This is a genomic window from Microbacterium sp. NPDC087665 (assembly GCF_044743285.1).
In the GTDB taxonomy this organism is placed as follows: Bacteria; Actinomycetota; Actinomycetes; order Actinomycetales; family Microbacteriaceae; genus Microbacterium.
The window spans coordinates 168,364-223,339 of sequence record NZ_JBIUWD010000003.1; the positions used below are offsets into that span (position 1 = coordinate 168,364).

The 54,976-nt window shown below is 67.1% G+C and carries 57 protein-coding genes, 1 tRNA gene and 1 pseudogene (1 of these 59 cut by a window edge); 37 read left to right on the plus strand and 22 right to left on the minus strand.

The features are described 5' to 3' along the window. The 4 genes from ACIOSY_RS07500 to ACIOSY_RS07515 form a co-directional block, all read left to right on the plus strand. A protein-coding gene (locus tag ACIOSY_RS07500) for a polysaccharide deacetylase family protein (protein WP_400851456.1) crosses the window boundary here: on the plus strand, window positions 1–792 show its 3' portion. It extends 135 nt beyond the left edge of the window; only the last 792 of its 927 coding nucleotides appear in the window; its start codon lies beyond the left edge, outside the window; it ends in the stop codon at window positions 790–792. Beyond that, window positions 789–2,120, plus strand: a complete 1,332-nt coding sequence (locus ACIOSY_RS07505; protein WP_400851459.1) for an MFS transporter — start codon at window positions 789–791, stop codon at window positions 2,118–2,120. The genes ACIOSY_RS07500 and ACIOSY_RS07505 overlap by 4 nt, the downstream gene beginning before the upstream one ends. 143 nt (window positions 2,121–2,263) lie before the next feature. Then, complete coding sequence (locus ACIOSY_RS07510) at window positions 2,264–3,031, plus strand: type IV toxin-antitoxin system AbiEi family antitoxin (protein WP_400851462.1); 768 nt, start codon at window positions 2,264–2,266, stop codon at window positions 3,029–3,031. Further along, the gene (locus ACIOSY_RS07515) at window positions 3,028–4,002 is read left to right on the plus strand and encodes a nucleotidyl transferase AbiEii/AbiGii toxin family protein (RefSeq protein ID WP_400851465.1); all 975 of its coding nucleotides are present in this window, start codon (window positions 3,028–3,030) and stop codon (window positions 4,000–4,002) included. The genes ACIOSY_RS07510 and ACIOSY_RS07515 overlap by 4 nt, the downstream gene beginning before the upstream one ends. 6 nt (window positions 4,003–4,008) lie before the next feature. Here ACIOSY_RS07515 and galE read toward each other — a convergent pair whose 3' ends face one another. From galE to galT, 3 genes are all read right to left on the minus strand, one after another. Continuing rightward, window positions 4,009–4,989: a UDP-glucose 4-epimerase GalE gene (galE, locus tag ACIOSY_RS07520; RefSeq protein ID WP_400851468.1), complete on the minus strand. Its 981-nt coding sequence runs from the start codon at window positions 4,987–4,989 to the stop codon at window positions 4,009–4,011. 120 nt (window positions 4,990–5,109) lie between these two features. Beyond that, on the minus strand, window positions 5,110–6,315 hold the full coding sequence (gene galK / locus ACIOSY_RS07525; RefSeq protein ID WP_400851471.1) for a galactokinase: 1,206 nt from the start codon (window positions 6,313–6,315) through the stop codon (window positions 5,110–5,112). Further along, entirely contained in the window at window positions 6,312–7,508 is a 1,197-nt protein-coding gene (galT, locus tag ACIOSY_RS07530; protein ID WP_400852624.1) for a galactose-1-phosphate uridylyltransferase, read from the minus strand. The genes galK and galT overlap by 4 nt, the downstream gene beginning before the upstream one ends. A gap of 164 nt (window positions 7,509–7,672) precedes the next feature. Between galT and ACIOSY_RS07535 the strand changes: the two genes are divergently transcribed. Next, entirely contained in the window at window positions 7,673–8,638 is a 966-nt protein-coding gene (locus ACIOSY_RS07535; RefSeq protein WP_400852626.1) for a LacI family DNA-binding transcriptional regulator, read from the plus strand. 10 nt (window positions 8,639–8,648) lie between these two features. Here ACIOSY_RS07535 and ACIOSY_RS07540 read toward each other — a convergent pair whose 3' ends face one another. Further along, window positions 8,649–13,220: an FtsK/SpoIIIE domain-containing protein gene (locus tag ACIOSY_RS07540; RefSeq protein ID WP_400851474.1), complete on the minus strand. Its 4,572-nt coding sequence runs from the start codon at window positions 13,218–13,220 to the stop codon at window positions 8,649–8,651. A 124-nt stretch (window positions 13,221–13,344) separates the two neighbouring features. On the opposite strand from ACIOSY_RS07540, the gene ACIOSY_RS07545 reads away from it, so the two are divergent. From ACIOSY_RS07545 to ACIOSY_RS07595, 11 genes are all read left to right on the plus strand, one after another. Then, the gene (locus ACIOSY_RS07545) at window positions 13,345–13,638 is read left to right on the plus strand and encodes a WXG100 family type VII secretion target (RefSeq protein ID WP_400851477.1); all 294 of its coding nucleotides are present in this window, start codon (window positions 13,345–13,347) and stop codon (window positions 13,636–13,638) included. 5 nt (window positions 13,639–13,643) lie between these two features. Continuing rightward, window positions 13,644–14,165, plus strand: coding sequence for a hypothetical protein (locus ACIOSY_RS07550; RefSeq protein ID WP_400852650.1), 522 nt, complete (start codon window positions 13,644–13,646; stop codon window positions 14,163–14,165). Next, the gene (locus ACIOSY_RS07555) at window positions 14,152–14,442 is read left to right on the plus strand and encodes a hypothetical protein (RefSeq protein ID WP_400851480.1); all 291 of its coding nucleotides are present in this window, start codon (window positions 14,152–14,154) and stop codon (window positions 14,440–14,442) included. Before ACIOSY_RS07550 ends, ACIOSY_RS07555 begins: the two co-directional genes overlap by 14 nt. Next, window positions 14,442–15,953, plus strand: coding sequence for a putative T7SS-secreted protein (locus ACIOSY_RS07560; protein WP_400851483.1), 1,512 nt, complete (start codon window positions 14,442–14,444; stop codon window positions 15,951–15,953). The genes ACIOSY_RS07555 and ACIOSY_RS07560 overlap by 1 nt, the downstream gene beginning before the upstream one ends. 2 nt (window positions 15,954–15,955) lie before the next feature. Then, window positions 15,956–16,603, plus strand: coding sequence for a hypothetical protein (locus ACIOSY_RS07565; RefSeq protein WP_400851486.1), 648 nt, complete (start codon window positions 15,956–15,958; stop codon window positions 16,601–16,603). 558 nt (window positions 16,604–17,161) lie between these two features. After that, complete coding sequence (locus ACIOSY_RS07570; RefSeq protein WP_400851489.1) at window positions 17,162–17,341, plus strand: hypothetical protein; 180 nt, start codon at window positions 17,162–17,164, stop codon at window positions 17,339–17,341. A 125-nt stretch (window positions 17,342–17,466) separates the two neighbouring features. Then, window positions 17,467–17,694, plus strand: a complete 228-nt coding sequence (locus tag ACIOSY_RS07575) for a hypothetical protein (protein WP_400851492.1) — start codon at window positions 17,467–17,469, stop codon at window positions 17,692–17,694. Window positions 17,695–17,907: 213 nt separating this feature from the next. Continuing rightward, a complete protein-coding gene (locus ACIOSY_RS07580; protein WP_400851495.1) occupies window positions 17,908–18,429 on the plus strand; it encodes a hypothetical protein in 522 nt (173 codons plus the stop codon). 71 nt (window positions 18,430–18,500) lie between these two features. Beyond that, window positions 18,501–19,010 carry a hypothetical protein gene (locus ACIOSY_RS07585; RefSeq protein ID WP_400851498.1) on the plus strand — a complete coding sequence of 170 codons (510 nt, stop codon included), beginning with the start codon at window positions 18,501–18,503 and terminating at the stop codon, window positions 19,008–19,010. Window positions 19,011–19,243: 233 nt separating this feature from the next. Further along, entirely contained in the window at window positions 19,244–19,627 is a 384-nt protein-coding gene (locus tag ACIOSY_RS07590) for a hypothetical protein (protein WP_400851501.1), read from the plus strand. 4 nt (window positions 19,628–19,631) lie between these two features. Then, window positions 19,632–19,979 (plus strand): hypothetical protein, encoded by a 348-nt coding sequence (locus ACIOSY_RS07595; RefSeq protein ID WP_400851504.1) that lies wholly within the window; start codon window positions 19,632–19,634, stop codon window positions 19,977–19,979. Window positions 19,980–20,000: 21 nt separating this feature from the next. On the opposite strand, the gene pgm is transcribed toward ACIOSY_RS07595, so the two are convergent. Further along, a complete protein-coding gene (gene pgm, locus ACIOSY_RS07600; protein WP_400851507.1) occupies window positions 20,001–21,644 on the minus strand; it encodes a phosphoglucomutase (alpha-D-glucose-1,6-bisphosphate-dependent) in 1,644 nt (547 codons plus the stop codon). A 79-nt stretch (window positions 21,645–21,723) separates the two neighbouring features. Here pgm and pheA point away from each other — a divergent pair, with 79 nt between their 5' ends. Next, complete coding sequence (gene pheA / locus ACIOSY_RS07605; protein ID WP_400851510.1) at window positions 21,724–22,674, plus strand: prephenate dehydratase; 951 nt, start codon at window positions 21,724–21,726, stop codon at window positions 22,672–22,674. A gap of 20 nt (window positions 22,675–22,694) precedes the next feature. Here the strand turns inward: pheA and ACIOSY_RS07610 are convergent, their stop codons facing one another. From ACIOSY_RS07610 to ACIOSY_RS07630, 5 genes are all read right to left on the minus strand, one after another. Beyond that, window positions 22,695–22,904: a methyltransferase gene (locus ACIOSY_RS07610; RefSeq protein ID WP_400851513.1), complete on the minus strand. Its 210-nt coding sequence runs from the start codon at window positions 22,902–22,904 to the stop codon at window positions 22,695–22,697. Between the two features lie 196 nt (window positions 22,905–23,100). Further along, window positions 23,101–24,081, minus strand: a complete 981-nt coding sequence (locus ACIOSY_RS07615; protein ID WP_400851516.1) for a hypothetical protein — start codon at window positions 24,079–24,081, stop codon at window positions 23,101–23,103. 183 nt (window positions 24,082–24,264) lie between these two features. Further along, a complete protein-coding gene (locus ACIOSY_RS07620; RefSeq protein ID WP_400851519.1) occupies window positions 24,265–25,305 on the minus strand; it encodes an LLM class flavin-dependent oxidoreductase in 1,041 nt (346 codons plus the stop codon). 105 nt (window positions 25,306–25,410) lie between these two features. Next, window positions 25,411–25,641 carry a DUF2795 domain-containing protein gene (locus ACIOSY_RS07625; protein ID WP_400851522.1) on the minus strand — a complete coding sequence of 77 codons (231 nt, stop codon included), beginning with the start codon at window positions 25,639–25,641 and terminating at the stop codon, window positions 25,411–25,413. An 88-nt stretch (window positions 25,642–25,729) separates the two neighbouring features. Continuing rightward, on the minus strand, window positions 25,730–26,152 hold the full coding sequence (locus ACIOSY_RS07630) for an Hsp20/alpha crystallin family protein (protein WP_400851525.1): 423 nt from the start codon (window positions 26,150–26,152) through the stop codon (window positions 25,730–25,732). Window positions 26,153–26,276: 124 nt separating this feature from the next. Here ACIOSY_RS07630 and ACIOSY_RS07635 point away from each other — a divergent pair, with 124 nt between their 5' ends. Together ACIOSY_RS07635 and ACIOSY_RS07640 are read left to right on the plus strand one after the other, a co-directional pair. Further along, window positions 26,277–26,576: a MerR family transcriptional regulator gene (locus ACIOSY_RS07635; RefSeq protein WP_400851528.1), complete on the plus strand. Its 300-nt coding sequence runs from the start codon at window positions 26,277–26,279 to the stop codon at window positions 26,574–26,576. 29 nt (window positions 26,577–26,605) lie between these two features. Beyond that, window positions 26,606–28,336, plus strand: a complete 1,731-nt coding sequence (locus tag ACIOSY_RS07640) for a cation:proton antiporter (protein WP_400851531.1) — start codon at window positions 26,606–26,608, stop codon at window positions 28,334–28,336. A gap of 63 nt (window positions 28,337–28,399) precedes the next feature. On the opposite strand, the gene ACIOSY_RS07645 is transcribed toward ACIOSY_RS07640, so the two are convergent. After that, on the minus strand, window positions 28,400–29,827 hold the full coding sequence (locus tag ACIOSY_RS07645) for a dicarboxylate/amino acid:cation symporter (RefSeq protein ID WP_400851534.1): 1,428 nt from the start codon (window positions 29,825–29,827) through the stop codon (window positions 28,400–28,402). 234 nt (window positions 29,828–30,061) lie between these two features. Between ACIOSY_RS07645 and ACIOSY_RS07650 the strand changes: the two genes are divergently transcribed. Next, window positions 30,062–30,316: a hypothetical protein gene (locus tag ACIOSY_RS07650; protein ID WP_400851537.1), complete on the plus strand. Its 255-nt coding sequence runs from the start codon at window positions 30,062–30,064 to the stop codon at window positions 30,314–30,316. A gap of 65 nt (window positions 30,317–30,381) precedes the next feature. Here the strand turns inward: ACIOSY_RS07650 and ACIOSY_RS07655 are convergent, their stop codons facing one another. Next, on the minus strand, window positions 30,382–30,732 hold the full coding sequence (locus ACIOSY_RS07655; protein ID WP_400851540.1) for a hypothetical protein: 351 nt from the start codon (window positions 30,730–30,732) through the stop codon (window positions 30,382–30,384). Between the two features lie 106 nt (window positions 30,733–30,838). Here ACIOSY_RS07655 and ACIOSY_RS07660 point away from each other — a divergent pair, with 106 nt between their 5' ends. Continuing rightward, entirely contained in the window at window positions 30,839–31,228 is a 390-nt protein-coding gene (locus ACIOSY_RS07660; RefSeq protein ID WP_400851543.1) for a YbjQ family protein, read from the plus strand. Here ACIOSY_RS07660 and ACIOSY_RS07665 read toward each other — a convergent pair. Genes ACIOSY_RS07665 through ACIOSY_RS07675 form a run of 3 tightly spaced genes read right to left on the minus strand, consistent with a single transcriptional unit; the run spans window position 31,225 to window position 32,845 of the window. Beyond that, a complete protein-coding gene (locus tag ACIOSY_RS07665; RefSeq protein WP_400851546.1) occupies window positions 31,225–31,461 on the minus strand; it encodes a helix-turn-helix domain-containing protein in 237 nt (78 codons plus the stop codon). The genes ACIOSY_RS07660 and ACIOSY_RS07665 overlap by 4 nt on opposite strands. Continuing rightward, complete coding sequence (locus ACIOSY_RS07670; protein ID WP_400851549.1) at window positions 31,458–32,207, minus strand: hypothetical protein; 750 nt, start codon at window positions 32,205–32,207, stop codon at window positions 31,458–31,460. Before ACIOSY_RS07670 ends, ACIOSY_RS07665 begins: the two co-directional genes overlap by 4 nt. Further along, window positions 32,207–32,845 (minus strand): hypothetical protein, encoded by a 639-nt coding sequence (locus ACIOSY_RS07675; protein WP_400851552.1) that lies wholly within the window; start codon window positions 32,843–32,845, stop codon window positions 32,207–32,209. Before ACIOSY_RS07675 ends, ACIOSY_RS07670 begins: the two co-directional genes overlap by 1 nt. A 182-nt stretch (window positions 32,846–33,027) precedes the next feature. Here ACIOSY_RS07675 and ACIOSY_RS07680 point away from each other — a divergent pair, with 182 nt between their 5' ends. The 4 genes from ACIOSY_RS07680 (at window position 33,028) to ACIOSY_RS07695 (ending at window position 37,706) form a co-directional block, all read left to right on the plus strand. After that, entirely contained in the window at window positions 33,028–35,556 is a 2,529-nt protein-coding gene (locus ACIOSY_RS07680; RefSeq protein WP_400851555.1) for an ATP-dependent Clp protease ATP-binding subunit, read from the plus strand. A gap of 205 nt (window positions 35,557–35,761) precedes the next feature. Continuing rightward, window positions 35,762–36,265: an amino-acid N-acetyltransferase gene (locus tag ACIOSY_RS07685; protein WP_400851558.1), complete on the plus strand. Its 504-nt coding sequence runs from the start codon at window positions 35,762–35,764 to the stop codon at window positions 36,263–36,265. A 10-nt stretch (window positions 36,266–36,275) separates the two neighbouring features. Continuing rightward, window positions 36,276–36,932 carry a hypothetical protein gene (locus tag ACIOSY_RS07690; RefSeq protein WP_400851561.1) on the plus strand — a complete coding sequence of 219 codons (657 nt, stop codon included), beginning with the start codon at window positions 36,276–36,278 and terminating at the stop codon, window positions 36,930–36,932. 348 nt (window positions 36,933–37,280) lie between these two features. Continuing rightward, on the plus strand, window positions 37,281–37,706 hold the full coding sequence (locus tag ACIOSY_RS07695; RefSeq protein WP_400851564.1) for a dehydrogenase: 426 nt from the start codon (window positions 37,281–37,283) through the stop codon (window positions 37,704–37,706). Between the two features lie 80 nt (window positions 37,707–37,786). Here ACIOSY_RS07695 and radA read toward each other — a convergent pair whose 3' ends face one another. After that, the gene (gene radA, locus ACIOSY_RS07700) at window positions 37,787–39,154 is read right to left on the minus strand and encodes a DNA repair protein RadA (RefSeq protein ID WP_400851567.1); all 1,368 of its coding nucleotides are present in this window, start codon (window positions 39,152–39,154) and stop codon (window positions 37,787–37,789) included. Between the two features lie 127 nt (window positions 39,155–39,281). Here radA and ACIOSY_RS07705 point away from each other — a divergent pair, with 127 nt between their 5' ends. The 6 genes from ACIOSY_RS07705 to ACIOSY_RS07730 all read left to right on the plus strand — a co-directional run bounded on the left by ACIOSY_RS07705 (window position 39,282) and on the right by ACIOSY_RS07730 (window position 46,445). Beyond that, window positions 39,282–39,908, plus strand: coding sequence for a helix-turn-helix transcriptional regulator (locus tag ACIOSY_RS07705; RefSeq protein ID WP_400851570.1), 627 nt, complete (start codon window positions 39,282–39,284; stop codon window positions 39,906–39,908). 93 nt (window positions 39,909–40,001) lie between these two features. Then, entirely contained in the window at window positions 40,002–41,417 is a 1,416-nt protein-coding gene (locus tag ACIOSY_RS07710; protein ID WP_400851572.1) for a cytochrome ubiquinol oxidase subunit I, read from the plus strand. A 14-nt stretch (window positions 41,418–41,431) separates the two neighbouring features. Further along, window positions 41,432–42,460 carry a cytochrome d ubiquinol oxidase subunit II gene (gene cydB, locus ACIOSY_RS07715; protein WP_400851575.1) on the plus strand — a complete coding sequence of 343 codons (1,029 nt, stop codon included), beginning with the start codon at window positions 41,432–41,434 and terminating at the stop codon, window positions 42,458–42,460. Next, window positions 42,457–44,133 (plus strand): thiol reductant ABC exporter subunit CydD, encoded by a 1,677-nt coding sequence (gene cydD, locus ACIOSY_RS07720; RefSeq protein ID WP_400851578.1) that lies wholly within the window; start codon window positions 42,457–42,459, stop codon window positions 44,131–44,133. Before cydB ends, cydD begins: the two co-directional genes overlap by 4 nt. Next, complete coding sequence (cydC, locus tag ACIOSY_RS07725; protein WP_400851581.1) at window positions 44,130–45,821, plus strand: thiol reductant ABC exporter subunit CydC; 1,692 nt, start codon at window positions 44,130–44,132, stop codon at window positions 45,819–45,821. Before cydD ends, cydC begins: the two co-directional genes overlap by 4 nt. Before the next feature lie 147 nt (window positions 45,822–45,968). Beyond that, complete coding sequence (locus ACIOSY_RS07730; protein ID WP_400851584.1) at window positions 45,969–46,445, plus strand: adenylyltransferase/cytidyltransferase family protein; 477 nt, start codon at window positions 45,969–45,971, stop codon at window positions 46,443–46,445. Window positions 46,446–46,462: 17 nt separating this feature from the next. Here ACIOSY_RS07730 and ACIOSY_RS07735 read toward each other — a convergent pair whose 3' ends face one another. After that, the gene (locus ACIOSY_RS07735) at window positions 46,463–47,239 is read right to left on the minus strand and encodes a hypothetical protein (protein WP_400851587.1); all 777 of its coding nucleotides are present in this window, start codon (window positions 47,237–47,239) and stop codon (window positions 46,463–46,465) included. 109 nt (window positions 47,240–47,348) lie between these two features. Here ACIOSY_RS07735 and ACIOSY_RS07740 point away from each other — a divergent pair, with 109 nt between their 5' ends. Continuing rightward, window positions 47,349–48,395 carry a hypothetical protein gene (locus ACIOSY_RS07740; RefSeq protein ID WP_400851590.1) on the plus strand — a complete coding sequence of 349 codons (1,047 nt, stop codon included), beginning with the start codon at window positions 47,349–47,351 and terminating at the stop codon, window positions 48,393–48,395. Window positions 48,396–48,443: 48 nt separating this feature from the next. Further along, window positions 48,444–48,534, plus strand: a tRNA-Ser gene (locus ACIOSY_RS07745). Window positions 48,535–48,599: 65 nt separating this feature from the next. Here ACIOSY_RS07745 and ACIOSY_RS07750 read toward each other — a convergent pair. Both ACIOSY_RS07750 and ACIOSY_RS07755 read right to left on the minus strand, forming a co-directional pair. After that, window positions 48,600–48,740, minus strand: a pseudogene (locus ACIOSY_RS07750) (site-specific integrase); the annotation flags it as partial. A 359-nt stretch (window positions 48,741–49,099) separates the two neighbouring features. Then, a complete protein-coding gene (locus ACIOSY_RS07755) occupies window positions 49,100–49,813 on the minus strand; it encodes a DUF3800 domain-containing protein (RefSeq protein ID WP_400851593.1) in 714 nt (237 codons plus the stop codon). Between the two features lie 133 nt (window positions 49,814–49,946). Between ACIOSY_RS07755 and ACIOSY_RS07760 the strand changes: the two genes are divergently transcribed. Further along, a complete protein-coding gene (locus tag ACIOSY_RS07760; RefSeq protein ID WP_400851596.1) occupies window positions 49,947–50,528 on the plus strand; it encodes a hypothetical protein in 582 nt (193 codons plus the stop codon). A 67-nt stretch (window positions 50,529–50,595) separates the two neighbouring features. Here the strand turns inward: ACIOSY_RS07760 and ACIOSY_RS07765 are convergent, their stop codons facing one another. Next, on the minus strand, window positions 50,596–51,129 hold the full coding sequence (locus ACIOSY_RS07765; protein ID WP_400851599.1) for a hypothetical protein: 534 nt from the start codon (window positions 51,127–51,129) through the stop codon (window positions 50,596–50,598). Between the two features lie 29 nt (window positions 51,130–51,158). Further along, complete coding sequence (locus ACIOSY_RS07770; protein WP_400851602.1) at window positions 51,159–51,827, minus strand: hypothetical protein; 669 nt, start codon at window positions 51,825–51,827, stop codon at window positions 51,159–51,161. A gap of 648 nt (window positions 51,828–52,475) precedes the next feature. Between ACIOSY_RS07770 and ACIOSY_RS07775 the strand changes: the two genes are divergently transcribed. The 3 genes from ACIOSY_RS07775 (at window position 52,476) to ACIOSY_RS07785 (ending at window position 54,427) form a co-directional block, all read left to right on the plus strand. After that, window positions 52,476–53,114, plus strand: a complete 639-nt coding sequence (locus ACIOSY_RS07775) for a hypothetical protein (RefSeq protein ID WP_400851605.1) — start codon at window positions 52,476–52,478, stop codon at window positions 53,112–53,114. 342 nt (window positions 53,115–53,456) lie between these two features. Continuing rightward, entirely contained in the window at window positions 53,457–54,050 is a 594-nt protein-coding gene (locus tag ACIOSY_RS07780; RefSeq protein ID WP_400851608.1) for a GNAT family N-acetyltransferase, read from the plus strand. After that, a complete protein-coding gene (locus ACIOSY_RS07785) occupies window positions 54,047–54,427 on the plus strand; it encodes a YybH family protein (RefSeq protein WP_400851611.1) in 381 nt (126 codons plus the stop codon). Before ACIOSY_RS07780 ends, ACIOSY_RS07785 begins: the two co-directional genes overlap by 4 nt. A gap of 46 nt (window positions 54,428–54,473) precedes the next feature. Here the strand turns inward: ACIOSY_RS07785 and ACIOSY_RS07790 are convergent, their stop codons facing one another. Continuing rightward, window positions 54,474–54,743, minus strand: coding sequence for a DUF418 domain-containing protein (locus tag ACIOSY_RS07790; protein ID WP_400852628.1), 270 nt, complete (start codon window positions 54,741–54,743; stop codon window positions 54,474–54,476). Window positions 54,744–54,976 lie beyond the last annotated feature (233 nt).

Consider the following 54,976-nt stretch of genomic DNA (forward strand, 5'->3'; position numbering starts at 1 on the left):
ATCGATTCCGCGACGGTGATGGTGCCGTGCTCGTGGTCGCCCGAGGCGCTCGCGTTCGGCGCGACCCGCACCGACGTCGACCTCGGCGTGCATCTGGTGCTCACGAGCGAGTGGACGCGGTACCGGTGGCGTCCGCTCACGGCGGGCGCATCGCTGGTCGATGACGACGGGTTCTTCCCGATCGAGGTCGTGGCGGTCGAGCGGCACGCCTGCGATGACGAGGTCGCCACCGAGCTCGCCGCGCAGCTGCAGGCCGCCCTCGACGCCGGTGTCGACGTGACGCACCTCGACAACCACATGGGCTCGGTCTACGGGCTGGCGACGGGCCACGACTTCCTCGAGCAGGTGTTCGCGCTCGCCGCCCGGCACGGGCTTCCCTTCCGTCTTCCGCGCTACATGGAGGGCATGGAATCGGATGCTGCGCTGCAGGCGAAGCTCGAACAGGCCGCCGCCGCAGCCGGGGCGCTCGGGGTCGAGATCATCGACCGACTGTGGAGCCACCCGTTCGAACTCGCGGGGGAGGGCACCGATGCCGAGGAGACCTACGAGCAGGTGCGCGACGGATTCGTGGCGCTGCTCCGCGCGGTTCCGGCGGGGGTGACCGAGATCTACCTGCACCCCATGGTCGACGGAGAAGAGCTGCGCTCGGCGGTCGACTACGGCGCCCCGAAGCGCGGATACGAGCGGCGCCTGCTCGCCGACCCGGTCGTGCGGCAGGCGATCGACGACGAAGGGCTCGTGCGCATCGGCTGGCGAGCATTGCGCGACCTGCAGAGGGGGGTGCGCCGATGAGCTCCTTCATCGAACGCCTGCGCGACCGACGGCTCGACGCGGCTCCGAGCCGGGCGCAGACGATCGCGTTCGGGGCATCCGGTTTCCCCACGCAGCTGATGACGCAGACGTTCTCGGCGTTCATCGTCTACTTCTACGTCTCGCACCTCGGAGTGCAGGCGGGGTGGGTCGCCGCGGCGATGATCGCCCACGGCATCCTCAACGCCGTGCTCAACCCTATCGTCGGTGCGGTGTCCGACCGACTGCGCACGCGGTGGGGGCGCCGCATCCCGTGGATCGGCCTCGGCATCGTGCCCCTCGTGGTCGCGTTCGCCCTGGTGTGGATGCCTCCCGAGCTGCCGGCGGGCGGTCTGATCGCCTGGTTCCTCGTGGTCGTCGCGGTCTACGACGTGGCGTTCGTGGTGGTGGTGCTGAACATCTCGGCGCTCTTCCCCGAGATCTTCCGCACGACCGACGAACGCGCGCGGGGCAACGTGCCCCGGCAGATCTTCGCGATCGCCGGCATGATCCTCGGTACCGCGGGGGCGCCGCTGCTCTACGCCTCACCGATCGGTTGGCCCGGCATGGCGATCGTGCTGAGCGCGGTGTGCCTCGTGCTGCTGGTGTGGTCGTTCGGCGGCGGCATGATCGAGCGGCGCGTGCCCGAGGCATCCGTCGCCGCGCCGATGCCGTTCCGCATGCAGATGCGGTACACGTTCGCGAACCGTGCCTTCGTGCCCTACGTGCTCGGATCGCTGTTCGTGCAGACGTCGATCGCCGTGATCCTCGCGGCCCTTCCCTTCTACGTGCGCTATTCGCTGGGGGCGCCCGAGGGCGAGGGCAGCATCCTGCTCGGTGTGATCTTCGTGACCGCGATCCCCGCGATCGTGCTGTGGAGCGCGGTCGTTCGCCGCACCAGTCCGCGCACCGCGCTGCTGTGGGCGGTCGCCGTATTCGGCGTCGCCGTGCTCGGCTACCTGCTGCCGTCGACCGTGCTCGCCGCCGCGCTCGTCGGCGTCGCGGTGGGCGTCGGTGTCGGGGGGCTACTGCAGCTGCTCGAGGTGGTGCTGTCGCAGATCATCGATGAGGATGCCGTGCGCACCGGGCACCGCCGAGAGGGCGCGTACTTCGGGGTGAACGGCTTCGTCGTGCGCGGTTCGGTGGTGCTGCAGGCGGTCGTCGCGGCATGGGTGCTGACGGCATCCGGCTTCGATGCGAGCCTCGGCGATGCGCAGCCCGACTCGGTCGACGGCGGCATCCGCGTGATGCTCGCGGTCATCCCGCTGGTCTTCACCGCGCTCGCCTGGGTGTGCTTCTTCTTCTACCCGATCCGCACGCGCGACCTCTGAACTGCGGAGGTGTCAAATATTGTCCTGAGTTACAGATTCTGTAACTTCCATTCAAATTTGACACCACTCAAATTCTCTGTCACGCTAACCGGTAGGAGCACGTCAGAGAGAGGAGGCCCGTGATGCGCACGATTCCACCATCCATGAGTGGCATCCTCGAAGAGCTGGAACTCGAACAGCCGGTGGTTGTCACCACTGATCGTCTGTCACAGCTCGCACGTGAATATGGCGTGCGGACACCACCGAAGATTTTGGCTTCGCGGTTGCGCGAGCGAGGATGGCTCCTGCCGACCGGCCATGCAGGCGTATGGGAGTTTGCGCCGGCAGCGGTCGCCGGTCCGCACTCGCGGAACGACCCGGTCACGCCGTTACGGGCGTTCCTCGCTGACCGGCCAGACGCTCGCTGCGGGCTCACGTTCCAGGCCGGGGCGTGGGCGCATGGGGCGGCAGATCGAGTACCGTCTCATTTGGAAGTGGCCGCGTCCGCCGACATCGTTCGTCAACTCCCGTCGGCGGTGGCCGGATCGGTTTTCGAGCCGCGTCTCGACTATCAGATCCTTCGAGCCGTGCCAGTCCTCGCTCCCGAGAGCATCGTCGTGCACATGGCGGCGAGGCCGGCTGCGGTGAGATCGTGGAGCAGCGCACTCGAGTGGCTTCCGGAACTCGCCGCAATCATCGCCTCCCCGAGGATCGAGAGTGAGTTCCAGGGGCGGCCGGCATCTGTCCGAACGCGCACGGCCTATCTTCTCCAAGGCCTGCGCCCCGATCTGGCCGCGTCTTGGCGTGACGGGCGTCCATCGGGGAAGACGTGGTTCGGACCACGGGGGACGCTGCGGAGACACGACGCCGTTTGGCAGATCGCCGACACCGTGCTGCCGTTCGACCCGCGTGATCTGCGGCCCGCTGTATGAGTGAGATCACGCTCACGATCGGGCATGTCGCCCGCCACACACCGAAGGGGGCGGGTGCCCAGGGTCGGGATGCGGCGCTCGTCGATATCGGCCAGGACTTGCTGTTGCGCCATCTTCACGGCGAGGGCATTCTCGAGCCCCTCGCTTTCAAGGGCGGAACCTCGTTGCGAAAGCTATACGCCGGGAACGCGGGGCGGTTCTCCCTCGATCTCGACTTCGCGTCAGTTGCGGTGGGCCTCGATCCCGAAGGTGTGCTGCTCGATCTGATCGCCGCTGTCGAAGGCACGGAGATCGGCCCGTTCCGTTACGGCGTTGAGGAGCGTCGAGGCAAGTGGGCGCTGACCTTCGATCATGACTTCGGAGGGAGCGGGGTTGGGCTTTCGAGCAAGCTCGATCTGAACCCGCCACCCTGGCTCCCCACCGTTCGTCGAGGGTGGCAGCCGCTTCCCGTGCATTCTCAGTACGGGCTGCCGGAGCTGCCAGAGCTGCAAATCGTGCGACTGGAGGAGAATCTCGCTGAAAAGGTCGCGCGGCTCAACCGAGCGACTCCTGCGCGCGACATGTATGACCTGCGTTGGGTCATGACCCACGCTTCGAGGACAGGCGTTCTCGACCGCTCGCTGCTCCGCCGCCTGGCGGTCTTGAAGATCTGGGTCGATGCGAATGGTGTGCACGCCGGCGATACTTTCTGGAAGCCCGGCCATGAGGGACCTGCCTTCGACCCCGAGCGATGGCTGCGAGACCGCAGCGCGGATGACGAGTTCGATGAGGAGGACATTGGCGCACTTGCCGTCCCGATCCCCACTGCGACAGAACTCAGCGAAGCCCTCCGTTCGCATTTCGGATTTCTCGGTGATCTCGACGAACACGAGCGTGTTGTCGCGCTCGCGCGGGAGCAGGATCGAGCGCTCGCGTTGCACCTCCTCTCGGAGCTTCCTGGTGGGCGTCTGCGCGAGGCCGGGCTGTACTGAGTGGGCTCAGACGGAAGCTGCGCGCCGAGCCTCCCAGCCCGTGCGCACCATCTCGTCGACCGAGTACCGCATCTTCCAGTCGAGATCGCGGGCGGCGAGCTCGCCGGTGGCGACGATCCGGTCGGGGTCGCCGGGGCGGCGCGGGCCGATCTCGGGGGTGAAGTCGATGCCGGTGACGCGCACCATGGCATCCATGATCTGCTTCACGCTGAGGCCGTCGCCCGAGCCGAGGTTGTAGGCGGCTTCGAGGGGCTCGCCCGCCGAGAGGCGCTGCGCGGCCGCGACGTGGGCCGCGGCGATGTCGCCGACGTGCACGTAGTCGCGCACGTTGGTGCCGTCTTCGGTGGCGTAGTCGTCGCCGTTGATGCGCGGCGTCTTGCCGGCGAGCAGCGACTCGAACACGATCGGGAAGAGGTTGTGCGGACTCACGTCGTAGACGGTCGGGTCGGCCGATCCGACCACGTTGAAGTAGCGCAGCGACGTGTGGCGCAGGGGAGCGGGCGAGTCGGCGGTGGCGATCGCCTGATCGCGCAGCAGCCACTCGCCGATGAGCTTCGATTCGCCGTACGGGCTCGCCGGCTTCTTGGCGGTCTCCTCGACGACCAGAGCGACATCGGGAGTGCCGAACACGGCGGCCGATGACGAGAAGACGATGTTCGTGACCCCGGCCGACTCCATCGCCTCGAGGATCACGCGCGTGCCCTCGACGTTCTGCGCGTACGTGTGCAGCGGACGCTGCACCGAGACCCCGGCGTACTTGAACCCGGCGACGTGGATGACGCCCTCTGCTCGGTGGTCGCGCAGCGTCTTCTCGACGAGCTCGCGATCGAGGATGCTCCCCCGCACGAAAGGCACACCCTCCGGCACGAACGACGCGACGCCGCTCGAGAGGTCGTCGAGCACGACCGGCGTCAGACCCGCTTCCGCGAGAGCGCGGACCACGTGCGAGCCGATGTAGCCGGCACCGCCGGTGACGATCCAGGACATTGCGTTCCTCTCCGGCCGCACCCCTGGCGCGACTCCGGGTTCGATTCTCTCAGGCGGTGCTGGGTCTTTCAGGCGGTGCTGGTCTTTCAGGCGGTGCTGCCATCTCCGGCGTCGCGTCGCTCAGGCGTCGCGGTGCGCGCCGGCCGACGGGGTGACCGTGAACAGGTGCGGGGCGGTGAAGCCCGCCGCGGCGAACGCGGCGGTCACGGCATCCGACACCGGGGCGACGGCATCCTGCTCGATCAGGGCGATCGCGGCACCGCCGAAGCCGCCACCGGTCATGCGGGCGCCGAGGGCGCCGGCGGCCAGAGCCGCCTCGACCGCGGTGTCGAGCTCGGGCACCGAGATCTCGAAGTCGTCGCGCATCGACGCGTGCGAGGCGACGAGCAGATCGCCGATCGCGCGGGCGCCCTGCTCGCGCAGCACGCGCACCGTGTCGAGCACGCGCTGGTTCTCGGTCACCACGTGGCGCACCCGGCGGAAGGTGACGTCGTCCATGAGTTCTTCGGCGCGGCCGAGATCGGCGACCGACACATCGCGCAGGCTGGATGCTCCCATGATCGCCGCGCCGCGCTCGCACGCCGCCCGGCGCTCGCCGTAGCCGCCGGTGGAGTGGGCGTGCTTGACGCGCGTGTCCATCACGAGGATCGCGAGCCCCGCCTCGGCGATGCCGACCGGCACGAGCTGCGCCTCGAGCGTGCGGCAGTCGAGGAAGATCGCGGCGTCGGGCTCGCCGAGCATCGACGCCATCTGGTCCATGATGCCGGTGGGGGCGCCGACGGCCTCATTCTCGGCGCGACGGCCGACGCGGGCGAGCGCGGTGCGGTCGAGGTCGGTGTGCCAGAGGTCGTTCAGGGCGGTCGCGGTGGCGCCCTCGATCGCGGCCGATGACGACAGGCCGGCGCCGACGGGAACGTCGGAGGCGATCGCGATGTCCACGCCGCGGAACGCGCCCTCGGGGGCGGCGAGCTGCAGGGCCCACGCGACGCCGAGCGGGTACGCGGCCCACTCGGGAACGCCGGGGGTCGCTTCTCCACTGGGTCCCTGAGCCTGTCGAAGGGTCGGGAACAGCCCGTCGAGCTCGTCGATCCCGACCTCGACCGTCTCGTCGGTGAACGTCGACGCCACGCGGATGCGGGAGTCGTCGCGCAGCCCGACGGCGGCGACCGTGCGGTGCGGGATCGCGAAGGGCAGCACGAAGCCCTCGTTGTAGTCGGTGTGCTCGCCGATCAGGTTGACGCGGCCGGGCGCCGACCAGACGCCGTCGGGGTCGCGGTCGGTGAGGGACGTGAAGAGTTCGCGCGCGGCATCCTGTGCGGTGGTCACGCGGAAGTCTCCTCTGCCGGGGCAGCGATGTCGGCCGCGGCGATGCTGTCGACCGAGGCGATCGCCTCGCGGATGCGGGCGGCGCCCTGCTCGGGAGTGACCTCGGCTGCCCACGCCCACATGGCGGCTTCGGATCCGGCGAGGAACTTCAGCTTGTCGGCCGCGCGACGCGGGCTCGTGAGCTGCAGGTGCAGGCGCACCGTGTCGCGGCCGACGTTCACCGGGGCCTGGTGCCAGGCGGCGATGTAGGGGGTGGGGGTGTCGTAAAGGGCGTCGACGCCGCGCAGCAGGCGCAGGTAGAGCGGGGCGAGCTCGTCGCGCTCGGCTTCGCTGGTCGCGGCGAAGTCGGGCACGTGACGGTGCGGCATCAGGTGCACCTCCAGCGGCCAGCGGGCGGCGAAGGGCACGAAGGCGGTCCAGTGCTCGCCGCGGAAGACGACGCGATCGGATGCCTGTTCGAACTCGAGGATGCGGGCGAACAGGTCGGGCGCGGTGCGGTCGATCGAGTCGAGCAGCTTGGCGGTGCGCGGCGTCACGTAGGGGTAGGCGTAGATCTGGCCGTGCGGGTGCGGCAGCGTGACGCCGATCGCCTCACCGCGGTTCTCGAACGGGAAGATCTGCTGGACGCCGGGCAGCTGCGACAGCGCCGCGGTGCGGTCGGCCCAGGCCTCGATCACGGTGCGGGCGCGGGTGACCGACTGCGTGCCGAACGAACCGGAATGCTCGGGGCTGAAGCACACGACCTCGCAGCGGCCGACCGAGGTGCGGGTGCGACCGAGTCCGAGGGCGTCGAGGTCGTCGAGGCCGCGCGGGGCATCGGTGGCCTCGGGAGCCGTGCCGACGGCTTCGGCGAGGGCGGGGCCGAAGGCGGGGGAGCGGTTCTCGAACACGGCGACGTCGTAGAGCGAGGGCACCTCCGACGGATTCGTCGGGGTCTGCGGCGCGAGCGGGTCGGCGTCGGCGCTGGGCATCATGACGCGGTTCTGCCGGTTCGCGGCCACGGTGATCCAGTCGCCGGTGAGCACATCCTGCCGCATGGTGGCGGTGGCGGGGCGCGGGTCGAGCGTGCGGGCGTCGACGGCACGCTTGGCGCCGAGTGTCGTGTCGGGGTCGTCGTAGTAGACGATGTCGCGTCCGTCGGCGAGCAGGGTGGCGCGCTTGACGACTCCGGCGGTCAGGGTCTCGCTGCGCATTTCCGCAGATTCGCTCGTGTTCACGTAAACATGGTAGAGCGCCAGCCGTGATTACGTCAACATTGAGGAGTTGTGTTGATCGACGATGGAGGATGCCGGTGACCGACGACGTGTTCGACCCCGCCCCGCGCGCGAAGCGACGCGCCCCCTCGGGGCGCGTCTCGATGGCGATGGTCGCCGCGCGCGCCGGCGTCTCGGGGCAGACCGTCTCGCGCGTCGTCAACGACAGCCCCCGCGTCGACCCCGACACCCGAGTCCGCGTCGAGCGGGCTATGTCCGACCTCGGCTACCGACCGCATCGCGCGGCGCGCGCCCTGCGCACCGGTCGCTCGCAGACCATCGGTCTGGTCGTCACGACGCTCGCGACGGTCGGCAACTCACGGATGCTCCAGGCCACCGCCGAGGCGGCCGCCCACCGCGGCTACGCCCTCACGGTCGTCACGGCCGAGGCGAGCGTCGCCGACGCCTTCGACCGGCTCGCCGAGCAGGAGGTCGATGGGGCGATCGTGCTCAACGAGGCATCCGCTCTCGTGCCCTCCGCCGCACGCCCCGCAGGTCTCCGGCTCGTCGTGGTCGATGCTGTTGTCGATGCCGTGGCCGAGGGCGACCTCCGGGCCGTGCACAGCGATCACGCCGGCGGTGCGGCCGCGGCGACGCAGCATCTCCTCGATCTCGGGCATCCGACCGTCCACCATCTCGCCGGACCTGCCGATTCCTTCGCCGCGGCCGAGCGCGAGCGCGGCTGGCGCGAGACGCTTCTCGCGGCCGACATCCGTCCGCCCGCCGTAGTGCGCGGCGACTGGTCGGCGGAGTCGGGGTATGTCGCAGGGCCGGCGTTGGCCGCAGCATCCGCCGTGTTCTGCGCCAACGACCAGATGGCGCTCGGTCTGCTGCGCGCGCTCGACGACGCCGGACGTGCGGTGCCGGCCGACGTGAGCGTGGTCGGCTTCGATGACGTGCCCGATGCCGCGAACTACCGCCCGCCGCTCACCACGATCCGTCAGGACTTCACCGCACTGGCCGACCGTGCCGTCGCGGCGCTCGTCGCCGAGATCGAGGGCGATGCGGTGGCCGACACGTCGATCATCCCGACGGCGTTGGTGACCCGGTCGAGCACGGCCGCGCCCTGACCCGGCTGGGTCAGGGCGTCGCGACGTGGATACCGGTGACGGTGCCGTTGCGCACGAGGAACCCACGCCCCGGTGGGAAGTCCGCTCGGCGCGCACGCGGGAAGTTCGCGGTGTAGACGCTGGGCATGTCGTTGGCGTCGGGCTGCAGGGCGAGGCCCCAGCGCGCGCCGCGGAGGGGACTCGCGAGTTCCCAGACCGACGTGAGCGTGGCGTTCTCACCTTCGACGATGACCGTGATGTCGCTGCGGCGCAACAGCTTGAGCAGCGTCGCGAGGGCGGACTCGTCACCGCTGCCGTCGAATCCGCCGATGTCCTCGATCACGACGATGCCCTCGTACCCGGCACGGGGGAACGCGAGCGTCTCGGTCTTCGGTTCGGGCGCCACGATCGTCGGCGTGCTTCCGATGAGCGGGATGGCAGACAGCAGTGAGGCGGCTGTCGAACGAGGAGTGCCACCCAGGGCCACGATCAGCGCGTCGATGAGGGTTGAGCGATCGAGAGCAGAGTCACCCCGATGGCTCCATTCGTAGCCGTGCGCGAGAAGAGAAGTGCGGGGCGAGATCAGCGCCAGGTCGAGCGCGATCCCGTTCCTCTCGGCATGTTCGATTCGGGCGGCGAGGATGCTGCGCACGGCGGTGGTGCGACCCGATCCCGCAGGTCCCGTCACCAGCATCATTCCCGTCAGCGGCGCGTCGATGGGGGTGAGCCGTGTGGTCTCGACGGCGAACGCCTGCGCGTTCGCCGTCGGCGGCAGTTCGGGCCGGTGGAGTGTGTGGGGCACCTCGGGGATGCCGGGGGCCTTCGCGATGCCCCGGGAGTGCAGTGTCTCGGCCAGCGCGGCCAGCGCCTCGTCCAGGGCGTCGCTGTCGGTCCCGGACGAAGGCATGGCGAAGTGCATCTCCAGCTCGGACGGCAGGTGCATCGCTCGTCCGGCAGGAGCCGCGCGCAGCATGTCGGCGGACGCGCCGACCATGCCGTAGTCGTGGTCGGTGAGCATCCTCAGCACGAACGTCTCGGCGATGCTCGCGGCGACCGCGCTGGGAAGAGACATGGCGCGTTCGCTGGCCAGAATGACGTGCACCCCCACATGTCGACCGGCACGCAGGATGTCGACCAGTTGCGTGAACACACCGGTATCTGGTCCGTGATGTTCATAGAGATCCCGGAAGGCACCGAACCCGTCGACGAGGAGGAGCACCGGCGACGACGAGGAGCGGTCGTGCTCCCTCTCATCGATCAGATCTCGGATCATGCCGAGCAGACGCACGGTGCGATCGGCATCATCCGCGGGCACGATGTCGCCGGTCGACGGCAGGCCCGCGAGAGCGCCGAGGCGACCGCTGGCGGCATCGATGCCGTAGATGCGCGTCGCGTCGTCTCGCAGAACCGCCGAGACGGCGAACGTGATGAGAGCCGTCGTCTTGCCGGTTCCGGGAGCGCCGAAGATCGCGACGTTCCCCGAGGCTTTGAGGTCGACGACGTGGTCGGACTGGCGCTGCTGTGAGGGGTCGTCGGCGCGCCCGACGGCGATGCGCAGACCGTCGTCGCTGCCGGTCGATTCGGCGCTCGTGAGCTCTGTGAGCCGAGAGAATACAGGAAGCTGGTCGACCCACGGCCGTCGCGGATGCTCGAGCCGCAGTGCATCGGCGGCGACCTGGATGTTGCGGACCAGCCGCTCGATGTCGCGCGCTGCAGACGCGGCGCCGTCGTCGATGCGTGCACGGTCGGGAGCGACGGCCCACGGTCGGGAGTGGCCGAATGCGAGGTCTCCGACGTCGATGGTGTCTGCATGGGTCGCGTCGGAGCGTCCGCCGAGATAGGCGGTCTGGAAGTGGACCGAGCGGCCGGCGCCGATCTTCACCACGGCCCGCCCGGGCGTCTCGGGGGCGAAGTGTGCGGCGTCGGCGGTGCCGATGACGTCGTTGCTGTCGCTGGCATCGGCCATCCGCAACGCGACTCGGAGGTTGGTGTTGGCGCGCAGGTTGTCGCCGATGACCCCGGCCGGGCGCTGCGTCGCCATGATCAGGTGCAGGCCGAGCGAACGGCCGCGCTGGGCGATGTCGATGACGCCGTCGACGAATTCGGGGATCTCCTTCGCCAGCGCTGCGAACTCGTCGATGACGATGAGCAGAAGGGGAGGCGCGGCGATCTCGGATCGGCGCTCGAGTCCGGCCAGATCTTTGGCGCCGTGCTCGTTGAGGAGCTCTTCGCGGTAGCGCAGTTCGGCGCGCAGAGACGTGAGAGCGCGACGCACCAGGTGCTGGTCGAGGTCGGTCACGAGCCCGACGGTATGCGGCAGCGCCACGCAGTCGGCGAAGGCCGCGCCTCCCTTGTAGTCCACCAGCAAGAAGGTGACGCGGTCGGGGGAGTATGAGGCGGCGAGCGAGAGGATCCAGGTCTGCAGGAATTCGGACTTGCCTGCGCCGGTCGTTCCGCCGACCAGCGCGTGGGGGCCATGGGTGCGCAGATCGATCTCGACCGGGCCGGCGTCGCTCTGCCCGACCGTCGCGGGAAGGGTGCCGGGGTCGCGGTCGGCACCGGCCGTCCATCGGCTCTTCAGCGAGTCCGTCGCCTCCCAGCTCGCGACGACCTCGTGCGGGTCATCGAGCAGATTGCGGCGATCGATGTCGGCGAGCTTCACGCTGCGGGGCAGGTCGCTCTCGTCGAGCACCCGTGCGCCGGCATCCACGACGGGGGTGAGGCTGCGCGCGAACGACTCGGCGGCGGGGATGTCGATCCGCTCCACGGTCTCGAGAGGCACGACCGTGCCCGAGCGCACGAAGTGGGCGGCGGTGTGGCCGGACGCCGCGTCGATGGTGGTGCGGCAGGCGGCCGGGACGGCCGACATCGTCCGGGCCGACCAGATCACGTGCACGCCGACATCCGGGCCGTCTTCGGCGAGTCCGACCAACCGGGTGAGGTCTTCGTCCTCATCGTCGGCGACGACGAGCACGACGATGGTGGGCAGCGAAGGCGACTTCTGCACGGCGGCGAGGCGCTCATCGGTGTCGGATGCCTGTGCCTGCTCACGGCTGCGAATCGTGCGGTTCGCAGCGCTCGACGTACGGGTGGCGATGATGCCCTCGAGCTCCGTGAGCAGCAGTGCGCGATCGCGCGCGGTCGCCGTGAGGTGCGGGGCGCGGATCGGGCTGTAGACCGAATCTGCGTGGGGCACCCACTTCAGCCAGTCCCAGCCTGCGCTGGTGGGGAGATCAGGGAGGAAGGCGGTGAAGACGACGTCGGCGGGGGAGTGCAGGCCGAAGAGCTGAACGAGCACGGACCGTGTGATCGAGTCGGACCACACTCCTTCACCGGCGACGCCGATGGAGCCGCTCAGGTCGAGCCGTTCGAGCACCGGAACATCGGCGATCGTCTTCAGGGCGGCATGGGCGTCTTCCAGCTGCTTCCAGTCCTCGGTCGACGCCTCCCCCCGCGACGGCATCTCGAGTTCTGTGCGGCTGGGCAGTTCGCCGCTGCCGAGCCGGATCTCGAGATACGACCGGTGCTCCGCGCGTCGGGTCCACAGCACCGCACTGCGATCGCGGGCGGCGATGAGCAGGTCGGCCAGCGGCACGCTCTCGTGCTGGCGGGCCGGCCGCTCCTCGTCGTGGCGACGCTCGACCTCTTCGCGCACGCTCGTGAGCGTCGCGGTGAACTCGCGCCGCTGCTTCTTGAGTCGGCGTCGTTGGCCGATGCGTCCGTCGAGCCAGCTTCCGATCATGATCAACGGCGACAGTGCGACGAACGCGATGCTCAGCGCCGACTGGGTGACGGCGAACAGCGCGGCCCCCATGGCCAGTGGCGCCACCATCGCGATGAGGGGAAAGCGTGAAGGTTCGGCAGGCGTCGGAGGCGACGGGAGCTCCAACGGCGTCGGCGCGTAAACGGGATCGACTCGGGGCGACCTCTGGTGTCTCACGGCCGCTCGTCTGCGCAGCGAATTCGCGCCGCTGGTGGCGACGGGGTGAATGCGCACGTGCACCTCTCCCAGTCGGAGCACCGTGGGTTGCACGAGCGAGAGTGGGGTCGTCATCCGCGCCAGCTCACCCGATCGTGTCTCGAGGACGACGCCGTTCGCCGAGTTCAGGTCGCGGATAACCCGACTTTGCCCGGATGCCGTCATCACGAGGTGGTGCCGGGACACGCTCCTGTCGTGCAGCTCGACGCGATTCGTGCGCTCGCGGCCGACGCCGTTCTCGCCTTCCGCCAGGGTGAACCGCGAGCCGGCCTGGGGGCCGTCGAGAACGTCGAGGTAAGCCGCCGGTTCGACCACGCGCTCGGCCGCGCCCGCGTCCTGTTCGCGGATCACCTCGATGATCGCCCCGGCCTGCAGGCTCGAGACGCCGACCGGATCGGACGGGTCCAGCATGAGAGGTCGGTCTTCGGCGCGATGCACGAGGAGCGTCAGCGGCAAGGTGCGCTCGATGGCGGCGACGAAGAGGTTGCGGTCACCTGCTTCAGCGCGGGCGATGGTGCGCGCGAGTTCTCCGATGGTTGCCGTGACGTCGGCGGTCACCACGATGTCACGCGCGTGCTTCTGACCGTCCGGTGCGGTTTCGAGCAGCGAAAATTTGAGCCTCACAGACCCCCCTGTGGTCGCGTCTCGGTATATCGCCAAAAGCTTGACGAAAGGTCGACGCGTTCGGCTATGGTACTCGATTGGGGGCGCGGGATTGTCTCGTGCTGATGTATCGGAGGGTGTTGTTATGGCCAATGTGAAGCTCAGCTACGACGAGATGGATGCTGCGGCGAAGGATCTCGATGCGGGTCGCGAAGAGATCACGCAGAAGCTGCAGAGCATGCAGGTGAAGATCCAGGGGCTTGTGGCTTCGGGGTTCGTGACGGATCAGGCGTCGGGCAAGTTCAATGACGCGTACACGCGGTACACGCAGAGCGCGAACACGGTGATCGCCCAGTTGACGGAGATCTCGGCGTTCATCAGCGGCACTGCGAACGCGGGTCGTGAGTTCGACTCCCAGATCGCCTCGAAGATCAACTGATCTCGATGCTGGTGCCTGACCAGGCGCCGCTCGCGGGCAGTGAAGAGAGCGACCCTTCGGGGTCGCTCTCTGAGGAAGCTTTCCTCGTCGAGGTGGCGAGGATGTTCGCGCGCGGCAATGTGGAACGGTCGAAGCTCTGGACATTGTTCGACACGGCTGAGCTCTACATGGAGAAGCCGGAGTACCTCGGTGCTCCAGTTCTCGATACCGGAGCGAGCCTGGTGACGCCGGTGTTCTCGAGCCTCGATCGGTTGACGGCGTTCGTGAGCGCGCGAAGCGATGCGGACGCAGAGGGATTCGACTGGGTGCGGGTGACGGGTGCGGGGCTGTTCGCGTTGCCCGTGCGTGCGCGTCTGCTCGCCATCGATCCCAGTGAGCAGCCGACTGTCGTGATCGACCTGGGCGCGCGTTTTCCGCAACCCTTGCCACGCAACGGTGCGCCGACCTTGGCGATCAATTTGCAACGAGACGCGGACGGCAAGGTCAGCGGTGGACTGCCGGAGGAGGGATCTCATGTCGAGCTTTGAAGCATCGGGTCAGGCGATGAGCGCTGCCGGCCAGAGGTTCGTCCAGGCCGCGGAGGCGCTCTCTGCGCACCCGATCCACAGCCTTGCGGTCGGCGACGTCGGGTCCGCCGAGGTGGCTGCTGCTCTGCACGCCTTCCAGAGCGAATGGGGTGCATACCTGCGCCTCCGCGCGGATGCCTCGCGCCGGGCGGAGGCGACGTTGACCGGCGCTGCCCGCGACATCGCCCGGGCAGATGAACTGATCGCGCAGCGCGCCGACCGGTTGGGACGGGTGTGATGGCGATGGTGACGGCCCATTCACGGGTGGAAGATCTCGTTCCTGGAGATCTATCGGCGATCGCCTCAGCGCGGGACATGCTCGGCAGCGGTATCGCTCCGGTGCAGGGTGCGGCAGCGACGTTAACCGGGCTGCAGGTGCAGGGGTGGAAGGGTGTGGCGGCCGATCGGTTTGCGCTGGTTGCGCCCCGTGAAGCTCAGAAAGTGAGTGTCCTTCCCGGCGCCTTCTCCCGATCGGCATCGGCGATGAGCCGGTGGGAATCCGCGTTCATCGCCGCGCGCGCCCAGGCCGCAGAAGCGGTGCGGTTGGCTGCGCGTGCAGACGCGCTGACCGCCCAGTCGCGGTCGGACTATCAGACTGCGGTTGCGAGCGCCCAGGCCGCATCGGTGCCCGTGACCTCGCCGACGCAACCGGTCACGTTCGTCGATCGCGGGGCGACATTCAACGCGCAGGCGCAAGCGACCCTCGCAACCGCGCTCAGTTCGCTGAAGGCTGTCGAGTCGGAGGTCGCATCGGCGATCCGGCCCACGGCAGATCTGCCTCGTGTAGATCCGAAGGATCGCGAAGGGTGGGAACAGGTTGTGATGTTCTTGCCCGACGTCGTCTTCCCTGGTGTGATCGGCGGAATCGTCGATCTGGCCGTCGGGCTCGCGGAGTCAGGATGGTGGATCTTCGAGACCTTTGATCCCTTCCGGTTCATCGTCGACCAGATCAACGGCGGTGATGGCGCGTACGGTGCCTGGATTGAAAACATGAAGCGTCGGTTCGGCGAGGTGGGCGACACCATCGGCTACATGGTCACGCATCCGGGGGATGTCATCGGCGCGATCCTCGCCGACTTCTTCGCCGTAGATCTGTGGGCGAACGAACCCGGCGTAGCTTTCGGGCGCGTTGCTCTCAACGCTGCTCTCCTCGTCACCGGCGTCGGCGGCTTCCTGAAGGGCGTCAAAGGTGTGACCATCACCGCCAAAGCCGCGCAGGCGGCCCGGCTCGAGAAGCTGGAGCTTGAGAGAATTGCGAAGCTGGCAAGGCTGGAGACGCGCGCCACGCAACAGCTTGATGGCAGCAAGGGCGTCAGGGTTGACAACGGCAAGATTGTGGTTGACGGCAAGCCCGCGATGACCGTGGCAGAGTGGACCGAAAAGTACGACGTCAGTACTCATAACATGAACGCCGAGCGCGCCACCCTTGGGGCGTACCGTTCGGGAGACCCAACGAGCTATGAGAAGCTCGCCGCGGAGTCTGGGGATTCGTATTTCGGCATGCCGAGCTCGAAGACCACCGACATGTGGAACGACACGAGAGATGCTTACGGCCTGACCGATGCGCAGATGTACGAACTCTTCAATCGCCCTTTCCTGGACGAGATTATCGATAAGGGGCTCCCGATTCGATTTAATGAAGACCCGGATCACGCGAAAGGTCTGTCACTAATTAAGGAGTGGGCCTACTTGCAGGAAAAAGGATACGTTCTCGACCCGATCACAAATGTTGCGACCAAGGAGGACTAGGGATGTACATAGATGATTTGAGAAAACTCAACGGCATTCTCCTCGAACGGTTCGGGCGGCGCATCGAAATTGACGCGAGCCAAGAATCGAGTGACTTTATTACGGTCATCCTCGACGGCGTGCACTCCTTCAGCTTTGGGTGGTCGAAGGTCCCTGGGCAGAGTCTTGGATTTGTGCACAATCTTCCAGGTAATATACGGCAGACAGTGCTCCTAGGGGAGGATACGGCCTTCATTTCGAATACCGAAGAGGGGTTGGCCTCTGCACTTGATCGCATCGAAGCGTTTTGTTCCTCGCCGAAGCCGTATCGCGAGCCGAACTTTGGAATACTCGAAGCCTCGCTGACGGAAGTTGTCTCCGGGGCTGGAGGGGTCTCCAAACTCGCCCATCTTCAGTCTGTTCTGCGATCTGTGTTCGAGGATCGCTTCGCCGTGGCCCGTCTTGCACCCACATTGGTGTTTGTCCTCGATGAGCGGTTCGTATTCGAGGTTGCGTGGGATCAAGGCGATCTAGATATGAGGGTCGTCCTTTCCGGTGGACACTTCAGCTCCGATCTCGCAGGCTACTCGACTCGGCATCTAACAAATAGTGCCGCCGGCATTGGGACTCTTGTTCGAGCCGCTGATGAATACTGCCGCGCCCATCTCTGAAGCGTTCTACCTGGGAATGCCGATCAGATGTACATCTCAATTTCGAGAACTCCGCAATGCCGTGGAGGATCACTGCGGAAAGACAGCGAGGGGGCCAGTTGATTGATGGTCATGAACTCAATTTCGGATTCATTTAGCTCGGACGTGATTCTGTCAGTAAACAGGGCGATGTGGGATGCTGTCCTGCCTACGCTCCGAAGCGTTTCCGTTCGCGCCATCCATCCGACAATCGACGTGAGGTTCATTTACGAATCTTTAGGAGACCGAGAGCGTCTCGTCACCGACGACATAGAAACCCGAATTATTGCAGACTTCTGTGAAGACGTAGTGATTGGGTGTGTTCCAGTCGAAGTGCCGATCTATGACCAGCGAGTCTTGTTGGAAGGTGAAAGGTGGGTGTTCTTGAGATACGAAGAAACCTCTGCGGGGCCAATTGAATGAGTGTTGGTGTTCGGCCGACTTGGGAGCAGCAGGAAAACGTTGCAATCGCCTTAGGTGCGTTCGCCGAAAGACCTCTGCACGGACGCGAAGGATAGGTTTGGTCTGAGCAGGCCCGAAATGTTCGAGCTCTACAACCGGCCGTTCCTCCAGGAGATCGTTGACAAGAGGCTGCCCGTGAAGTTCTCCGAAAACCCCGACAAAGACGAGGGTTACCTGCATGACGAGTATCTGTTCCTGGGAGAAAAGGGCTACGTCTTCCACGAGGATACGCTTACGATGACGCCACCGAAGGGTTGAAGATGTATATCTTAGATCTCGAAGATTTCTACAGAAAAGCTAACGCGTACTTCGGTTCTCGAGGGCGTGTTAGGTCCATGAACTCGGCGGACGGAAAGGTAAAGCTACTCCTATACGGTGTAGATGTGTTCTATCTGGGGCTGCCAAATAATCCCAGGGCGGGTATCACGTTTCAGTATGAGGCGTCCGCGACAACCCGCACTCAGGACTTCTTCGGCGTGAGGCTGAGCGCTGTCGAGAACACCCAGGAAGATGTTGAGAGAGCGTTTGACGTGATCGACAACTTTGCTCGGCTTCACCTTCCCGACAAGTATCTGCGGGCCTGGGATGAGTCGGTATCTGAGCCGTCCTGACCGGATTCAGCCAATTGACGATATGCAATTTTGAATCAAGAAACGAGACGGTTCCCTTTGAGTACCGCTGTGGAATAAGCCGGTCTCGCTCTACCACCCGGATGACATGACTATCCGTGGAAGGTTCGCTCCCGTCGCCGTCAGTGACCCGGGCTCCGACGCAGGTCAACCAGAGGAATTGATCTCCCCGATCACGTTGAAGGGAGTAGATGGATGAGCGGTCGCTCGAGGCTGGGCGCGTCGTTGGTGGCCGTGGTTTTCGCAATCGCGGTGCTAGCAGGGTGCGGATTGAGTGCAGAGGAGAAGGTCAAGGTGCAGGAGGCGCAGTTGAAAGAACTCATCGCCCAGGCCGACGCGTGGGGAGCGGAGGTCATTGCACAAGTCCCGGCGTCTGAGGTGGAGCTACTCTCCGACAACGTTGGCGGGGCACGCGGGGTCAGCGACTACAACCAGCAGTGGCCGCGTTACTACTACTTTGCGCAAACCGTCGTGCTTCGTGCGGATGGTCCGCGGACACCCACGCAGATGGCGGACGACATAGAGCCGTGGTTGGAGGATCAAGGCTGGGAGCGGAATAAGGGCTCTGAATTCCCGCCCGACGATGACAGATTCGAGCGCGACTATTACCGCGACGGATACCACCTGGTCGTCGAGGTCTATACCGAGCCTCCGCCGCGGGCGCAATCGATCAACTTCACAATCGTGACACCGCAGACGGATCCTGACCGTCGCTGAGCTCGACGCTTCACGATGCAGCGACACCAATTTTGGGGAACGAGAACGGACTGATGAGCGCTCGGATACGCGTGAGTAATGTGCTGCTCGTTCTATTCGCCGCTGTGGCTGTCTTGTCTGGATGTGGAGTGAGCGCGGAGGAGAAGATCGTGGTGCAAGACACGCAGCTGAAAAAAGCCATCTCGCAGGCCGACGGGTGGGGCGAGGAGATTACAGCTCAGATCCCAGTGGCGGAGATCGAGCCCGAGTCGGACTCCCACAACATAGGCGGAGTGCGAAAGACGAGCGACTACGGCGCAGAGTGGCCGAAGTATTACTACTGGGCTCAGATCGTGGAGCTGAGGCAGGAAGGCGCGAGGACGCCGACGCAGGTCGCGGACGATCTAGCTCCTTGGTTGGAGAGCCAGGGGTGGGAGCGGAATGCCGATAGTGAGTTCCCGCCGGGTAAAGAGAGCATCGAGCGTGACTACTACCGCGATGGGTATCACCTCGTCGTCGAGGTCTACACCGAGCCTCCTCCTCGCGCGCAGTCGCTCCATTTCACTATCGTGACGCCGGCTACAGACCCCGACCGTCGCTGAGCGCGACTCGCCACGCCGACCGCACCGGAGTTGTCCACAGGGGTCTCATGGCGTCAGTCGCGTTCGGCTATGGTGCTCGACTGGGGGCTCGAGGATCTCTCGTGCCGATGTATCGGAGGGTGTTCTTGTGGCGAATGTGAAGCTGAGTTGAGTGCGAAGGAGAAGACGGCGGTGCTCGAAACACGGTTGAATGAACTCTTCGCGAAGGCAGACGGCTACTCGGAGAGGCGGGGGTGACGGTGCCGTTCTCGATCTGGAAGACGGTCGGCTCATGGGTGGAAAAGCTCTGGGAGATCAGTGGCACCCGGCCGAGTGTCGATCCCAGCAAAATCGAGTACTCGTCCGCCACCGTGCCCACGGATGATGCTGGCGCGGTCTATGTCGGTGATATGTGGAACGACACGAAGATGAAGCATGGGCTGGACGATGACACCATGTTCGAGCTTTTCAAGAAGCCTTTTCTCCGCGAGATCGCCGAAAAGAAGCTGCCAGTGAGATTCACGGTTCACCCGATCGAAGACGGCGACTACTTTCTGCAGAAAGAACTCAGCTTCCTCGAAAGCTTGAACTATACCTTCCACCCGGACACGCTGATGATGTATCCGCCGGAGGATTGAAGTCGTGCTCATTTCCGATGTGCAAGATTTTTGCGAGCTGGCCCGTAGGTATTTCGGCTCGAACGGGCGGTGTCTCGCCGCGAGCCCAACGGACGGCGAAGTGCAACTGCTCCTGTACGGAGTCGAGGTCTTCTACTTGCGCATGCCCGAGCCGCGGATGACGACTTTTACGTTCGCATACGAAGTTTCTGACAAGCTCCGCACGTTCGACTACTTCGGGGAGTGGCTCAGTGCGCAGAACACGGCGGAGGACATGGATCGAGCGTTCGGTGTTCTCGACCGGTTCGCGAGGTTGCGTCTAACGGACAAGTACCTCGACGCCTGGGAAGCCTCACGCTCCGAGCGTGAGTAGCGCGCCGGAACGCCCGCCGCGCTATGCCCCCAGCGCCGCTGACACCACAGCCCGCGCTTCCGACTGCACCTCGGCGAGGTGCTCCGGCCCGAGCAGGCTCTCGGCGTACAGCTTGTAGACGTCTTCGGTGCCCGAGGGGCGCGCGGCGAACCAGGCGTGCTCTGTCTGCACCTTCAGGCCGCCGATCGCCGCCCCGTTGCCGGGGGCGTGCGAGAGCTTGGCGACGATCTCCTCGCCGGCGAGCGTCGTCGCGCTGACGGCCTCGGGGGCGAGCTTGCCGAGGGTGGCCTTCTGCTCGGGCGTGGCCGGAGCATCCACCCGCTGGTAGGCCGATGAGCCGAACGCCTGCTCGAGCTCGGCATAGCGCTCCGACGGCGACTTGCCCGTCACGGCGATGATCTCGGCGGCCAGCAGGCACAGCAGGATGCCGTCCTTATCGGTCGACCACACCGAGCCGTCGATGCGCAGGAACGAAGCCCCCGCCGACTCTTCGCCGCCGAAGGCGACGGAGCCGTCGAGCAGCCCGGGCACGAACCACTTGAAGCCGACCGGCACCTCCAGCAGGCGGCGGCCGAGCGACTCGGCGACCCGGTCGATGATCATCGACGACACGAGGGTCTTGCCGATCGCGGCATCCCGCGGCCACTGCGCACGGTGCGAGAACAGGTAGTCGATCGCGACGGCCAGGTAGTGGTTCGGGTTCATGAGACCGGCATCCGGAGTCACGATGCCGTGCCGGTCGGCGTCGGCGTCGTTACCGGTGAGCACGTCGAAGTCGCCCTTCTTGGCGACGAGCGAGGCCATGGCCGACGGCGACGACGGATCCATGCGGATCTTCTCGTCCCAGTCCAGCGTCATGAAACGCCAGGTCGGATCGACCTCGGGGTTCACGACGGTGAGATCGAGGTCGTAGACCTCTTTGATGAGCGCCCAGTACTCCACGGATGCTCCACCCAACGGGTCGGCACCGATGCGCACTCCGCCGCGGCGGATCGCCTCGATGTCGATGATCGTCTCGAGGTCGCGCACGTACGCGTCGCGGAAGTCGTAGGTGGCGAGGGTGTCGGCGTCGAGGTCGGCGAAGCGCACGCGATGCACGCCCTCGAGACCGTTCTCGATGAGCTGGTTCGCGCGGTCGGCGATCCATCCGGTCGCGTCGGTGTCGGCGGGGCCGCCGTGCGGCGGGTTGTACTTGAAGCCGCCGTCGCGCGGTGGGTTGTGCGACGGGGTGACGACGATGCCGTCGGCGCGGCCGCTCGCACCAGCGGTGAGGGTGCGGTTGAAGGTGAGGATCGCATGGCTCAGCGCCGGGGTCGGCACGTACGAGTCGCGGGCATCGACGCGCACGTCGACGTCGTTCGCGACGAGCACCTCGATCGCACTGCGCTCGGCCGGGAGCGAGAGGGCGTGGGTGTCGCGGCCGAGGAACAGCGGACCGCTGATGCCCTGGCTGTTGCGGTAGTCGACGATCGCCTGCGTCGTCGCCAGGATGTGGTTCTCGTTGAAGCTGCCGCTGAGCGACGATCCGCGATGGCCGCTCGTGCCGAACGCGACGCGCTCGGCGGTCACGTCCGGTCGAGGAACACGGTCGTAGTAGGCGGCGATCAACTCGTCGACATCGATGAGGTCACTTTCCTCCGCGGGGAGGCCGGCACGGCTCGTCATGTGCTCAGTCTGCACCGATCCGGCCCGAGACGAAACTTCGTGTCCGCCGGGGGATCCGCCGAGGGAGGGGAGGGCTAAGGTGAAACGCGTGACTGAACGCCGTACCTACAGCTATCTGGGACCCGCAGGAACCTTCACGGAGGCCGCGCTCGACCAGGTCGCCGAGGCCCGCGGACAGCAGTGGCGCGCGGTGCACAACGTGGGCGAAGCGCTCGACGACGTACTCGAGGGGCGCAGCGACGCCGCGATGATCGCGATAGAGAACTCCATCGAGGGTGGCGTCTCCACCACGCAGGATGCTCTGGCGACTCTGCCGGGCCTGCGCATCATCGGCGAGTATCTGGTGCGCGTGAACTTCGTGCTCGTCGCGGCTCCCGGCACCACGCTCGACCAGGTGAGCGTCATCGCCGCACACCCCGTGGCGTACGCCCAGTGCCACGGCTGGCTCGGCGCGAACATCCCCGCGCACTCGCACGTACCGGCATCCAGCAACGTCGCCTCGGCCATCGGCGTGCTCGACGGCACGCTTCCGGCGCAAGCCGCGATCGCCGCCCCCGGCATCGTCAACCACTACGACGTCGAGGTGCTCGCGTCCGGCATCGGCGACAACGCGAACGCCGTGACCCGGTTCGTGCTCGTCTCGCGCACCACGGCTCCGCCCGCCCCGACCGGCGCGGACAAGACCTCGCTGATCGTCGAACTGCCGCACGACCACCCGGGTTCACTGCTCGAGATGCTCGAACAGTTCTCGACCCGCGGCATCAACCTGTCACTCATCGAGTCGCGTCCCATCGGAGACGAGCTCGGCCGCTATCGCTTCGTGATCGACGCCGACGGCCACATCGAGCACGAGCGTATGGCCGATGCCCTGCTCGGCATCCGTCGTTTCAGCCCGCGCGTGGTGTTCCTCGGCTCGTACCCGCGCGCCGACCGTCAGATCGTGCACTATCCCGACCGCTACGCCGACGACGTGTTCGTCGAAGCGCGCGACTGGCTGCGCGCCATCGTCTCGGGCGAGCCCGAAGACTGAGCTCGCTGCTTCCCGCGCGCTCAGTGCTCGCGGAAGTTCGGCCAATCGCTGCCCGGCGTCATCCGGGAGTACAGTGCCCCCTTGGCGATCGCGAGCGACGGGTACGTGCCGGCGGAAGCATCCGCCCCCGCCATCGTGACCCGGTAGCCCTCGTCGTCGTGACGGATGCTTCCGACCACTCCGTTCCGGCCGTAGGCGACCCAGAGCGCGAGCGTGGTGGTGGTGTTCATCGGTGAACTCCTCTCCTGCGCTGAGGGTACGCCCGCGCGGTCGCGTTGGCCAGACCCCTCTCCACTGTGCCTGGCCTGGCGTGGCGGCGCGGCGACATGCTGCGGGATCGATATGTCACGTCAAAACGCGTGTGAACGTGACATATTGATCCCGCAACGGCTGGCGGGGCGAGGCTGGCGGGGCGGAGCGGGGCGGTCAGCGGCGAGACGAGATGGCGCGGCGTACGCGGAACGCGAGCGCAGCGCCACCGTCAGCGAGATCGAGCTGGGTGACTCGGATCACGATCCAGCCATGATCCTCGAGGTCGCGTTGCCGACGGATATCGGTGCGCCACTGCTCTCGATCCGTCCGGTGACCGTCGCCCTCGTACTCGATCGCGATGCGCCACTGCGGATACGCGAGGTCGACCCGAGCGACGAATCGGCCATCGACTCGCACGGTGTATTGCAGCACGGGCTCAGGGAGGTGAAAGGCGCCCAGCAGAATCCGCGTTTCGGTCTCCTTGGGCGACTCGCTGCCTTCGCGCACGAGTTCCAGTGCTGCGCGCACCTTGCCGCATCCGGGAAAGCGCCCCCACTCGCTCAGCCGACGATCGATCATCGCGATCGTGGCCGGAGGGCGGTCGCCCCTCAGCCCGGGATAGTTCTGCGCGCGGGTCATCGAAGCCTCCACGATCACGGCAGTCTGGAGCGGAGCCAGCTCGGCGGCGCATACGACGACGGTCGCGATCGGATCGAGCACGGGGATGCCGTCGATCTCGCACACGGTGAGCCGGTCGGCCGACAGCCGTCGGCCGCGGACCCCGGCCGTGCGGGGCGGAGACGCGCCGGTTGCCACCGCGACGTCCACGGGCTCGTCGATACGCCACGGCATCGGAAGGGGGAGTCCCCACAGCCGCGCGGCTGTGCGCCCGGCGAATGCCTGCCCCGGGCGGAGGCGCGGCACGAAGCACGCGACGCGCTCAGCGAATGTCTCCGGATGCTGGAGGGCGCGTACCCCGTCGAACGGACGAGCGAGCTCGCCGGAGGACAACCGTGTGCGACCGATTCCCGAATGCTCGGCTCTGCGCACCGAGAAGCAGGGACCGAGCGAGGGCGGGAGGGGGATCCGATGACGCATCGCCCCATCGTCGCCGTGCCCGGCATCGCGCGAGCGGGCGAAAGCATCCGTCCCCATGTTCTGTGGACAACTCGCCCTGTGGACAGCGCGCGCCCCGAGCTCCCTCTCCCTACCCCACCCCACCCCACCGCTACCCCGCGCTGCGGGATCAATATGTCACGCCAAACAGCCCGGGAAGCCGACATATTGATCCCGCGGCGGAAAAAGCGCAGAGAGGAGGGGGAGGGAGAGGCGAAACCCCTACAGCGCCGCGGCGATCAGCTCCAGCGTCTGGGCGCGACCCGCGGCCGAGGCGGCGGGTTCGGCGGCATAGGCCCCGGCGACGGGCGAGAGCATGACCTCGTCGACGCCCCAGCGTGCGGCGAACTCGCGCACCTCGGTGGCGACCGACTCGCCCGTGCCGACGAACCAGCGCGAGCGTCCGGCGGCGACGGCCTGGTCTGTCGCGGCATCTGTCGTCGCGGCGAGTGCCTCTTCGACCGTCTCGAGCGCGATGAGCGGCTGGTTCAGGCGCAGCCGCGCCATCATGCGCAGCTGCGGCAGGGCGCGCGCCTCGGCCTCTTCGACCGTGGGCGAGGCGACGGCGTTGACCGTGAGGAACGTGCGGGGTTCCGGATGCTCCTCGCTGGGCTGGTATCCGGTGCGGTACAGGTCGAGCGCGCGCTCGAGGCCCTGGCCCGAGAAGTGGTTCGCGAAGACGTACGGCAGGCCGTGGGATGCTGCGAGCTGAGCCGAGTAGTCGCTCGAACCGAGCAGCCACACCTCGGGGGCGCCGGTCGCGGCGGGCGTCGCGCGCACGGTGTACTCGCCGCCGGAGGTGAAGCGCACGGTGGCGCCCTCGCCCGAGACGAGCGCCGCGATGTCCTGCACGTTGCGGGGGAACTGTTCGACGTCGCTGGTTGTGCCCGAGCCGCGCAGCAGCTGGGTGATCACCGGGTCGCTGCCGGGGGCGCGCCCGAGGCCGAGGTCGATGCGTCCGGGCGCGATGGCTTCGAGCGCCGCGAACTGCTCGGCGACGATGAGCGGGGCGTGGTTGGGCAGCATGACGCCGCCTGATCCCAGACGGATGCGCGAGGTGCGGGTCGCGGCGGCGGCGATCAGCACGGGGGGAGTGGTGGAGGCCACGGCCGGCATGTTGTGGTGTTCGGCGAACCAGTAGCGGCGATAGCCGAGCCGGTCGGCGATCTCGGCGAGCGAGAGGGAGGCGGCGATGGCCTCGGAGCTGGTCTGCCCCGTGCGCACCGGCACGAGGTCGAGGACGGAGAGTGCGACGTCATTCATCCCCTGCTGCAACCGGCGGGGAGGGTGGGGCATTCCCGGCGCGACCCTCGACGTGCTCGTGGGGCGCGGGCCGGACGCGGATCGCGCCGGGAGTGCATGGGGTGATCAGGCGGCTGCCGGCGCGCGGCGCGGTGCGAAGGCATCCGCCAGCGATCGACCGGCCAGGCGGTAGCGGATGCTCCAGCCTGCGCTGTAGCTCTGCTCGGGCAGTGCGGCGAGACGAGCGCGATCGTCGGGGTCGAGTCCGTCGCGGACTGCCTCGCGCAGCAGGTCGTCCTTCGTGGCCGGGTACTCCATGTCGGCCAGGAAGCGGTCGAGTGCGGGGGAGGTGGGCATGAGACTTTCCTTTCCGGGAGAGGGAGGGGGCACGCGACCGCGCGCCCCCTCGCGATGTGAAATGAGGTGAGGTGAGCCGTGGCCTCGATCAGGCGTCGATCGCCTGCCGCTGGTCGACCGATTCGACCGAGATCTTGCGCGGCTTCGCGCGCTCGCTCACGGGGATGATGACCGACAGCACGCCGCTTTCGTACGAGGCGCTGATGGCATCGAGATCGACGCCCTCGCCGAGCGTGAACTGGCGCAGGAACGTGCCGGCACCGCGTTCGCGGGCGAGCCAGCGGACGCCCTCCTGGGTGTCGGCGGTGCGTTGGGCGCGGATCGTCAGCTGCGCACCGTCGAGATCGACGTCGATCGAACCGGGGTCGGCGCCGGGCAGGTCGGCATGCAGGATGTAGCGGTCACCGTCGCGGTAGAGGTCCACCGGCATTGACCGGGGTGCGCGAACGGAGTCGAGCACGCTCGCGGCGAAGCGGTCGAGCTGACTGAACGGATCGAAGGTGAGTGCCATGGGTGTCTCCTTTCGTGCGGCCCTCTCGGGCTCGATATCCGATGCAGATGATCTGCATCGTTTGCTGTAGATTTTTTATAGAACAAACACCGCCCGGTTCGCAAGTCCGTCGAGGAGAGAACAGATGCCGCACCGCGACTCGCGCACACCGCTCTACGGCATCGCCGTCGCGGCTCAGCTCGTCGAGCTGCCCGAGGCGACCCTGCGCCTCTTCGAGAGCAAGGGACTCCTGACGCCGGCCCGCAGCGATGGCGGTACCCGCCGCTACAGCGACGACGACATCGACCGGCTGCGCCGAGCCGCGCAGCTGCGCGAAGACGGCATCAACATCGTGGGCATCGCCCGCGTGCTCGCCCTCCAAGACGAGAATGCCGGTCTGCACGGAGAGAACGCCGACCTGCGCGAGGCGCTCGACGAGAGGTGACCCGGGTGGACGGCCGCTAATCTGGCCGGATGGATGCCGAGATCTTCTATGTGCTGGTCGGTGCCGTGGTCGTGGCGGCGATCGCACGATGGCGGGGATGGCCGGCTCCGCTGCTCGTGACGGTGGTGGCGCTCGCGGTGTCGTTCCTGCCGTTCGTGCCGGAACTGCGCGCCGACGGACACCTGCTGCTGAACCTGGTGCTGCCGCCGCTGCTCTACTCGGCAGCGCTCGACGTCTCGTTCGTGAGCTTCAAGCGCAGCCTCCCCCAGATCCGTCGCCTGGGCATCTGGCTCGTACTGCTGACCGCGGTCGCCGTGGGGCTCATCGCCTGGTGGATCTTCCCCTCGCTCACCCTTCCCGGTGCCCTGCTGCTCGGCGCGATCGTCTCGCCGCCCGACGCGGTCTCGGCCGCCGCGATCGGCCGCAAGCTCGGTCTGCCGCGCCGCATCATGTCGGTGCTGTCGGGCGAGAGCCTCATCAACGACGCGACCTCGCTGACGCTGTACCGGGTGTTCGCCGCGATCCTCGCCGGGGCCACCCTCACGGTGTGGGACGGCGTGTGGCAGTTCATCGTCGCCGTCGCCGTCGGGGTGGCGATCGGCCTGGTCTTCGGCATCGCGCTGCACCAGCTGCGCATGCGCATCTCCGACCCGGTGGTGATCGGCACGTTCGGCCTGCTGGCCCCGTTCGGCGCCTACGCGATCGCCGAGCACCTCGGTGGATCGGGTGTGCTCGCCGTGGTGGCGATGGGACTCTATGTCGGCTTCAACGCCCCGCGCACCGACTACACGACCCGTCAGCAGGAGAAGCCGATCTGGCTGTCGGCCGACTTCCTGCTCGAGAGCTTCGTGTTCGCGTACATCGGGTTGCAGCTGCCGCGGGTGGTCAGCGACCTGGGTGCCGAGTCGATCGGCGAGATCCTGCTGCTGTCGGGCGTCGTGCTACTGGTCGTGCTCGTCGTGCGACCGCTGTTCATCTTCCCGGCCAACGCCTGGGCGAACTTCCAGGACCGCAAGCGTCTCGAGCGCTGGGATCGCGGGGTGGAATCGGGCGAGTTCCAGAAGCGTCAGAAGCAGTCGCGGCGGTGGGGCCAGTTCACGCCCGATGAGCTGCGCACCCAGATCGTGCGCGACCGCATGGCCGGGCTGCAGCTCACCTGGAAGGACAACGCGGTCATCTCCTGGGCGGGCATGCGCGGCGTGGTCACACTGGCGACCGCGCTCGCCGCGGCCGATCTGGCGACGCTCGACGAAGAGGCCTCGCACGCCATCGTCGTGGTCGCGTTCGTGGTGACCGTCGGCACGCTGCTGCTGCAGGGCCTCACGCTGCCGCTGCTCATCCGCCGCCTCGAGATCGCCAGCGACGTCGACCAGGAAGACGACGAGCGGGCCCTCGCCGCAGTGAAGGAGAAGAGCCGCAAGGCGGGCAAGGAGTTCCTCGCCGAGAAGCGCGTCGAGTGGGAGGCGAAGTACGGCGAGGTCGACCTCTCGATCTTCGATGCCTTCGCGAAGCGCATGACCCGGGTCGAGAAAGACACCGACGAGGCCCAGGAGGTCGAGGATGCCGCCACCAAGCCGTCGTACGAAGACCTCGTCTCGCTCTCGAAGGGCTGGCTGCAGGTGCGCCGCGAGATCCTGCTGAAGGAGCGCGACGCCGGCAACCTCGACGAGGAGGTCATGCGCGAGCTGATCGCGGCGATGGATGCCGAGGAGCTGGCGATGGACACCCGCAGCGCCACCCGTCCGGGAGAGCGCGCGTAGGTTCCGGTTCACGCACGAGCGCCCCGCCCTGGAAGGGGCGGGGCGCTCGTGCAACGGGCAGGCTCAGCGGGTGGCTGCGGGCTCCGTGCCGACAGCATCCGCCTCGAGCGCAGCGGTGTCGTCATCGTCGTTGTCATCGGCGAAGGGCAGGCCCTCGCGCGGTGCGTTGTAGAGCTCCTCGTTCAGGATGCCCTCGCGCTTGGCGACGATCGCCGGCACGAGCGCCTGGCCCGCGACGTTGACCGCGGTGCGACCCATGTCGAGGATCGGGTCGATCGCGAGCAGCAGGCCGACGCCCTCGAGCGGCAGGCCCAGGGTCGACAGCGTGAGGGTGAGCATCACGACCGCGCCGGTGGTGCCGGCGGTGGCGGCGGATCCGACCACCGAGACGATCACGAGCAGCAGGTACTGCACGAAGTTGAGTTCGATGCCGAAGAACTGGGCGACGAAGATCGCGGCGATGGCCGGGTAGATCGCAGCGCAGCCGTCCATCTTGGTCGTCGCACCGAACGGCACGGCGAACGAGGCGTACGAGCGGGGCACGCCGAGGTTGCGCTCGGTGACGCGCTCGGTGAGGGGCAGGGTGCCGATCGACGAGCGGCTGACGAACGCCAGCTGCACGGCGGGCCACACGCCCGAGAAGAACTGCTTGATCGAGAGGCCGTGCGTCTTCACGAGGATCGGGTAGACGACGAACAGCACGAGAGCGAGGCCGAGGTAGACGGCGATCGCGAACCAGCCGAGCGAGGCCAGCTTCTCCCAGCCGTACTTGACGACCGCCGCGCCGATGAGGCCGAAGGTGCCGAGCGGGGCGATGCGGATGATCCACCACAGCACGCGCTGGATGACCTTGAGCAGCGACTCGGTGAACGCGAGGAACGGCTCGGCCTTCTTGCCGGCCTTGAGTGCGGCGATGCCGACGGCGGCGGCCACGACGATGACCTGCAGGATGTTGAAGCTCACGCTCGAGGTCACGGCGCCCGCCTCGGGGTTGAACGAGCTGCTCACGCCCAGGCCGAGGAAGTTCTGCGGGATGAGGCCCAGCAGGAAGTTCCACCAGGTGCCCACGGTGTACGGGTCGCCGGTCTCGAGGCCTTCGCCGACGCGGTTGCCCGGCTGGATCACGAGGCCCAGCACGATGCCGATGACGACGGCGATGAACGCGGTGATCGCGAACCACAGCAGCGTCTGGCCGGCGAGGCGGGCGGCGTTCTGCACGCGACGCAGGTTCGAGATGCTGGCGACGATGGCGGTGAAGATGAGGGGCACGACGGCGGCGCGCAGCAGCGTGACGTACGAGCTGCCGATCGTGTCGAGCGTGGCCGAGAGGCCGTTCGGGTTGTCGGCGGTCGCGCCGAGCTGGCGGCCGATGAGGCCGGCGGCGACGCCGAGGACGAGGGCGGCGAGGATCTGGAAGCCGAACGAGGTCAGCAGCTTCCGGATCGGTCCGCGGGTGTCAGGCGCCTTGGCGGCGCGAGAGGTGGTACTCATTGCGGGGGAACTCCAGAGACAAATCGCGGCATGCCGATATACACGCCATAACGCTCAACGCTATGTCTGTCTGAGAATTCCCTGGGTGGAAATGACGAAGGATGACGGATGGCGGAGCATCCGCAGCATATTGGTTGACGAACCGTTCAGCCTTGAAGTTCATCCAATCGATGGATAGTTTAGATGTGTGCCTGCCAACGAAGGCAGGCCATGAACAACCTCGGAGGGTATGTCATGAACAAGATCAAGACGAAGTTCGCGGTGGGGGCGGCGGCATTGGCTTTGGCCGCCGCAATGGGCGGACTGGGCGCCGCGTCTCCCGCTAGTGCTGTCACGCACGAAACCCTCGCATTTATGTCAGGCGGCGGCGGAGGAGTGAGCTGCGCCGTGCAGGGCTACCACCAATCTCAGCAGCTCAAGAGCCAGGGGTACACGGTGCACAACTTCTGGTGTTCGGGTATCTATCTCTTTGTTTCCGTGAGCAAGTAGCCCCTGCACCAACGATCGAGCGGGTGCCCATTGTGCTGGGCACCCGCTCGATCGTTGCGTACGAACTACTCAGCGGTGAGGCAGTCCTGGCCGGCGGACGTGATGGTCTCCTGCGCGAGCGCGAAGTCCTTCTCATTGGTCGTCGCGTTCTGGTCACCCTTGGCGATGGCGTCGAGCGTCTCGTTCGAGACCTCGGAGTCGACGAGAGCTTCCGAGATGCACAGCATGACGGGCTCGGTCAGTGTGTCACCCATGCCCTGGTCTTCGAGGACCTTCTGAAGGCCGTCGGCCACCTTCTCTGCGGACGGGCGCTCGACGGCGCCACCACAGGCGGCGAGCGAGAGGGCGAGGGCCGCGGCGGGCAGGGCCAGCAGCAGGCGGGAGCGGGTGCGCAGTTTCCGGTCGAAGTTCATCATGGTCTCAGGCTAGCGGCTCTCAGCCCACTGATAGGAATATCGATATGGGGATATCTACCCATCCCGTTCTTCTGCTAGAGAGCGGGAACTCTGGCACGATGGCCTCATGTTCATGGTGACGACGAACGACATCCCCGGCTATCGCATCACGCAGGTGCTCGGCGAGGTCATGGGCCTCACCGTGCGCTCGACCGACTTCGGGCAGGGATTCGCCGCCGGATTCCGCTCGCTCGGCGGCGGTGAGATCCCCGAGTACACGCAGGTGATGTACGAGGCGCGGCAGGTCGTGATGGGCCGCATGTGGAACGAGGCGCAGCAGCGCGGGGGCAACGCGATCGTCGCGATGCGCTTCGACGCCGGGTCGATTCAGAACTTCACCGAGATCTGCGCCTACGGCACCGCGGTGGTCGTCGAGCCGCTCACGCCCCAGGCATCCGCCCCGACGCAGCCGCCGGCAGCCACCTACGCCCAGCCGCCGACGCCGCCCCAGTTCTAACGGTCGGCGAGGACCAGCAGGTCGCCGACCTCGCAGCCGAGCGCATCGCAGATCGCCCGCAGCGTCGAATAGCGGATGGCGCGGGCGCGGTCGTTCTTGAGCACCGAGAGGTTCACGATGCTCACCCCCACGCGCGCGCTCAGTTCGGTGAGCGTCATGCCGCGCTCGGCGAGCAGCTCGTCGAGGCGGCAGTGGATGCCCGTGAGCTCGTCGTCGTTCTCGGCCGGGCTCATACGAGACCCTCGGTTTCCTTCTGAAGGGCTTCGTTCTCGTTCTGCAGCCGGATGCCCTGGCGGAAGACCGCGGCGAGGGCGGCGAGCGCTAGCGCCGCGATGATCGGCAGGGGAGTGACCGCCATCTGGAAGGTCTCGGGGTAGAGCGGGCTGTCAAACGGCACGGCGGAGCGCAGCGCGATGGTCGAGGCGATGCCCGGCAGGAGGTCGTTCGCGATGCCCAGCACGAGCACGGCGATCGATCCGCCGACGAGCGCCCGGGTGATCGTCGTGGTGAACGGGCGCCCGCGCAGCGTCTGGAAGCAGATGACGGCGATCAGCACGGCGGGGATCGTCGAGTAGAGCTGTGCGCACGCCTGTGCCGCCGCCGCAAGCACCCGAGTCGCCACGTCCGGATCGGAGATCGTCAGGGTCGACGTCGCAGCGCTCGCGCACCACAGCTCGGTGCGACCCGAGACCTCCGCGGCCTCCCGGCAGGGCAGGTCGGTCGCCCACGGAATGTTCATCGGCGCGTTGCCGATCTCGGCGAAGTCGCCGGTGAACGCCTTGCCGATGATGAAGAGGAGCCCCACGGCGGAGAGGATCACCCACCAGGAGCTGAGGGTGAGCGTGACGTCGAGGGCCAGCGTCGTGCTCTTGCGACGGCGGCCGATCACCACGACGACACCCGCGATCACCGCGAGCACGGCCAGGATGATGGCGATGCGCAGAAGAGTGGCCGGCAGTTCGGTACCCGAGGCGAGCATCAGACCAGTCCCTCCGTCTCCTTCTCGAGCGTCGCCTTCTCGCGCTGCAGACGGTCGCCGACGGTGAAGGCGGTGGCGATGACGCTGACGATGAATGCGGCGAGCACGAAGGTGAAGGGCTCGACGCTGATCACCACGGTGTCGAGCTTGTTGTCGGTGACGATGTTGACGGTGGCGTTCGCGAGCATGTTGTCGAAGAACTGCACCGCGGCGAAGCCGAGGAGGCCGGTGATGCTGGCCGTCGTCACCAACCGGGTGTTGCGGCGACTGAACACCTGTCCGCCGATGATGCTGCGCGACAGCAGGAGCAGGCATCCGATGACCGTGACGACGGTGAGGATCAGCGCGAGCTGGCCCAGGATGCCGGGCACGATGGCGATCGGAGTGAGCTGAGGGGCGACGAGGATGCCCCGGTCGAGCTCGATCGGCACCGTGCCGGCTCCATCGGCGAGGGGGATCTCGGCCACGTTGTCGACGAATTGCACGGCGACCGGCACGCTGGTGCCGCTGGCCAGGACGATGATGCGCATGATCGCGGTGATGCTGATCCAGGCCGCGATGATGAAGCCGGCGATCGAGAATCCGATGATGCCCCCGCGGTCTCCGCGGGAGAGTGTGTTCTGCTCCGAGGTGCTCATGATCGCTCCTTATCGTTTATCGATGTTATCGACTCCCGTTAACGTAACGATTCTCGATAACCCCGTCAACCCCTCCCCGCACTATGCCGACGGCGAACACGGGCATACACGGCATCCGCGGTGGTTACTCTCGGTATACAAGCGCTCGCACCCACAGGGACGTGCGAACCAAGGAGTGAACAATGTTCGAGAGATTCACGGACCGAGCCCGTCGTGTGGTCGTCCTCGCCCAAGAAGAGGCGAAGATGCTCAACCACAACTACATCGGAACCGAGCACATCCTGCTCGGCCTCATCCACGAAGGCGAAGGTGTCGCCGCCAAGGCGCTGGAGTCGCTGGGTATCTCCCTCGACGCCGTGCGCGAGCAGGTGCAGGACATCATCGGCCAGGGTCAGCAGCAGCCGACCGGGCACATCCCCTTCACCCCCCGTGCCAAGAAGGTGCTCGAGCTCAGCCTCCGCGAGGCTCTGCAGCTCGGTCACAACTACATCGGCACCGAGCACATCCTGCTCGGTCTCATCCGCGAGGGTGAGGGTGTCGCCGCACAGGTGCTCGTCAAGCTCGGCGCCGACCTCAACAAGGTGCGCCAGCAGGTCATCCAGCTGCTCTCCGGTGCTCCGGGGCGCGAGCCCGCGGCCGTCGGTGCGCAGAGCAACGACACCCCGAGCGCGCAGGGCGGCTCGCAGGTTCTCGACCAGTTCGGTCGCAACCTGACGCAGGCCGCGCGCGACAACAAGCTCGACCCGGTCATCGGGCGCGAGAAGGAAGCGGAGCGGGTCATGCAGATCCTCTCCCGCCGCTCCAAGAACAACCCCGTGCTGATCGGTGAGCCCGGCGTCGGCAAGACCGCCGTCGTCGAGGGCCTCGCGCAGGCCATCGTCAAGGGCGATGTTCCCGAGACGCTGAAGGACAAGCAGCTCTACTCGCTCGACCTCGGCTCGCTCATCGCCGGTTCCCGCTACCGCGGTGACTTCGAGGAGCGCCTGAAGAAGGTCACCAAGGAGATCCGCACGCGCGGCGACATCATCGTCTTCATCGACGAGATCCACACCCTCGTGGGTGCGGGTGCCGCCGAGGGCGCGATCGATGCGGCCAGCATCCTCAAGCCGCTCCTCGCTCGTGGCGAGCTCCAGACCATCGGTGCCACCACGCTCGACGAGTACCGCAAGCACTTCGAGAAGGATGCCGCGCTCGAGCGTCGCTTCCAGCCCGTGCAGGTCAACGAGCCGAGCCTGCCGCACGCGATCAACATCCTCAAGGGACTGCGCGACCGCTACGAGGCGCACCACAAGGTGCAGATCACCGACGGTGCGATCGTGGCCGCGGCGAACCTCGCCGACCGTTACGTCTCCGACCGCTTCCTGCCCGACAAGGCCATCGACCTGATCGACGAGGCCGGCGCACGCCTGCGTCTGTCGATCCTGTCGAGCCCGCCCGAGCTGCGCGAATTCGACGAGAAGATCGCCAAGGTGCGCGAGCAGAAGGAAGTCGCCAGCGAAGAGCAGGACTTCGAGAAGGCCGCGTCGCTGCGCGATGAGGAGAAGAGCCTCCTCGCCGAGCGTCTGCGTCTCGAGAAGCAGTGGCGTGCGGGCGACGTCGCCACCTCCGCGGTGGTCGACGAGGGTCTGATCGCCGAGGTGCTCGCACAGGCCACCGGCATCCCCGTCTTCAAGCTGACGGAAGAGGAGTCCAGCCGACTCGTCTTCATGGAGAAGGCGCTGCACCAGCGCGTCATCGGTCAGGAAGAGGCGATCGCCGCTCTGTCCAAGACCATCCGTCGTCAGCGCGCCGGCCTCAAGGACCCGAAGCGTCCCTCGGGCTCGTTCATCTTCGCCGGCCCCACGGGCGTCGGAAAGACCGAGCTCGCCAAGGCGCTCGCCGAGTTCCTGTTCGACGACGAAGCTGCGCTGATCTCGCTCGACATGAGCGAGTTCGGCGAGAAGCACACCGTCTCGCGTCTGTTCGGTGCCCCTCCCGGGTTCGTCGGATTCGAAGAGGGTGGCCAGCTCACCGAGAAGGTGCGGCGCAAGCCGTTCAGCGTGGTGCTCTTCGACGAGATCGAGAAGGCGCACCCCGACATCTTCAACTCGCTGCTGCAGATCCTCGAAGAGGGTCGGCTCACCGACGGCCAGGGTCGGATCGTGGACTTCAAGAACACGGTCATCATCATGACCACCAACCTCGGTGCCCGCGACATCGCCGGAGGCCCCGTCGGCTTCCAGCTCGAGGGCAACAGCTCGACCAGCTACGACCGGATGAAGGGCAAGGTGAACGAAGAGCTCAAGCGGCACTTCAAGCCCGAGTTCCTCAACCGTGTCGACGACATCATCGTGTTCCCGCAGCTCAGCAAGACCGAGCTGGTGCAGATCGTCGATCTGTTCACCAAGCGCCTCGGCGAGCGTCTGCTCGACCGCGACATGACGATCGAGCTGTCGCAGCCGGCGAAGGAACGTCTCATCGAGATCGGCTTCGACCCGTCGCTGGGCGCTCGACCGCTGCGTCGCGCGATGCAGCACGAGATCGAAGACCGTCTGTCCGAGAAGATCCTGCACGGCGAGCTCAACGCGGGCGACCACGTGAAGGTCGACGCGAAGGACGGCGAGTTCCTCTTCGAGCACGGTCCGCGCGATGGCGGCCCGGTCTCAGTGGGTGTGAACACCGGCGGCGAGATCTCCGCCACCCCCGACCTGGCGGTCGCCAGCGGGGAGTGATCCTTCGACGGACTGAGTCCTGAAAGGGGCGGATGCTTCGGCATCCGCCCCTTTTCTGTGTCTCTCGTCTCCGGAGTGACGTTCCCGTGAGGGGTCAGAACACGCCGCGTCGGGCGCGTTGCGTTGGGCGTGTCTTGACCTCTCGTGCGGGTGGGGTGCGGTGCGCGGTCAGGGTCCGGCCAGGACGGGGTTCTAGGCTGGGTGGGTGAGCGAGTACATCGTCCGACCGGCGCGCAGCGCCGACATCGTCGGCATCCGCAACCTGCTGCAGCCGCTCGTCGAGCAGCGCATCCTCCTCGGAAAGGACCTGGCCGTGCTGTACGGCGCGGTGCAGGAGTTCGTCGTCGCCGAGGCCGACGGCCAGCTGATCGGATGTGGCGCGCTCCACGTGTTCTGGGAAGACCTCGGTGAGGTGCGCACGCTGCTGGTCAGCGATGAGTGGTTGCACCACGGTGTGGGGCGCGCGATCGTCGACCGTCTGGAAGAGAACGCGGTGACCCTCGGGCTCTCGCGACTGTTCTGCCTGACCTTCGAGGTCGAGTTTTTCGGGCGCCGCGGCTACACGCCGATCGGTGAGCAGGTCGTCGACTCCGACGTCTACTCGCAGCTGCTGCGCAGCGGTGACGCCGGCGTCGAGGAGTTCCTCGATCTCGCGCACGTCAAGCCCAACACGCTCGGCAACACACGTATGCTCAAGCGGCTCAACTAGCCTGTAACCCATGCCTCGTCAGTATGCAGCCGTCTATCGTCGTCGACGGGTCGTCCTGCTCGGCGGACTGATCGTTCTCGTCGCCGCACTCGGAATCGGCATCTGGCTGGTCGTCGCTCAGCCGTGGGCGGCCGCCGACGCGACGCCGAGTCCGACTCCGAGTGCGTCGGCGTCGCAGACCCCGTCGTCGACGCCGAGCGCGGAGACCGAGTCTCCGGCGCCCGACCCGGTGCCGTCGGCCGATGAGTCGCCCGCAATCGTCGCCTGCGAGGCGAAGGACATCGAGGTGTCGGCGGTCTCCGACGCCGACACCTACGCCGACGGCGTCATGCCGCAGCTCTCGATCTCCCTCACCAACAACGGGGCGACCGACTGCACGCTCGATGTCGGCTCGACGATGCAGTCGTTCACCGTGTCGAGCGGGGAAGACGTGTGGTGGCGCTCCACCGACTGCCAGGAGAACCCGAGCAGCATGATCGCGACGCTCACGGCGGGCACCACGGTCACCAGCAAGGAGCCGGTGACCTGGGACCGCACGCGATCGAGCGTCGAGACCTGCACGCAGGAGAACAGGCAGCGCGCCCCCGGTGGGGGAGCGTCGTATCACGTGGCCGTGTCGATCGGTGGCTTCCCGAGCACGTCGACGAAGCAGATCCTGCTGTACTGAACGGTCCGCCGCCACTGCCGAAATCGAAGGCGCGGGGGCTGTGCGGCGATCAAAAGCGTAGGAGATTTAGTTTTCTTCGTGCGAAAAGCGGTGTTCTCCGGTGTACCGGCTGACACGGACGCCCCTTTGGGATACCATTGAGGTGGTTCTCTGATCTTTGCGGCAACATGCCATCCCCAGTGGCGTCGAGCTACAGCGTCCCCAGCGCTTCGACATCGCCGCTCGAGAACCCGAGGGCCCTCTCGAGTACCCCAGTCCCCACTGGATGAGTCGAGAGGGCCCCAATCTTTTCTGCGGCGGTCTCCGCCCCGGGATGCCGAGAGTTTGCCACGCCCATAGGCTGGACGCATGGCAGCGAAGAAGGCGAAGAGCTCGGCGAAGAAGAAGAGCGCGAAGAAGCCCGCACCGGAAGACTTCCGATCCGAGGCGCTGGCGCTCGCTCTCGAGAAGCAGGACATCGCAGCAGTCGCCCTCGCGCTGCGCAACGGCACCACGGTCGTTCCGCTCGTCAAGCCCGGCGCCCGTGACAATCCGCTCGACAGCGGCGAGGTCTGGACCTATCGCGACCCGAACAGCGGTGACCTCGCGCTGCTGCTGTTCAGCGACGCGAAGAACAAGCCGGAGAACCTGCCTCCCGGAGTCGGGATCTACTCGCCCGAGTGGCTGCGCTCGTTCCTCGGCACGCACCCGATCACGACGGTGTTCCTCGACATCGCCGGTCCCCACCCGATGCAGGCATCGCCGCAGGATCTGCTGAAGGCGCTGGAAGCCTGACGTTCATAGCCTGACGTTCACAGCCTGACGTTCATGCCCTGACGTTCATGCCCTGACGCATCGCGGTCGGCGGTCGCCGATCAGAACGGCGGGATGTCGGCCTCGCGTCGGCGCGCGGTGTTGCGGGCGCGCACGTCGTCGAGCGCCGCACGCAGGGTCTTCGAACGGTCGTCGATCACCTGTTCGTAGCCGAGTCGCGATGCCTCTGCCCGTCGTTGCGCCGACTGCGTGACCGGACGGATCTCTCCGGCGAGGCTCAGCTCGCCCCCGGCGGCGACCGTGCGGGGCACGGAGAACTGCTGGATGGAACCTGCGACGGCGATCGCGATCGCGAGATCGGCGGCCGGCTCGGTGAAGCGTACGCCGCCGACGGTCGAGACGTAGACGTCGAGCGTGCCGGTCGGGATTCCTGCGCGACGCTCGAGAATGGCGAGCACCATCGCGACGCGGGAAGCATCGAGGCCGTTGACGATGCGGCGCGGGTTGGGCGCGTTGCTGGGCACGGTGAGGGCCTGCACCTCGACGGGAAGAGCCCGGCGACCCTCGAGCGAGATCGCGACGCAGGTGCCCGGTTCGGTCGCGCCCTGAGACAGGAAGAGACCGGAGGGATCGGGCACCTCGGCGATCCCGTCTCCGGTCATCTCGAAGCAGCCCACCTCGTCGGTGGGGCCGAAGCGGTTCTTGAGCGCGCGGATGAAGCGCAGCGAGGTCTGGCGGTCGCCCTCGAAATGGCAGACGACGTCGACCAGGTGCTCGAGCACACGCGGGCCGGCGACCTGGCCGTCTTTCGTGACGTGGCCGACGATGATGATCGGCAGGCCGCGCTCCTTCGCGATGCGGATCAGGGTCGACGCGACCTCGCGCACCTGGCTGGGCTGCCCGGCGGCGCCGTCGATCATCGCCGACGACACCGTCTGCACGGAGTCGACGATCACGAGCTGCGGCTTCACCTCGTCGATGTGACCGAGGATCGTCGCCAGGTCGGTCTCGCTCGCGAGATACAGCTCGTCGTGCAGGGCGCCGGTGCGCTCGGCGCGCAGACGCACCTGCGCCGGAGACTCCTCGGCGCTCGCGTAGAGCACCCGGCGCCCCGCGTGGGCGGCCTTCGCCGCGACCTCGAGCAGCAGCGTCGACTTGCCGACGCCGGGCTCGCCGCTGAGCAGGATCGCCGCGCCCGGCACGATGCCGCCCCCGAGCACACGATCGAACTCTCCGACGCCGCTCGTGCGCCGGGGCGCATCGGTCGTCGTGATCTGCGTGATCGGTCGCGCCGCGCGATCGGCCATCGGCGCCTGCGCGCTGACGCGCTGCACGATGCCGGTCTTCGCCGCCTGCTCCTGCACCGTGCCCCACTGCTGGCACTCGCCGCAGCGGCCGACCCACTTCGCCGTCGTCCACCCGCATTCGGTGCAGACGTACGCGGGCGGGGCGGGTCGACGGGTGGCCATCCAGACAGGCTAGCCCGGGCATCCGACATCGCCGGACAGGCACCCATGCAGGGCGGCTATCGCGGGCATCCGACATCCCTATCGCGAACGGCCACACCGGGTCGGCGGGCCGGGCCATACTGGAGGCATGGCCAGCGCCGGGCCCGTCTGCGGGCCGATCTCCACGTACTCGCGAGTGCAGCTCCTGCACCTCGTGCAGACGCGTGCCCACCGCACGATCGGTGAACTCTGCGAGGCCACCGGCTTGCACGCGAACACCGTGCGCGAGCACCTGCAGCGCCTGATCGAGGGCGGCTACGTCATCCAGGCCACCGAGCACCGCACCACCCGCGGCCGCCCGCGCACGCTCTACAGCGCCGCGACCGGGATGGGCGATGCCTCGAGCCCGATCGCCCGCGACAAGGTGTCGGCGGCAGCGCGCCGCGGCGACCTGCTGCGCCGGGTGCTGCCGGGTTCGGCATCCGCCCTCGGCCAGGACGCCACCTATCAGCTCGATGCGCTGATCGAACACTTGGAAGAGAGCGGCTTCGAGCCCGTCGTCGATGACGAGCAGCTCACCGTCGATCTCAGCCCGTGCCCCCATGCCGGGGGCCGCGCCGAAGACCGTCCGATGCTGTGCACCGTGCACCTCGGCCTCATGCAGGGGGTGCTCACCGAGGCCGGTGGGCCGCTCGCTGCGGATGCCGTGCGCCCCTCCGCCCTGCCGGCGGACTGCACCGTGCAGCTGCGCCTGACGGCGATGCACGCCGCCTAGGCGAGCATCCGTCTTTATTCACGGCCGGTGGCCCCACGAGGGCGACGGGCCCGTCGATAGCGTGGCAGCAGGGCTGAGAAAGAGGAGTGCTCCATGGAATGGCTTGACCCGCTGGTCCTGTCTCGATGGCAGTTCGGTCTGACGACCGTCTACCACTACCTGTTCGTGCCGCTCACGATCGGCATGGCGCTGGTCGCGGCGATCTTCCAGACCGCCTGGGTGCGCACCGGCAAGGTGCAGTACCTGCACCTGACCCGCTTCTTCGGCAAGATCTTCCTCATCAACTTCGCCATGGGTGTCGTCACCGGCATCGTGCAGGAGTTCCAGTTCGGCATGAACTGGTCGGACTACTCCCGCTTCGTCGGCGACGTCTTCGGCGCACCGCTCGCCTTCGAGGGCCTGCTCGCCTTCTTCTTCGAGGCAACGTTCATCGGGCTGTGGATCTTCGGCTGGGACAAGTTGCCGCAGAAGCTGCACCTCGCCACCATCTGGTGCGTCTCGATCGGCAGCATCCTCTCGGCGTACTTCATCATCGCCGCCAACGCGTTCATGCAGAACCCGGTCGGGTACATCTACAACCCCGAGACGAACCGCGCCGAGCTCACCGACTTCTGGGCGCTGCTCACCAACCCCGTCGCGCTCGCCGCGTTCCCCCACACGATCTTCGGCGCGCTGATGTTCGCCGCCGGCGTCGTCATCTCGGTCTCGGCCTGGCACCTCGCGCGCGGCCAGCACTTCGACACGATGCGCATCTCGCTGAAGTTCGGCCTGTGGGCGATGATCGTCTCGACCGCCGGCGTCGTGCTCACCGGCGACCAGCTGGGGCTCGCGATGTACGCCGCGCAACCCATGAAGATGGCGGCCGCCGAGGCGACCTTCAACACCGTGTGCGGGTACGACGCCTCGTTCAGCCTCTTCACGCTCGGCACACCCGACGGCAGCTCCGAACTGTTCTCGATCCGTGTGCCCTACCTGCTGTCGCTGCTGTCGACCCACTCGTTCGACGAGTGCGTGCACGGCATCGTCGACCTCAACGCGGAGTACTCTCAGACCTTCGCCGACACGGGACTGACCGACTTCGCGCCGGTGCTGTGGATCACGTACTGGGCGTTCCGCTGGATGATCGGTCTCGGCATCGCCGCCGCCCTCGTCGCCGTCATCGGCCTGTGGCTCACCCGCAAGGGCGCCAAGCGGCAGCCCGCACCGTGGATGTGGAAGCTCGCGATCTGGTCGTTCCCGCTCGCGCTCGCCGCCAACATCATGGGCTGGGTCTTCACCGAGATGGGCAGACAGCCCTGGCTCGTGTTCGGGCTCATGACCACGCAGGACGGTGTCTCGCCCGGTGTGAGCGGCGTCGAGGTGCTCATCTCGCTGATCGCCTTCACCGCGATCTACGCGGCCCTCGCGGTCGTCGAGATCCGCCTCATCATCAAGGCCGCGCAGAAGGGCCCCGACACCACCGAAGAACCCCATGACGAGACGGCCCAGCTGCCGTCGGTCGTGTACTGAGAGGAAGGATCACCATGGATCTCGCAACAATCTGGTTCTGGGTCGTCGCCTTCCTGTTCGTCGGCTACTTCGTGCTCGACGGCTTCGACTTCGGTGTCGGCATGTCGCTCCCGTTCCTCGGAAAGAATGACGTCTCGCGCCGCCAGGTCATCAACACGATCGGCCCGGTATGGGACCTCAACGAGACCTGGGTCATCGTCGCCGGCGCCTGCCTGTTCGCGTCGTTCCCCGAGTGGTACGCGACGCTCTTCAGCGGGTTCTACCTGCCGCTGCTGCTCATCCTGCTGGCCCTCATCCTGCGCGGCGTCTCGTTCGAGTACCGCCACCAGCGCGAGAGCCTCAAGTGGAAGCGCGGCTTCGACCGCATGATCGTGATCGGCTCGGCCGTGCCCGCGCTGCTCTGGGGCGTCGCCTTCGGCAACATCGTGCAGGGAGTGGCGCTCGATGAGAACCACATCTACGTCGGAGGGTTCTTCGCCCTGCTGAACCCGTACGCGCTGCTCGTCGGCATCACGACCCTGCTGCTGTTCTTCCTGCACGGCGTGCTGTTCGTGGCGCTCAAGACCGACGGACCGGTGCACGAAGACGCCCACCGCCTCGCGAAGCTCGCCGCCGGGCCCACGATCCTCGCCGCCGCGGGCACCGTCGTCTGGACGGTGCTGATCGCGATGGGCCGCGAAGCGCCGCTGCTCTGGCTGGTCATCGGCGCGGGCACGCTCGCCGCGGTGAGCCTGATCGCCGCCGTAGGGTTCTCGCTCGTGCGCCGTGACGGCCGCGCTTTCACCGCCGGCGCCGCCACCGTGCTGTTCGCCGTGGTGATGCTGTTCGGGGCACTCTTCCCGTTCGTGATGCCGTCGACGATCGACCCCGCGTACAGCCTCACGATCGCGAACGCGTCGAGCACGCCGTATACGCTTCAGATCATGAGCTGGACCGCGCTGATCGCCCTTCCGCTGGTCATCGCGTACCAGACCTGGACGTACTGGGTGTTCCGCAAGCGCGTCACGCGCAGCTCCATCGAGGGGGCACCGGCGCACGCGTGAAACCCGTCGATCCGAGACTGCTGCGCTACGCAGGTGCCGCGAGGGGATTCCTCGCGGCATCCGCGCTGATCGGCGTCGTCCAGACGGCCGTCACGGTGGTCTTCGCGTGGCTGCTGACGGATGCCGTCACCGGCGCTCTCGCGGGTCGTGATGTCACGGCATCCCTCGTGGGCCTGCTGCTCGCGGCCCTACTGCGCGGCCTGCTGATCGCGGCGTCGGATGCGGCAGGCACCCGCGCCGCCGCGAAGACCGGCATGCAGCTGCGCGCCGCGTTGATCGGGGCCGTCGGCCGACTGGGCCCGTCGTGGCTCGCGCAGCGCAATCAGGCAGGCCTCGCCCTCACTGCAGGGCACGGGCTCGAAGCGCTCGACTCGTACTTCGCCCGGTACATCCCGCAGCTCGTCATGACCGCGATCGCGACGCCCGTGCTGCTCGCGATCATGTGGTGGTCGGACTGGGAGAGCGGGCTCATCGCCACGGTCACGCTGCCGCTGATCCCGCTGTTCCTCATCCTCATCGGTATCGCCACCCGCACCGTGCAGCAGAAGCAGTGGCAGACGCTGCAGCAGCTCGCCGTGCGCTTCGCCGACACCGTGCAGGGCCTCGCGACGCTGCGGCTGTTCGGCCGTGAGCGCCGCGCCGCCGACCGCATCGAGGTCACGGCCGACGCATACCGCCGCGAGACCATGAAGGTGCTGCGGTTCTCGTTCCTCTCGGGGTTCGCGATGGAGCTGCTCGCCTCGCTCGCGGTGGCGCTGATCGCGGTGGCGGTCGGGTTCCGGCTGCTGTCGGGAGACCTCTCGCTCGAGGTCGGACTGTTCGTGTTGCTGCTCGCGCCCGAGGCCTTCCTGCCGATCCGCCAGGTCGGGGTGCAGTTCCACGCCGCGGCCGAGGGCGTCGCGGCGACGGAAGACATCTTCGAGGTGCTGGATGCGGCGGGGGCTTCTTCGGGGGCGCTGCCCGGGGCGCTGCATAACTCCTCAGTTCCGGCCGACTTGGACCCGGAAGCGGGACGATCGGGATCGGCGGGCCGCGACCCTGAGGAGTTGTGCGCGACGAAGGGCGCCGAGCTGACCGTCGAAGACCTGCGCGTGCGCGATCTGCCGGCCGTGTCGTTCACTGCGACCCCGGGAACGATCACCCTGATCGAGGGGCCGAGCGGATCGGGCAAGACCAGCCTGCTCGCGGCGCTGCGCGGTGCTGCCGATTTCGCCGGGGCCGCGCGGTTCGGCGATGCCGACGTGCGCGCGCTCGACCCGGCGGACTGGCTCGCCTGGGCTGGGCAGGCCCCGGGCCTGCTGCGCGGAACCATCGCCGACAACGTGGGGCTTGGCGACCCGGCTCCGGATGCCGGTCGCGTGCGCCGTGCCCTCGACGACGCGTGCGCCGACCTCGACCCCGCGCTCGAACTCGGGGTGCAGGGCAGCGGACTCTCGGGCGGACAGGCGCAGCGCGTCGCCGTCGCGCGGGCGCTCTACCGGCATGCCGGCGACCCGCGCCGGGTGCTGATGCTCGACGAGCCCTCCAGCGCCCTCGACGCCGAGACCGAGTCACGACTGTGGGCGTCGCTGCGCGGACGGGCGGATGCCGGGGCCACGATCCTGCTCGTCTCCCACCGTCGTTCGGCCCGCGAGATCGCCGACCACGTCGTCGCTTTGGGGGTGAGCGTATGAGCGCCCCGGCGGACACCAGGGGAACCGACTCGACCCGCGCCGCGCGCATCCGTGCGGTGCTGCGTCTGGCGCAGCCGCCGCTCGCACGCTTCGCACCCGGTCTGCTCTGGGGCGTGCTCTCGGCTGCCGCAGCCGTCAGCCTGCTGGCCGTGAGCGGGTGGCTGATCGTGAGCGCCTCGATCGTCGACTCGCTCGTGCCGCTGTCGATCGCGGTCGTCGGGGTGCGATTCTTCGCGGTGTCGCGCGCCGTGACCCGGTACCTCGAACGTCTGAGCGGTCACGACGCCGCCCTGCGTCAGCTCGCGAACACCCGCGCCGACATGGTGCGCCGGCTGATCCCGCTGTCGCCGGCCGGACTCGGTCGCACCGACCGCGGCGAGGTGCTCTCCGCCCTCGTCGACGACGTAGAGAACCTGCAGAACCTGCCGCTGCGCGTGGTGCAGCCCCTGGCCGTCGCGGGTCTCGTCGCGCTGGGCGCGGTCGGGTTCATCGCGTTCGTCTCGCCGGTCGCCGCCCTCACGCTCGCGGCGTGCCTGCTCGTCGCGGCGGCGGTCGCCATCGGCATGGGCTGGCTGTTCGGGTCGCGGGCCGAGTCCCTCGTGTCGGCCCGTCGCGCCGACCTCTCGGCCGCGCTCGTCGACTACTTCGGCAGCCTCGACGTGCTGCTCGCCTACGGTGCCGAGTCCCAGGCGCGCGAGCGCGTGAGAGAGGCGGATGCCGCGCTCCGCCGCGTCGTGACCCGCGCGTCGCTCGCCCAGGCCATCTCCGCGGGCGTCGTCTCGGCGGTCGCCGGAGCGGCGTCGGTGTGGGCTCTGGCCGCAGCATCCCCCGGTCTCGTCACCGGGGCGATCGACGGGCCCTGGCTCGCCGTGGTCGTGCTGGTGCCGATGGTCGTGTTCGAGGTGTTCGGTGCGGTGCCGATCGCCGCGGCATCGTGGCGCAGCGTGCGATCGAGCGCCGCGCGCATCGTCGATGTGCTGCCCGAGCGGATGCCGGACGAGCTGCGCACCGACGACGGCGCCGACGTCGATCTCGCCGGTACCCCGACGCTGCGTCTGCGCGATGTGCGGGCGAGCTGGCCGGGCGGCGCACCGGCGCTGCGCGGGATCGATCTCGACCTGCGGCCGGGGGAGCGGGTGCTCGTCGCCGGGCCCAGTGGCGCCGGCAAGAGCTCGCTCGCCGCTGCGCTGGTCGGGTTCCTGCGGGTGGAGGGCTCGTATCTGCTCGGCGATGTCGACGCGTGTTCGATGGCCGGTCCGGCGCTGCGGCGCGTGGTCGGACTGTGCGAGCAGAGTCCGCAGCTGTTCGACGAGGACATCCGCCAGAACCTCCTCTTCGCGCGCGAGACGGCGACCGACGACGAACTGCTCGACCTGCTCGCCCGGGTCGGGCTGGACGCATGGGTGCACGAGCGCGGCGGCCTCGATGCGCGCGTCGGCGACCGCGGCGTTCTCGTCTCGGGCGGCCAGGCGCAGCGCATCGCACTCGCTCGGGCGTTGCTGCGCGGCTTCCCCGTGCTGGTGCTCGACGAGCCGACGGCCGGGGTCGATCCGGATGCCTCCGACGCCCTGCTGCGCGATCTGTTGGGCGCCGCGGGCGAGCAGTCGGTGCTGCTGATCTCGCACATCGCGCCGCCCGCGGGCTCGGTCGACCGCATCGTGCGGCTGGAAGGCGGGCGCACGGTCTGACGCGCGCACTGCTCCGGTCGCTACACCGGGATCCGGCTGCTCCATGGGCCCGCCGGGGACACGTCGGAGACATCGGCTAGCATCGTCGGCGACCCTGCGACATCACCGTGTCGAGAGGGAATCTCCGGCGACAGAGAGCGAGATGCGATGCCCGATGAGATTTCGGTCGAGCGACGGGACTACAACCCGGGGCCGCGAGTAGGGATCACGTTCTCCACGTTCGATCTTCTGCATGCGGGGCACATCATGATGCTCGCGGAGGCGAAGCGTCAGTGCGACTACCTCATCTGCGGACTGCAGATGGATCCGACCCTGGACCGTCCGGAGAAGAACCCACCGACGCAGACGGTGGTAGAGCGCTACATCCAGCTTCGTGGATGCCAGTACGTGGACGAAATCGTTCCATACTCGACGGAGCAGGACCTCGAGGACATCCTTCGCTCGTTCAAACTCGACGTGCGCATCGTTGGCGACGAGTACCAGGATCGGGACTTCACGGGCCGCGAGTACTGCGAGGCGAGCGGGATCGAGTTGTACTTCAACGGCAGAGACCACCGTTTCTCCAGCTCCGGGCTCCGCAAGATCGTCGCCGCGAAGGAAGCGGAGCGGGTCGCGAGAAACTGAGGTGACGAGCGCGCGCGTCAGCTGTAGAGCGGGGTCGGGGGTTCCATGACGATGCCCTGCGCCTCGAACGCGCGGCGGCGCTCTTCGATGCGGCGGTGCAGTTCGAGCTGGGCGGCGTCGACGAACGCGGGGTCGAGGGCAACCGTCGGCGGGTGCGGGTCGCCGTGGTTCGCCGCGATGTACGCGTCGAGCTCGGGTCCCGACGTCCACGAGGTGATCAGGGCGAAGCGCGGGGCGACGCCGCGGTGCCAGACCGCGTGCCAGAAGCGCTGCGTGTCGACGATGATGCGCGAGCCGGCGGGCAGCGGCAGACGGATCTCGGTCGCCGGGTCGAAGCGGTCGGAGCGCAGGATCAGCATCGAGTCGGGGTCGTCGGAGAGGTTGTAGTAGCCGCGCACGACCCAGCCGGTGCCCTCGTCGTTGAGGCGGTTGTTGTCGTCCTGGTGCAGGTTGTAGATCGCGTCGGCGTACTCGTTGGGCTGCAGTTCGATGACGCGGCAGCGGCCGATCGCGGCGCCGGGCTCTTCGGCGCGGGCCTTCAGCGTGGGTGCGAGGGCGACCTGTGATTCGACCCAGACGCCGTTCTTGTCGGTGCGCGGGGGAGTGTGGTTCCAGAAGCCGTTGCACTCGACGTCGCCCGCATAGCTGGCGAGCGGGGCGAACCGGGTGATGCCCGAGGAGCGCCAGCCGACGTACTCCAGATCGAGCCACTCGGCGGGGTCGGCGGCCTGGTCGTGATCGTCGAGCACGACGTACCCCGTCTCGGCCAGAGCATCGGAGGTGATGAATGCCATGGTGCATCCTTCCTTCGGTTTCCCTTAGGTCATCCTAACCGGGGCGGTCGTCTGATGCCCGATGACCGGCCGTGGATAAGACGTCGGATGCCGCCGCTAACCTGAGGGCATGACGCAGCCACAGGGTGCCCTTCTCGTGGGCAGTGTGAACTTCGATGATGCCGAGACGACGATGCGCGCGGCCTCCGAGCTGCTCGGGGGTCACCTCCGCCGCATCCCCGACGGGGAGGTGGGCAAGCGGTTCCACTGGATCATGTTCCAGCCTGATGTCCTCGGCGAGGCCGAGGGCATCGAGCGCGTGGGCGCAGAACCCATCCCGTTCGGCCACGGCCTCGACGCCCGCGGCCTGCGCATCGCCGAGGGGACGGATGCCGCGAGCATCCGCCTGCCCGCGCTCGGATACGCCTCTGCGGCGATCGAGTCGTACGCCGTCTTCCGTCGTCTGCGCGAGGAGGGAGTGATCGCCGAGGGTGTGCGCTTCGAAGTCGCCCTGCCGACGCCGGTCGCTGTGATCTCGTCGTTCTTCCAGGGCGACGACCGTGCCGCATTCGAGCCCGTGTACACGGCGGCGATGCTGCGCGAGCTCGACGAGATTCTCACGGCGATCCCGCACGACGAGCTGGCCGTGCAGTGGGATGTCGCGAGCGAGATGGGCATCATCGAAGGCGCCTCGGGATACGGCGCGCTGATGGATGCCTGGTGGGACGGCGACGTCTTCGAAGGCCTCGTCACGCGGCTGGCGACGTTCGTCGATGCGGTGCCGACCGACGTCGAGGTCGGCGTGCACCTCTGTTACGGCGATGCCGGCGAGCACCACTTCGTCGAGCCGACGGATACCGCGAACCTCGTGCGGTACGCGAATGCGGTGGCCGCGGCATCCGCCCGTTCGTTTACCTGGCTGCACCTGCCCGTACCGATCGACCGCGACGACCTCGCCTACTACGCGCCGCTCGCCGACCTCGTGCCGGTGGCCGAGCTGTACCTGGGGCTCGTGCACCGCGAAGACGGTGCCGAGGGTGCCGCCCGCCGCATCGCCGCGGCCGCGCCCTACGTGACGCAGTTCGGTGTCGCGACCGAATGCGGCATCGGCCGCGCCCCCGCCGGATCGACCGAAGGCATCCTGCGTACCCACGCCGAGGTCGCCGCCGCCTGGTGAGCCCTTCTCAATTCGCGCGCGGGCGCGCGGTGTCGTAAGCTAGTCCGCGGTGACGTGTCCGAGCGGCCGAAGGTGCAACTCTCGAAAAGTTGTGTAGGGTAACCCCCTACCGTGGGTTCAAATCCCACCGTCACCGCCAGATTAGAAGCCCGTTCTCCCTAGAAAACACTGGGGAGGGCGGGCTTTTTTCATTCCTCGTGACAACTACGTCACAACACTCGCAGCATTCCGTGCCTGATCGAGCGCGACTGCGACACCGTCGAGATCGTCGTCGAACAGGTCGGCGTAGGTGTCGAGGGTCATGCTCGCGGAGGCATGTCCGAGCATTCGCTGCACGGCTTTCACGCGGAACCTTTGGCGCTTTCTCGGCACCGATGGTGTGCGGCATCTCGCCAACGAGGTCGTGACTTCGCTCCCGCCCTATGGGGGTGCTGTCGTTCGGGGCAGCCGACGTCGTGCTCGAGGACGGAACAGCTACAGGCATCGAGCACGTACTCGTCGACGCCGGCCTCCGTCCGATCAGCGTTGGGCGCCTGTTCTTCCGCCCGTAGACAACGTCGAGGCCTTCCGTCATCGGCTGGTGTCGGTGGCGGTGGGATCCGCTGGGGATCGCCGCGATGTCTGGGATCCGTGTTACCTTCGTAGCGCAGGAAGGAAACTTCCCGCCTTGCCGGACCCCCGCCACCGTGCGGGGGTTTCGTGCGTCACGGCCAGATCCGTGCGCGTCCCCTCGGCCATCGAGCCGCCTCGTCGACGATCTGCCACATGTCGTGCTTCTGTCGATGGGCCCGCATGTCGGTCTCCGACACCGTCCAGATGCGGTTGTAGAGGTAAGTGACCAGGTCGGCGGCCTGGAGGGCGCGGTCGGTGTGCGACTCGATGAACTCGATCTCAGGGTGGATGTTCGCCAACCGGCTCGAGCGGTACCCGTAGGTGCCTGCGATCTGGTAACGGTTGAAGTTGCTCCGGCTGATCTCAGCGGTATGGTGCTCATCGGCGACAACCCGCACCCGAGGTTCTCCGGAGTGACAGCAGTCGTTGATGCGCTCGAAGAGGTGACTGAAGGCGAGTTCGCGCGCTGGCATTATGGTCGGGTATCCGCGGGCGATCTGCCGGCGAATATCCACCCCCTCGACGTAGACACGAGCGCCGCTGTCGAGCACCTCCTGCATGACCTCCTCGAAGATGCGGAAGCGGACACGGAGCGGGACCGATCGCCACGGAGCATCGTGGGCTCGCATCATCGTGCTGCCGTGGAGCTCGGCGCCATCGAGAACCGGGAAGGTCTCGGTGTGCTTCGCCATGGTGTCGTCAAGCGCGGTGCGGAGAGTCTGCGCTTGCGCGTCGTCGAGGACCAATGCTCCGAGGAAGTAATGGGTGTCGTCCCGCTCGGACTCGTCGACGTAGGCGTGAAGCATGATTCCAGAGTAAGAGCGTTTCGGACGCTTATTTCCAGGTAGCAAGAACCGTCACATCGCAGCTGAGGAAACTTCCTCGCCCGCCCCGGTCTCCGTCGGGTCCGCTGAGCAGTCCGACGATACGATCTGACCCATGTCCGAGACTCCTGCTCCTTCCGATCCGTGGATTGTCATCGACTCACCGCTAATCGTGTTTCCGGACGGATCGTGGGGCCTGTTGATCAGCATTGTTGCGCTGGCTGTCTCCGGTCTCACCCTTTGGCACACGCTCAGTGCTCGGCCGCGGATCCACCCGTTCGTGGTGCGTAACTATCTGCAGTTCGGGAACGCTGTGCACGCCGACGCCGACGGCGACGAAGTCGTGATCTCCAACCTCGGACGCACCGCAGCGATCATCTACGACGTACGCGCAATCGACGGCAAGGGCGGACATTTGAAGACCGCAGCGATGCCTCGAGGCCACGATCAGGTTGGTGTGCCGTATCCGGAGATGCCCCAGAGCCTCGCTCCTGGTGGCGTGCTCAAGATCTGGTTCTCCACTTCGCTCGCCGGGGAAGAAGCCGGCAAGAAGCACGGCTACCTCATCACCTATGCGAACTCGAGCGTTCGACGCAGGGTGCGCACAACCCCGCAGGAGATGATCGCAAAGGCCACGGACGACCCGGCTCCGAAGGCCTCTGGCTTCCGTGATCTTCACGCGGACGACGCCCTCTAGCCGCATCCGGGCACTCAACCGTGGCCCGGTTATCAGGCCACGGTGAGGTATGCCGCGAGATAGGTGCTCAGGCGCGAGCGTTCCGGCTGACTGCGTCGCGAATCGCCGTGAACGCGTCCGCGACCGCCTTGTCGTCGGTCAACGTCCCGTCGCTGTACGAGGCTGTCTGCGTCGAGGCGAACGTCAGGTGCTTGCCGTCGACGTCGAACGCGACTTCCAGTCCCGTATGGCGTGGGGTTTCGGTGACGCCAGCGTAGTAGTTGTGGCGAGTCGAGACGCGGAGGTTGGTCGCGCCTGCGAGCGGATGCACATCGACCGTAAAGTCGCCGCTGTGCACGTCGAGGTTGGTCACGCTCGCGAGGACCAAGAAATCGGGGTAGACGGCGACTATCTCACCGGTGCCGCTGTCGTCGGCCGTGCCGAAGATGGCGAGGGGCAGCCTGTCGTCGTCCGCTGCGATGAGGATTGAGGAGATGAGAGAACCGACGCGCCATGCCTGGGCGGCTCCATAGTCTTGATGAATGGCGAGCACGGGGCCCCAACCTCGCAGGGAGGCGATGGCGTAGTAGATGCGGTCGGAGATGCTGAGTTCGTCGGTCATGCTCGTCAGAGTACGAGCGATACCCGACATCAACCAGAGGGTGTTTCCGCAGATTCGGCACAGGCGACGCTATGTGCCTGCGTGGCCCCAACTGGCCAGAACCCACCGGTCGGCTTCGATGCGCTCGCGAACGCTTCGCGTTCGGCGGGCAGCGGGCAGCCGGCGCAGATCCCTGCGAGACGTTCGGAGTCTTCGGGGCTGATGCGGTCGCCGGTGTACTCGGGCATTCCCGCACACCGTGGGGTGGTCGTCCGCACTCGTTCGGTGAGCGCGTAGTACTCGGCGCTACCCTTCAACGGCGTCATGTCCGCGAGCGGGTCGACGTTCGGCTCGGGAGTGGTTGTCTCCGGTTCTGTGCGCCCGAATCCGGCGCTCTCAGGCGTCTCGGCTGCCCGGATGCCCCTGCGGGTCTCAGACGCCTTAAGGCGCTTGGCTCGCACGGCCTCCGGAGTCTCGAGCACGACGCCCGCCTCTGCCGCCCGCTTCCGCACCCGGTAGAAGTGGAACGCCGTCGTCTGCATCCTCTCCCGCCAGAACGAGAGCAGCACATCGAGCTCGACAACCCGGGTGCGTTGCCCCTCGATCATCCGCCACTCCATCGGCATCCCCTGCTGTGCCCACAGGCGCACCGTCCGGTGACTGGCCTGCACCCGCTTCGCCGCATCGCGATACGTCAGCCACTGCTTCTCTTCACCCATCCCCATGCCTGCATAGTCACACCGGATCGGAGCATCCGTGCGGTGACAACACCGTGACAACAGAAGTCGTGAGCGAGGAGGGCTACGGGTGATTCTGGTGACTCAGAATCCGCATGATTCCGGGGGTATCGGAGACTCTCTGCGCGGTTCCGCGGCCGTCACGTGGGTTCAAATCCCACCGTCACCGCCACCACGAAGGCCCTGAATCCCTTGGAAACACTGGGATGCGGGGCCTTTGTCATGTCCGGGTGGCGGCTCGCGGTTACGTAGCAGTAACGCGAGCTTGATCTGGCTAGACGTGGATGCTCGCAAACGTCGTCACATGGTTCGTCAGGCGGGCACTGTGTCCAAGTCGGTTCGCGAGCGCATTCTCTTTGGCTGTTGCTCGTGCTCGGCGCGGTGGCTGCTGTTCTAGCGATTGCGAACACGAATCGTCTCGTGCCCTACGCGATCGTAGGGGGCGACCTTGGTATGTGGGCGCAGGCGGTGCTTACGGGCGGTGTTCTCGTATTCGCAGGCTTGTCCGTCTGGCTCGCTGCTGGTCAGGTGAGGCGAGCAACTGAGCAAGAAGCGGGGCTGCTGACATGTCGAGGCATCAGCGACGTCGATCGTGAAATCCGGGACTCACTCGGTAAGTAGGGTGGAAGGATGACTCGACGGCAGAGGCAGCGGACCTGGGTGGCGGGCGGTATCGGTCTGATCGTGTGCGGCGTCGCTGGCATGCTGCCCCCGACGCTGAACAGCGCGACGGCGACAGCGTACGTGAGTGTGATTCTTGACGTGATCTATGCGTCTTCTGTGCTGCTGTTTGCGGTTGGTCTCTCTTCGGAAGCGAGCATCGTTGCGCGCAAGCCGCTGGGCGTGACTGCCCTGGTGATCGTGGGGCTGTGGCCGCTGGCGTTGTTCGTGCTCACCCGACTCACAGCGGAGGAGCCTGTCGTAGAGGCTGGTGGAAGCGCCATCGGCTATCTCGCGTTGCTGGTCCCGGCCGGCGCGGGGCTCGTCGCGGGAATGCAGGTCGTTCGCGCCAAGGTGGTGGAGAATCCGTGGCGCTGGGCACCGGTGTGGGCTCTGGGTGGCTACGCAGGGGTGTGGGTGATCACGCAGTTTATCTTCGTGTCGCAGTCGTCCGGGGACGTACAGAGCTTCGCTCCACTGCTCCAGTTGCTCACAACCCTTGCCGGTTTCGCCGGGACAGCAGGACTGGGAATCCTCGCGATCGTACTTGCCGCGAAACAACGACCGGCGACGACGGAGATCTACTCCTCATCCTCCTCCTCGGAATGATCGCGAGCGCTCGACTAGCTCCCCGGCGACTCACTCGACCGGCGCCGCGGCCCAGTTGAGCAGGACCTTCGCCTGGCACCATCGAAGACCTCGTCGCAGGGGGCGAGGAGGGGCCGAGCATGGACATCGGCACGGTGACGCGGATCGCGGCCGCGAAATCGGCTTGAATGGACGATCGCTGCTCAGGCCACTATCCAGGCGGCCAAAGCGCATGAGCTGCCGGCAGATTGGTTCGCAGAGCCGAGCACGATCCCTGGCCTGAAGCGGAGCGCGAGAAGCTAGCTAGCCAACCAGCCAGCCATCCAGCAGGTCTGCGGAGAGCTGCAGACATAGACTCGAGGCGTGGGTGTTCTTCTGGTGCGACGTGCGACGACGGCGGATCTGAACGCAGCCGCCGACACGCTGGCAGACGCATTCGAGGGGTACTCCTGGACCCGTCATGTCTTGCCCGAAGAGGACTATGAGGAGCGGCTGCGCGCGCTCCAGTTCCTGTACCTGAGATACGCCCAGAAGCATGGGATCGTGGCCATCACCGACGACTGCGACGGAGTGATCGCGCTGCTCCCGCCGCACGCGCCGGATCCCGATGGTGACATGGTGAAGCAGATCGTCGCGCTGCACGGCGATCGCCTCGATCGCCTCGATCAGGCCCCGTCGTCGCCGGATGCGTGGCGGCTCGAGACTCTCGGCGTGCGGCCCGCGAGCCAGGGTAGGGGCATTGCAGGGGCGCTGCTCGAGTTCGCGCTCTCCGCGATCGCCGAGCGCGGTGCGTACGAGGTACGCCTCGAAACCTCGGACGCGCGCAACGTGAGCCTCTACGCACGACACGGCTTCCGGGTCGTGTCTCATTCCGAGAAGGCCGCAGGCCCGCAGATCTGGCGGATGAGCGCCGCTCTAGAGGGCCGCCGAGAAGACAGAGGAGCACCTGTTCCATGACCCGTCCCGCCGTCGCGCTCGAGCAGTACCTCGACGCCACCAACTCGCACGACTTCGATCAGGTCGCACGCATCCTCGCTCCAGAACCGCTCTATTTCTTCGGCGATGCCACCTGCATCGGACAGGCCGCGGTGCGGGACTACTTCGAGCGAACCTGGGCGCTGATCCCTGACGAGCGTTATTGGGCCGAGGATATCGAGTGGGTCGCCGACGGAGATGGCGTGGCCGTCGCGATCTACACCTATCGCTGGAGCGGCACAGTGCAGGGCAACCCGACCAGCGGTTCCGGTCGAGCGACCAATACCTTCGTGATGACCGACGACGGGTGGCGTCTCGTGCACGAGCACCTCAGTGCTCTCTCCGTCTCCGACGGATGAAATGCCGACGTCGCGCTCGCGGTGCAGGAATGACCGACAGCGGATGTCATGCGGTGCTGCCCCGGGTGAGGAACCTGAAGCTGACATCCCAGATGTACTCGAGCGGGCCCTTGCGGAAGAACCGCAGCCAGACTTTCGCGAACAGGATCACGAGGGTGGCGATCACGGCGAACATGAGCAGAGTGCCGACCAGTGGATCCAGCATCGGCGAGAGAGGCGAGTTGCCGAGGAAGAACTGCGCGAGTCGTCCGAGGATGTTCTGGAGCACGTAGCAGCTGAGAGTCAGGATGCCGAACGCCATGAAGGGGGCGGCCAGGAACGGTGCCTGGCCACCGGCCTCCTCACCTCACGGTCGCCTGCCGCTGGATATCGAGTCCGATCCCGAACATGATGGTGAGCAGGTCGAGAAACTCCCCCGTCATCGACGAATGCCTGGAACAGCCAGATGTTGCTCGCCAAGGTGCCACGATGACGTATCCGCGGTTGACGTCGAACGAGGGGATGCGAGGGCGCGCCGGAATGCCGATGGGCGGAAGGGGGAGCGGTACA

Bases quoted from the DNA above. Each gene is read 5' to 3' on its own strand.
- ACIOSY_RS07695 (WP_400851564.1), top strand. From the start codon at position 37,281: ATGGCAGCGAAGAAGGCGAAGAGCTCGGCGAAGAAGAAGAGCGCGAAG.
- ACIOSY_RS07550 (WP_400852650.1), top strand. From the start codon at position 13,644: ATGCTGGTGCCTGACCAGGCGCCGCTCGCGGGCAGTGAAGAGAGCGAC.
- ACIOSY_RS07630 (WP_400851525.1), bottom strand. From the start codon at position 26,152: ATGGCACTCACCTTCGATCCGTTCAGTCAGCTCGACCGCTTCGCCGCG.
- ACIOSY_RS07515 (WP_400851465.1), top strand. From the start codon at position 3,028: ATGAGTGAGATCACGCTCACGATCGGGCATGTCGCCCGCCACACACCG.
- ACIOSY_RS07565 (WP_400851486.1), top strand. From the start codon at position 15,956: ATGTACATAGATGATTTGAGAAAACTCAACGGCATTCTCCTCGAACGG.
- ACIOSY_RS07650 (WP_400851537.1), top strand. From the start codon at position 30,062: ATGAACAAGATCAAGACGAAGTTCGCGGTGGGGGCGGCGGCATTGGCT.
- ACIOSY_RS07620 (WP_400851519.1), bottom strand. From the start codon at position 25,305: ATGAATGACGTCGCACTCTCCGTCCTCGACCTCGTGCCGGTGCGCACG.
- ACIOSY_RS07655 (WP_400851540.1), bottom strand. From the start codon at position 30,732: ATGATGAACTTCGACCGGAAACTGCGCACCCGCTCCCGCCTGCTGCTG.
- ACIOSY_RS07740 (WP_400851590.1), top strand. From the start codon at position 47,349: ATGACGCAGCCACAGGGTGCCCTTCTCGTGGGCAGTGTGAACTTCGAT.
- ACIOSY_RS07580 (WP_400851495.1), top strand. From the start codon at position 17,908: ATGAGCGGTCGCTCGAGGCTGGGCGCGTCGTTGGTGGCCGTGGTTTTC.
- ACIOSY_RS07675 (WP_400851552.1), bottom strand. From the start codon at position 32,845: ATGAGCACCTCGGAGCAGAACACACTCTCCCGCGGAGACCGCGGGGGC.
- ACIOSY_RS07570 (WP_400851489.1), top strand. From the start codon at position 17,162: ATGTTCGAGCTCTACAACCGGCCGTTCCTCCAGGAGATCGTTGACAAG.
- ACIOSY_RS07560 (WP_400851483.1), top strand. From the start codon at position 14,442: ATGGCGATGGTGACGGCCCATTCACGGGTGGAAGATCTCGTTCCTGGA.
- ACIOSY_RS07535 (WP_400852626.1), top strand. From the start codon at position 7,673: ATGGCGATGGTCGCCGCGCGCGCCGGCGTCTCGGGGCAGACCGTCTCG.
- ACIOSY_RS07665 (WP_400851546.1), bottom strand. From the start codon at position 31,461: ATGAGCCCGGCCGAGAACGACGACGAGCTCACGGGCATCCACTGCCGC.
- ACIOSY_RS07670 (WP_400851549.1), bottom strand. From the start codon at position 32,207: ATGCTCGCCTCGGGTACCGAACTGCCGGCCACTCTTCTGCGCATCGCC.
- ACIOSY_RS07615 (WP_400851516.1), bottom strand. From the start codon at position 24,081: ATGGGGACGGATGCTTTCGCCCGCTCGCGCGATGCCGGGCACGGCGAC.
- ACIOSY_RS07680 (WP_400851555.1), top strand. From the start codon at position 33,028: ATGTTCGAGAGATTCACGGACCGAGCCCGTCGTGTGGTCGTCCTCGCC.
- ACIOSY_RS07555 (WP_400851480.1), top strand. From the start codon at position 14,152: ATGTCGAGCTTTGAAGCATCGGGTCAGGCGATGAGCGCTGCCGGCCAG.
- cydC (WP_400851581.1), top strand. From the start codon at position 44,130: ATGAGCGCCCCGGCGGACACCAGGGGAACCGACTCGACCCGCGCCGCG.
- ACIOSY_RS07625 (WP_400851522.1), bottom strand. From the start codon at position 25,641: ATGCCCACCTCCCCCGCACTCGACCGCTTCCTGGCCGACATGGAGTAC.
- galE (WP_400851468.1), bottom strand. From the start codon at position 4,989: ATGTCCTGGATCGTCACCGGCGGTGCCGGCTACATCGGCTCGCACGTG.
- ACIOSY_RS07735 (WP_400851587.1), bottom strand. From the start codon at position 47,239: ATGGCATTCATCACCTCCGATGCTCTGGCCGAGACGGGGTACGTCGTG.
- ACIOSY_RS07730 (WP_400851584.1), top strand. From the start codon at position 45,969: ATGCCCGATGAGATTTCGGTCGAGCGACGGGACTACAACCCGGGGCCG.
- ACIOSY_RS07505 (WP_400851459.1), top strand. From the start codon at position 789: ATGAGCTCCTTCATCGAACGCCTGCGCGACCGACGGCTCGACGCGGCT.
- cydB (WP_400851575.1), top strand. From the start codon at position 41,432: ATGGATCTCGCAACAATCTGGTTCTGGGTCGTCGCCTTCCTGTTCGTC.
- ACIOSY_RS07635 (WP_400851528.1), top strand. From the start codon at position 26,277: ATGCCGCACCGCGACTCGCGCACACCGCTCTACGGCATCGCCGTCGCG.
- ACIOSY_RS07705 (WP_400851570.1), top strand. From the start codon at position 39,282: ATGGCCAGCGCCGGGCCCGTCTGCGGGCCGATCTCCACGTACTCGCGA.
- ACIOSY_RS07770 (WP_400851602.1), bottom strand. From the start codon at position 51,827: ATGGGTGAAGAGAAGCAGTGGCTGACGTATCGCGATGCGGCGAAGCGG.
- ACIOSY_RS07545 (WP_400851477.1), top strand. From the start codon at position 13,345: ATGGCCAATGTGAAGCTCAGCTACGACGAGATGGATGCTGCGGCGAAG.
- ACIOSY_RS07755 (WP_400851593.1), bottom strand. From the start codon at position 49,813: ATGCTTCACGCCTACGTCGACGAGTCCGAGCGGGACGACACCCATTAC.
- ACIOSY_RS07775 (WP_400851605.1), top strand. From the start codon at position 52,476: ATGACTCGACGGCAGAGGCAGCGGACCTGGGTGGCGGGCGGTATCGGT.
- ACIOSY_RS07760 (WP_400851596.1), top strand. From the start codon at position 49,947: ATGTCCGAGACTCCTGCTCCTTCCGATCCGTGGATTGTCATCGACTCA.
- ACIOSY_RS07710 (WP_400851572.1), top strand. From the start codon at position 40,002: ATGGAATGGCTTGACCCGCTGGTCCTGTCTCGATGGCAGTTCGGTCTG.
- pgm (WP_400851507.1), bottom strand. From the start codon at position 21,644: ATGACGAGCCGTGCCGGCCTCCCCGCGGAGGAAAGTGACCTCATCGAT.
- ACIOSY_RS07660 (WP_400851543.1), top strand. From the start codon at position 30,839: ATGTTCATGGTGACGACGAACGACATCCCCGGCTATCGCATCACGCAG.
- ACIOSY_RS07610 (WP_400851513.1), bottom strand. From the start codon at position 22,904: ATGAACACCACCACCACGCTCGCGCTCTGGGTCGCCTACGGCCGGAAC.
- radA (WP_400851567.1), bottom strand. From the start codon at position 39,154: ATGGCCACCCGTCGACCCGCCCCGCCCGCGTACGTCTGCACCGAATGC.
- ACIOSY_RS07645 (WP_400851534.1), bottom strand. From the start codon at position 29,827: ATGAGTACCACCTCTCGCGCCGCCAAGGCGCCTGACACCCGCGGACCG.
- ACIOSY_RS07690 (WP_400851561.1), top strand. From the start codon at position 36,276: ATGCCTCGTCAGTATGCAGCCGTCTATCGTCGTCGACGGGTCGTCCTG.
- ACIOSY_RS07785 (WP_400851611.1), top strand. From the start codon at position 54,047: ATGACCCGTCCCGCCGTCGCGCTCGAGCAGTACCTCGACGCCACCAAC.
- ACIOSY_RS07640 (WP_400851531.1), top strand. From the start codon at position 26,606: ATGGATGCCGAGATCTTCTATGTGCTGGTCGGTGCCGTGGTCGTGGCG.
- ACIOSY_RS07510 (WP_400851462.1), top strand. From the start codon at position 2,264: ATGAGTGGCATCCTCGAAGAGCTGGAACTCGAACAGCCGGTGGTTGTC.
- galT (WP_400852624.1), bottom strand. From the start codon at position 7,508: ATGCGCAGCGAGACCCTGACCGCCGGAGTCGTCAAGCGCGCCACCCTG.
- ACIOSY_RS07765 (WP_400851599.1), bottom strand. From the start codon at position 51,129: ATGACCGACGAACTCAGCATCTCCGACCGCATCTACTACGCCATCGCC.